Genomic DNA, 56,320 nt, shown 5'->3' on the forward strand with positions numbered 1-56,320 from the left:
AAGGTGGAGCTCTTCGTCCGCAAGGCGCTGTTCGCCGGCCCCGCACCCGACCAGGAACAGGTCATCGACGAGGTCATGGCCGAGATCGAGGCCAATGGGGCGGGCTCCTCGGACTGGCAGAACACCTCCATCGGCCCCTGGCGCATGAACGTGGACCTGCGGCCACGCCTGGGCGAGATCGGCTGCCCCACCCTGTTCATCGCCGGGGAGAAGGACATCGGCGTCAAGCCCGCCACCACCATCGCCGCCGCCCGCGCGGTTCCCGGAGCCCGCGTCGAACTTCTCGCCGGTCAGGGGCACTGGGCCAACCGCCAGTCCCCCGAGTGGGTCGGCCGCCTGGTACGCGACTTCCTCACCGAGATCGAACCCGGCTCGTAGGGCCTGGAACGCACGGGAGATTCGGGGCCCGTGGGATCGTTGGGCAAGACAGGGACGATAATCCGTAAACTGGACTCCCCCACCGCGCCGCGCCCCCGCGTGGCCCTTTCCCGTCCCCGCGGGCCCCCACGCCCCACGACCCCCATCAGGAGTAACCGGTGGCCGATTCCCAGCGCACGCTGCACGAACGCTACGAATTGCGTGCAGAGGTCGGCCGGGGAGGCATGGGCCGGGTATGGAAGGCCCACGACATACGACTCAACCGCACCGTGGCGGTCAAGGAGATCCTCCTGGGCCCCGGCCTGGACGAGGACGACCGCACCCGCATGGCCGCCAGGGCACGGCGCGAGGCCCAGGCCACCGCCATGGGCCAGCACCCCAACATCGTGACCGTCCACGACATCCTGGAGGACGACGGTCGCCCCTGGATCGTCATGGAGTTCCTGGAAGGGGAATCCCTGCACCGGATCGTGCGCGACCAGGGGCCGTTGGAGCCCGAGCGCGCCGCCGCCTGGGGATTGTCCCTGCTCGACGCGTTGGGCACGGCCCACGCCCAGGGCATCACCCACCGCGACGTCAAGCCCGAGAACGTCATGGTCACCGACTCCGGCCGGGTGGTCCTGACCGACTTCGGCATCGCCACCATCGCCGACACCGCCGCGGTCACCCAGACCGCCGGGGTGATGGGCTCACCGGCCTACCTGGCCCCCGAACGCCTGGCCTCGTCCCCGGCCAGCCCCGCCGGTGACCTGTGGTCGCTGGGCGCCACCCTCTACCAGGCCACCACCGGCGTCTCCCCCTTCCAACGCGAGGGCATCCCGGCCACCCTGCACGCGGTGCTCAACGCCGAACCTCCCGGTGTCCTGCCCGGCCCGCTGGGCGGGGCGATCCAGGGGATGTTGGTCAAGGACCCCGCCCGACGGCTGGACGAGGCGGGCAGCCGATCCCTGATGGAGGCCGCGGCCCGTGGGTCCGAACACGGTGGCGACAACGGGTCACGACCCGCCACCGGCCCCCAGACCGGCACGACCACGCTCGGTGCGGGCACCCCGCCCACGGGCAACAGACCACCGCACCCCTATGGGACGCACCCGCAGCAGGTGGGGCATCCACAGGCGGCCCCGCCCTTCTCGGCCCCCACCCAGGTGAGCGACGCGGGCACCATGCCCGTGACCCCACAGGGTTCGCGTCGCCTGTCCTGGCCGGTGGTCGTGCTGACCCTGGGACTGGCCTCCCTGGTGGTGGCCGCCTCCCTGGTCGTGTTCAACCCCTGGAGTGATGAGCAGGGCGTGGTCTCGGCCGGCACCGGAACCTCCGAGGAGGAGGCCGGCGAGGAGCCCACCGAGGCCGAGGAACCGGCGGCCTCGCCCTCCACCCCCGTCGTGGAGACCGACGAGGAAGGCGACCCCACCGCCGCGGGCATGACCTGGACCCAGGACCCCGAGGGCTTCTCGATGCTCGTTCCCGACGGATGGGTCCGCCGGGTCGAGGGCGACAGCGTCTTCTACGACTCCCACACCGACAACTCCTACCTGCAGGTGGACCGCACCGCCCACCCCACCGACGACCAGTATCAACACGTGCTGGACCAGGAGGACGTCTCCGGCGGCGACGAACGCTTCCCCGGTTATGAGCGGGTCCGAGTGGAGGACGTCACCGGCACCACCGACTTCCACTCGGCCGCCGACTGGGAGTTCATCTGGTCCCAGAACGGGGTGCCCCGGCACCTGATGGCCCGCAACATCACGGTGACCAGCGGTGACTACTACACGGTGCTGTTCGCCGCCGAGGAGAACCGGTGGACCCAGCAGGGCGACCTGCGCGAGAACGCCATCACCTCCTTCGACCCGTTGTGACCACGGCGGTGGACGCGCGGCGGTACCCTCGATGCGTTCGTCCCTGAGCTGTGAGAAGGAGGGGCCGGGGTGACCCACACCTGGACCGCGATCGACTTCGAGACCGCCAACGCCGACCGCGGCAGTGTCTGCGCGGTGGGTCTGGTGCGCGTCGAGGAGGGTCGGGTGGTGGACCGCTACAGCACCCTGATCCGCCCACCGGAGCAGGTGTCGTTCTTCTCCCGGCACAACACCGCGGTGCACGGCATCACCGCCGCCGACGTGGTCGGGGCGCCCACCTGGCACGGCGTGCGCGACCGGATCCTGGAGTTCGCCCAGGGCGGGGCGCTGGTGGCGCACAACGCCGCCTTCGACATGGGTGCGCTGCGTCAGGCCTGTGCCCACACCGGCCAAGAGCTGCCCGCCCTGGACTACGCCTGCACCCTGGCCCTGTCCCGACGCACCTGGAAGTTGCCCGACCACCGTCTGCCCACGGTGTGCGCGCACATCGGCCACGAGATCACCCGGCACCACCGGGCCGACGCGGACGCCGAGGCGGCCGCCCACATCATGATCGCCGCCATGCGCGACTACGGCACCACCTCACTGCCCGAACTGGCGCGGGCCTCCCGGATGCCGTTGCGCCGGGCCGAGGCCGTCGCCGCCACCGTGCTGCCCGTGCCCATCGCACCGACCACGGTGCGGGCGGCGGCCACCGAGGACCGGTTCGGTCGTTGGCAACGGGCCGCGCAGAGCCCTCTGCCCGAGCCTTCCCCCGACGCCGACCCGGCAGGCCCCCTGTTCGGGCGCACGGTGTGCGTGTCCGGAGACCTGAACGGGATGGACAAGCCCGAGGTGTGGAAGCGCATCGCCGAGGCCGGTGGACTTCCCGCCAAGAACGTCACCAAGAAGACCGACGTGTTGGTGGTCGGAGACAGCGACCACGGGGGCAAGACCTCCAAGCACCGACAGGCGGAGACCTACATCGCCAAGGGCCAGCGCATCGACATCATCACCGGCTCGGAACTGATGGCCCGCCTGGGCATGGCCTCGGCCTGAAAGGCACCGGAGGGCGCCCGCGCACGTGCGTCGAGTCGACCTTGAGGTCGACATCGGTAGTGTCGCCGCCCCAACGGCCTTGAACTCCGGGCCGGTGGGGCGGCGACCGTGAGGGACTACCCGCGGCTCACAGGTTGCCGGGGCCCGCACCGTCGCCGACGATCGAGGGCACGTCCTCGGCCGGGTCCAGGCTGTAGGAGTAGGGGATCGACTCCACGGTCCCGCCCCCGCTCTCGGGCTCGCCGGAGCCGTCGAAGACGTTGCCGCTCTCCTCCACGGCACCGATGTCGGAGTCGGCGTAACCGGTGTGGGTGGGGTTGTCCACGTCCTCGAAGTAGTTGCCCTCGACGAGCACACCGCCGCCCATGGTGGAGGCCACGCCGTACTCGTCGTTGTCGCGGTAGTAGTTGTTGTACACGTGCACCGGGTTGCCGAAGCGCACCCGGGGATGACGGGTATCGGTGCCGTCGAAGTAGTTGTGGTGGTAGGTCACCCGCAGGTGGCCGGCGTCTTCGGTGTGGTCGTCGGAGTGCCCGACCAGGGACGTCTTGTCGTGGTCGAAGAAGTGGTTCCAGGAGATGGTCACGAAGTCCGACTCGCGCTTGACGTCCACGGCGCCGTCATAGCCGTCGGTGAAGCTGTTGTGGTCGATCCACACGTTGGTGCTGCCCTCCTGGACGTTGACGGCGTCGTCGTCCCAACCGGAGAAGGCGATGTTGCGGATGATCACGTTGGACACACCGTCCACGTCCAGGCCACCGCCGGTGATCTGGGCGCCGTCCAGCCCGATGAGGGTGGTGTCGGCGGGCACGTCGTTCATACCGGACAGCTCGATGGAGCCGTCGATCTGGATGACCTGGGGGCCCGAGCTCGATAGGGCCGAGAGCAGCGCGTCGGTGTCGGAGACGGTGACGACGTCGCCGCCCTCACCGCCGGTGGTGCCGCCGTTCTCACCGGCCCAACCCGAAGGGGTTTCCTGGGCGGCGCCGACCAGGTCGGCGTGGACGGTGGATTCTGAGCCGTCGGTGACGGCGAGCAGGCCGAGCGCGAGGGCTCCGGCGGCGGTGCCGGCCAGCAGGACGGTGCGTGTGGGGGTACCGGATTTGTTGGTCACGGATCGCATGGTGGGTTTCCTTCGGAATCGGGGGTTCTCATCATCCGAGCGGTGCGCGCCTTCACCCCGGGCGGAGGAGTTTTTCGGTTCTTGGGACACCCGCCCCAGAGGTGGCTAACGTGGTGTTCGAACACCGGAATCAAACACGGTCAGGGGCAGAGGGGGTGGGGAGCGGATGGCAGGAATCGATCAGCGGGGTCTACGACCGATCGCCGGCCCCTACCCGGTTTCGGGTCCCACCGGTGTGGCCGTGCGCACCCGCCTCAAGCACCTGACCGTCCAGGACGAGAAGGTACTCCGAATGGTCGGCGCCCATCTGAGTTCGCTGGCCGCCGCTGATCTCAAGGCCCGCTGTGCCGACGGGTTGGACCACGACAGCACGACGTGGGCGGAGCGTAAGCGGGTGCTGACCCCTGAGTGCTCCTCCCGGTGGGCGGGGTCGATCACCAAGGCCACCCACGACCAGTGGGCCCTGGCCCGACGTGGCCAAGCCGCACACCTGCGCTCTGTGGAAGCCGGGGTCGCCACGATCCGGCACCGGTTGTCGTTACCGGTCGGGGCCAAGAGCACCAGGAAGAAGCCGGGCGGCTACCGGTCCCGGCAGGAGTGGCACGCCAAGTCCCGGCGCCTGGCCACCCTGGAGAATCGGTTGGCCATAGCGCGGGCCGACTTCGAGGCAGGGAAAGTCTCTGTGGTGCGTGGCGGTAAGCATTTGGCCCGCAACCGCCACCACCTCGCCAATGCTGGGTTGACCGAGTCCTCATGGCGTGAGCGGTGGGAAGCCCGGCGGTGGTTCCTTCAAGCCGATGGGGAATCGGGGAAGCGGTTCGGCAACGAGACGATCCGCATCACCCCGCAGGGTGAGGTGTCGATCAAACTCCCGGCCCCACTCAAGGAATGGGCGAACGCCCCGCACTGCCGGTACCGGCTCTCCGGCAAGATCGCCTTCGCCCACCGAGGCCGGGAGTGGGCCGGCCGGGTGAAAGCGAACCGGGCGGTGGCCTACCGGGTGCACCTGGATGTGGAACGGGGACGCTGGTACATCACCGCCTCGTGGCAAACGCCGACCACACCGCAGATCCCCCTTCGAGCCGCCCTCACCGAGGGGGTGATCGGTGTGGATATGAACGCCGATCACCTGGCCGCCTGGCGTTTGGACACCCACGGCAACCCTCTCGGTGACCCACGCCGCTTCGACTACCAGTTGTCGGGCACCGCTTCCCATCGTGACGCCCAGGTCCGCCACGCCTTGTCCGGGCTGTTGCGCTGGGCGCACCGGTGCGGTGTGAAGGCGGTCGCGGTGGAGGATCTGGACTTCATGGACTCCAAGACCCGGGAAAGGCACGGAGGCAGGAAACGGTTCCGGCAGGTCATCTCCGGGATGCCCACCGGCAGACTCAAAGCTCGGCTGACCTCGATGGCCGATGCCACCGCGATCACGATCATCGCTGTGGACGCGGCCTACACCTCCAGGTGGGGTGCCCAGCACTGGCAAAAACCCACCACCAGCAGGAGAAGGAAGACGTCCCGGCACGATGCGGCGAGCATCGTGATCGGGCGACGCGCCCAAGGGCACCCGATCCGGCGTCGGACGGCACCGCCCCCGCATCACCGGAGTGATGGTGCGGGGCATCGGACCGTTCAGGCCAGGTCGGGCGCTCGTGGGGGTGAGGGAATCCGCCTCTCCGGTGTGGAACGCGCACACGATGCGCGCGCCCAAGCCTTGGAGGAAGGAGAACGCGGAGGACCAGTGCATCCAACACCGTTCGGGGTGCGCGCAGGACCAGGGGTGGCATCGGATGTCACTCCTGCGCACTGCTGAGGAACGGTGGGAAGCGCGGGACGCCCCTGAACGGAAACGATGTGCGGTCGATGGCGTCTCGGGAGTGGGCCCGTGCGCCGAACGGGAAGGTGACCCGTATTCGTGCAAACGCTTTCCGTGCGCAAGAAGCTACGATCCCGTTACAGGTAAGTCAATGCCGGTAACGCGAAAGATTCGCCCACGATCGCTCTTTCCTCGTGTCACGGCAGGTCGGTGCGGGTCCTTCGGGGCGATCTTTCCGCATGGCCCTCACGTTCGGGTGTGCGTGGAGGTTCGCTCACGCTCGGAGGTCCTTGGCAAGCGTTTGCTCGTCGATGCGGCCCGGTTCGCCCTGCTGCGGCGCCGCTCACGGGGTGGGGCGGGCACCGTGTTCGGGCCGCTCGCGCGGCCGCTCACCGATGGGTCGGTGGGCCCTCCCCCGCTCAGGGTGGGTCTGGTGTGATCGTCGTGTTTGCCGTACGCTTTGGAAAGCGCTTTCAAAGAGAGGTGGTTACAACCCATGGCAGACCACGTGCTGGGCGTCGCGATGAACGGCGTCACCGGCCGAATGGGCTATCGGCAGCACCTGACCCGTTCGATCCTGGCCATCCGTGACGCAGGCGGCCTGGAGCTGCCCGACGGCACCCGCGTCATCCCCGAACCGGTGCTGGTGGGGCGTTCCGAGCACAAGCTGCGCGAGATCGCCCGGCGACACGACATCGAACGCTGGACCACCGACCTGGACTCGGTACTCGCCGACGACAGCGTCTCGATCTACTTCGACGCCCAGATCACCCATGCGCGGGAGGCGGCGGTGCGTTCGGCCATCGCCGCGGGCAAGCACGTCTACGTCGAAAAGCCCACCGCCGACACCCTGGAGGCCGCCCTGGAACTGGCCAAACTCGCCGAGCAGGCGGGGGTGCGCAACGGTGTGGTCCAGGACAAGCTCTTCCTGCCCGGCCTGCTCAAACTCCGCAGACTCGTGGACAGCGGCTTCTTTGGAAAGATCCTTTCCATCCGGGGCGAGTTCGGTTACTGGGTCTTCGAGGGCGACTGGCAGCCCGGACAGCGGCCCAGTTGGAACTACCGGGCCGAAGAGGGCGGCGGCATCGTGCTGGACATGTTCCCGCACTGGCACTACGTCCTGGAGCACCTGTTCTCCCCGGTGCGCACCGTCACCGCCCGCACCGCCACCCACATCCCCCAACGCCGGGACGAGCAGGGCCGGGACTATGAGGCCACCGCCGACGACGCCGCCTACGGCATCTTCGAACTCACCGACGGCACCATCGCCCAGATCAACTCCTCCTGGAGCGTGCGGGTGGACCGTGACGAGCTGGTGGAGTTCCAGGTGGACGGCACCCACGGCAGCGCCGTGGCCGGCCTGCGCCACTGCCGCATCCAGCACCGTTCCACCACCCCCAAGGCGACTTGGGACCCCGACGCCGTCGACGCGGGGGGCTACCGCGACCAGTGGGAGCGGGTCCCCGACAACACCGACTTCCCCAACGGTTTCCGGGCCCAGTGGGAGGCCTTCCTGGCGCACGTGGTGCTGGGCACCGACTTCCCCCATGACCTGCTCTCCGGGGCGCGCGGCATCCAGATGGCCGAGGCCGGGCTGGACTCGGCCCGCACCGGACGCACCGTGGAGCTGAGCGAGGTGACGACCCGATGAGCGACCTGATGCTGCCCTCCCTCGAAGGTGGCACCACACCCTTCTCCCCCACCGGCCCCCGCGCCGAGACCACTGTGCTGTCCCCCGCCCGCACCCGTGTGGCCTACGCCGCCGCCCACGTGGTCGCCGACCCCACCGCCGTCAACGCGCCGGGGGAAGCGGCCCGCCTGGACTGGGACGCCACCCTGGCCTTTCGGCACCACCTGTGGGACCAGGGGTTGGGCGTGGCCGACGCGATGGACACCGCCCAGCGCGGCATGGGGCTGGACTGGCCCGCCACCGCCGAGCTGATCCGCCGCTCGGGTGCGGAGGCCGCCGCTCGCGGGGCCGCCCTGGCCTGCGGGGTGGGCACCGACCAACTGGGGTCTTCGCGTCAGTCTTTGGAAAGCGTTGTCCAGGCGTATGTCGAACAACTCGACACCGTCCAGGGCGCCGGGGCCGCTCCGGTGTTGATGGCCTCGCGTGCGCTGGCCGCCGTGGCTCAGGGCCCCGACGACTACGCCAAGGTCTACGCCTCGCTGTTGGAGCGGGCCGAGCGTCCGGTGATCCTGCACTGGCTCGGTGAGGCCTTCGACCCGGCCCTGGCCGGCTACTGGGGGTACCGCGACCCGGCCGAGGCGATCGAACCGGTGGCCGAGCTGATCACCGACCACGCCGCGAGTGTGGAGGGCATCAAGGTGTCCCTGCTCGACGCCGACCTGGAGGTGCGTCTGCGCCGGCTGCTCCCCGAAGGGGTACGCCTGTACACCGGCGACGACTTCCACTACCCCGAGCTGATCCAGGGCGACGACCATGGCCACTCCGACGCCCTGCTGGGCGTCTTCGCCGCCATCGCCCCGGTGGCCGGTCGTGCCCTGGCGGCGCTGGACGAGGGCGACACGGCCCGCTACCGCGAACTGATGGACGCCACCGTGCCCCTGGCCCGGCACCTGTTCTCCGCGCCCACCTTCTACTACAAGACCGGGATCACCTTCCTTGCCTGGCTCAACGGCCACCAGAAGGGCTTTCACATGGTGGGTGGGCTGCACAGCGCGCGTTCGCTGCCCCACCTGGCGCAGATCCTGCGCCTGGCGGACCGGGCCGGGGCGCTCAGCGACCCCGACCTGGCGATGGAGCGTATGGGACGGCTGCTGCGCGTTTCGGGGGTGGAGCGATGACCATCGTCCCCCGAGCCGCGGACGTGGACGTGCCCTCCGGGCTCAAGGCCGAGGTGCCCACCCCGGCCCCGGGCGACGCGGTCCTGTCACGGCTCTCCCTGAACCAGGCCACCACCAAGTACTGGAGTCTGCGTCAGGCGGTGGACGGCTGCCTGCGCGCGGGCGTGCCGGCCATCGGCCCCTGGCGCGAACAGGTCGCCGAGGCCGGGCTCGCGGCGTCCGCGCGTCTGTTGCGCGACTCGGGTCTGCGGGTGTCCACCTACTGCCGGGGCGGGTTCCTCACCGATCTCGACCCCGCAGTGGCGTTGGAGGACAACCGTCGGGCGCTGGACGAGGCCGCCGAGTTGGGTGCCCCCGTCCTGGTCATGGTGGTGGGCGGCCTGCCCGAAGGCGACCGTGACCTGGTCGGCGCCCGGGAACGGGTGGGCGAGGCCTTGCAGGTGTTGGCGCCCTACGCCGCCGAACGCGGTGTGCGGTTGGGGTTGGAGCCCCTGCACCCGATGTTCTGCGCCGATCGCGCGGTGTTGTCCACCCTGGGCCAGGCCCTGGAGTGGGCGGAACCCTTCCCCGCGGAGCAGGTGGGCGTGGTGGTGGACACCTACCACGTGTGGTGGGACCCGGCGGTGTACGAGCACATCGCCTGGGCGGGTCCGCGTGGACGCATCGCCTCCTTCCAGGTGTGCGACTGGGTCCTGCCCCTGCCCGCCGACCCGCTGTTGGGTCGGGGCATGGTCGGCGACGGCCACATCGATGTTCGTTCCCTGTACCGGGCGGTGCGGGCCGCCGGTTATGAGGGCGACGTCGAGTGGGAGGTGTTCAACGCCGATGTGTGGGCCGCCGACGGTGACGACGTCATCGCGACCATGGCCCGCCGCCACGTCCAGCACGTCCTGTGAACCAGATCCGACCTCGCCGCCAGGGGCGGCGCCCTCGTGACAAGGAGCAAAGCGCATGAATTTCGACGGGATCCTGTTCTTTCCCCTCACACCCTTCGACGACGCCGGAGCGGTGAACCAGGAGGTGCTCGCCGAGCACGTGGCCTCGGGTGTGGCCCATGGGGCCGGTGGGGTGTTCACCGCATGTGGCACCGGTGAGATCCACGCCCTGTCCGCGGCCGAGCACGCCGCGGTGGTGCGTCGTACGGTCCAGGTGGTCGACGGTGCCGTTCCGGTGGTGGCCGGTGCCGGTGGCAGTGTGGGCACCGCCATCGAGCAGGCGCGGACCGCGTTGGAGGCGGGTGCGGACGCCATCTTGTTGTTGCCGCCCTACCTGGTCTCGGCGCCCCAGCGGGGTCTGGTGGAGTACGTCAGGGCGGTGGCGGAGGCGGTGGAGATCCCCATCATCGTCTATCAGCGCGGCTCCATGGTGTTCTCCCCCGATTCGGCGGCGGAGTTGGCGGCCATCCCACGGGTGGTGGGCATCAAGGACGGTGTGGGTGACCTGGGGAACATGCACCAGGTCGTGTTGGCGGTGCGCTCGGTGCGCGGTGCGGACTTCACCTTCTTCAACGGGTTGCCGACCGCGGAGTTGACCGTTGCGGCCTATTCCGGGGTGGGTGTGCCGTTGTACTCCTCGGCGGCCTTCGCGTTCGTCCCGGAGGTGGCCGACGCCTTCTACAAGGCCTTCCACTCCGCCGACCCGCTCGCGGGGCGCTTGGTGAGCGAGTTCTACGACCCGCTGGTGCGGCTGCGTGATCGTTCCCCGGGGTACGCGGTGTCGTTGGTCAAGGCCGGGGCCCGGTTGCGCGGGGTGCGGGCGGGCGCGGTGCGCGCTCCCTTCGTCGACCTGACCTCGGCGGAGGAGGCCGAGTTGTCGGCGTTGATCGAGACGGGTCTGTCCCTGGTCGGGAAGGGCTGAGCGGGTGCGTGTCACCGAGGTGGCGGCCCGCGCGTTCCGTCTGCCGCTGCGGCGATCCTGGGACGGTGGTGTGGACCGCAACGACATCGTGGTGGTGCGGGTCGCCACCGATGCCGGGGTGGTGGGCACCGGGTTCTCCTGGACCCCGTTGATCGGGGCGGGGGCGGTGGAGTCGTTGGTCAACACCGACCTGGCTCCGGTGGTGGTGGGCGGGCTCGCCCACCCGTGCCGGTGGGAGGAGTTGCGGTGGCATCTGCGCGAGGCGGGCACCACCGGGTTGACCCTGATGGCCCTGGCCGGGGTGGACATCGCCCTGTGGGATGTCCAGGCCAAGGTGGCCGGGATGTCGCTGGTGGACCTGATCGGTCGGCGTCGCGATCGGGTCGCCGCCTATGGCAGCGGGGTCAATCTCGACTACGACTCCGCCGACCTGCTCGAACAGGTGAGTTCCTGGGTCGGGTCCGGGCATCGGGCCGCCAAGATCAAGGTGGGCTCGGCCGAGGTGGCGCGCGACGTCGAACGGGTCGCCGCGGTGCGCGGTGTGTTGGGCCCGGATCGGACGCTGATGGTGGACGCCAATCAGCGTTGGGACGTGCCCACCGCCGTGCGGGCCCTGGATCGGTTGGTCGAACACGATCCGCTCTTCGTGGAGGAGCCGTTGCCGGCCCAGGATCTGGCCGCGCATGAACGCCTGCGGGCGCGCACCGCGGTGCCCTTCGCCCTGGGTGAGAACCTGCGCGGCGTCGAGGAGTTCGACAGGTTCGTCGAGGCGGGGGTGTGCGACGTGGCCCAGCCCAACGTGGTGCGGGTCGGTGGCATCACCCCGTTCCTGCGGGTGGCCGAGTCGATGGCGCGGCGTGGGGTGCCGGTGGCGCCGCACCTGTTGCCGGAGTTGTCGGGGCAGTTGGCGTTGTGCGTGCCCCGGGTGGCGATGGTCGAGGACATCGACCACGCCTCGTTCGAGGCGTTGGGGGCTTTGGCCGCCCCCAGCGGGGTGCGGATCGGTGAGGGGTGGCTGAGCGCTGAGACCGGCCTTGGTCACGGTCTGTCCTTCGCCCGGGATCTGTCCCCACTCCCCTAGCACGGGACGCGTCCTCTGGCACGGGACGCGAACGGGGGTGGTGGAGCGGAATCGCTCCACCACCCCCGCTGGGGTTCACCGGGCGGGGCGCTGCGTGCTCTCGCGCATGAGGACCTCGCCTTGGACGTTGAGGGTGCGGTTCTCGCCCTCGTGGTCGGTCTCCAACGCCATCTGCGCGGCGCGTTCGCCCATCTGTTCCAGGGGTAGGCGCACGGTGGTCAGGGCGGGGGTGAGGTCGCGCAGGGTGGGGATGTCGTCGAACCCGGCCACGGACAGTTCCTGGGGTACGCCAATGCCCGAATCGCGCAGGGCGGCCATGGCGCCGGTGGCCATGACGTCGTTGACCGCGAACAGGCAGGTGGCGTCGGTGCCCAGGCGCATCAGGCGTCGGGTGGACTCGAATCCGCCATCGCGGGTGAAGTCGCCGTGCACGATGTTGTGGTGTTCCAGCTCGATGCCGGCGGCGGAGAGCGCGGAGTGGAAGCCGTCCAGTCGCTCGCGGGCGGTGCTCAGGTTGGTGGGGCCGGCCAGGATGGCGAAGCTCCGGTGTCCCAGGGCGATGAGGTGGCGGGCCAGTTCCGCGGCCCCGGCGTGGTTGTCGGGGTTGACGGTGTCGGCGGGCAGCCCGGGTTGGGACACGCACGCCACGCGTCCGCCCTGTTGTTGGAAGGCCTCGATCTCGCGGATCAGCCGGGCGTTGCTCTCCTCGTCGGTGGAGCGCGAACCGACCAGGACGATGGCCCTGGCGCGGTGGGCGCGCAGGGTCGCCAGGAGGGTGCTCTCCTTCTGGGCGGAGCGGTGGGTGGTGCCCAGGACGGTGACCAGTCCCTGTTCCTCGGTGTGGCGGGTGACCCCGCGTGCGATGGAGGAGAAGTAGGGGTCTGCGATGTCGTGGACGAGCAGCCCGACCAGGGAACTGCTGTTGCGGGCCAGCGTTTGAGCGGAGGCGTTGGCCAGGTAGCCCAGTTCGTCGGCGCTGGCGTTGACCTTCTCGCGCAGGCGTTCGCTGACCTGGCGGGTGCTGCCGTTGATGACTCGGGAGGCGGTGGCCAGTGACACCCCCGCGTGTTGTGCCACCTGTTCCAGCGTCACATACGACGAACTCACGACCCTGCCCCTTCTGCCATGACCTGTGGGAAAACTCTTTCCCAGGCTAGTGGAAGGTCGGGGGTGACCGTCGCCGTATGGGGAAGGTGGTTGGGCGCGCACCTAGCCGACCCGCCCTTCGCTCAGTTGTGTGCGCCAGGTTCGGGTGGGGTTCCAACCCAGTTCGGTGCGGGCCCGCCGGTTGGAGAAGACCGCGCGGCCATCGGCCAGGGCGGCGCTGTGCGGTGCGGTGGTCGGGTGCAGGTGGGCCATGAGTTCGTCGACGGGGCCGGGGGCCAGGGGGTCGTCGGCAACGGCGTTGTAGACCTGGCCGTGCCGGACCCGTTCGGGGTGTTCGATGACCAGGGAGAACAGTTCGGCGGCGTCGCGCGCGTCGACGTAGTTGAACAGGGACCCGGCGGCCAGGGCCGGGTCGGCCAGGCGCTCGGCCATGGTGTGGCCCTGTTGGGTGATGGCACCGGCCCATTCCTCGGGGGCCACCACGTAGCCGGGCCGTAGCGCGGAGAGCACGCAGGTGTCGGTGGTGCGGGCCAGGGCCTGGACGGTCTGTTCGATGATCTGTTTGCTCAGCCCGTAGGCGTGCCAGGGTTCGACGGGGTGGTCCTCGTCCAGGGGCAGGTAGCGCGGAGTCCAGGTGGGGGTGTTGTAGCCGTAGACGGTGGGGCTGGAGGCCGCCACCGCCGAGTGGGCGCCGTGTTCGATGGCCGCGGCCAGCACCGCCCAGGCCAGGCCGGTGTTGACCTGCAGGGTTCGCACGTCGGGGTGGGCGAAGGGGACGGCGATCCCGGCCAGGTGGATCACGGCCTGGGGTGCGGCGTGGGTGAAGGCGTCCTCGCGCGCGGTGGCGTCGAGCAGGTCGGCGGTGATCGCGTCGACCCCCTGTGGTGGGGTGGCCGGGGTGGTGTCGACCGAGGTGACCTGGTGTCCGCGTTCGGCCAGGGTCGACAGCACGCTACGGCCGAGCCTTCCCGAACCTCCGGTGACGAGCACGCGCATGGCGGGGTTTCCTTTCCGGGCCCCGAGCGGGTTCGGGGCGTGTTGAGAACGAGGGCGGGGCCACGCCGCGGAGGGGACGGCGCGGCCCCTGGTGGGTCGGGTCCGTGTGAGGGGCGGTGGCCCGGCCCGGGAGGGTGCGGGTCAGGGTTGGTCGGCCAAGGCCTTGGCCAGGGCGGGAAGGTCGTGGGGGTGGCCGTCGGCGATGGCCACCCGCAGGCCGCGTCCCAGGTGGGCTCCGTCCGGTAGGGGGAGCCGTTCGTCCCAGGCCAGGGCCGGTCCCGTTCCGGGGTAATCGTCCGCGCGCAGGAACCACGGTTCCGGGTGCGGGCCGACCTGGTGCAGCAGCAGGGTCCATCGGGCGCCTTGGTCGGTGGCTCCGGTCATGGCGAGCCAGGGCACGCGCGCACCGTGCAGGTCCGCCTCGCCGGTCAGGCCGTCGGGGCCGGTGACCGCGGGTGGGCGCGGGCCCAGGGGGGCACGCCAGAACAGGCCGCCGTAGCCGGCGCCGGGGCGGCCGTTGGTGGCGGGGCTGCCGATGCTCAGCCCTCGTCCCGAGGTGTTGCGCAGGACCGTACGCACGTGCAGTGCCCAGGTGTGTTCGTCCAGGGGTAGCGCGCGCAGGGTGCGTTCCTCGGCGATCAGCTCCCGGCCCTGTGGGTCGGTCCAGGACAGCAGTTCGGTGTGGCGATCGGGTGCCTGTTCCAGGGTGCGTACGTGCCGTTGGCGTCCGTGGTTGTCCAGCAGTACCGAACCGCGGTCGGGGGTGAAGGTGCGCCCGCCCCAGAAGCTGGTGCCGTCCACGTCGGGTACGGCCAGGCCGAACCCCAGGTGGTGGATGTGGTCCTGGGGTCGTAGTTCGGTGACGGTGGTGCCGGCCAGGGTGGTCACCGGGTGCAGGAACGGTCGTGGTGAGAGCACCGGGTCCACGTCGGTGCCGTCGCGGTGTACGGCCACGGTGGTGCCGTTCAGGGACAGGTTCACGGTCGGGCCTCCAACGGGTGCGCGGTGGGTTCGGGCATGGCCCAGGCGGCTCCGAGTTCGGTGAAGCCGCTCATGTGTTGGGCGCTTCGGTGGACCAGGGCGTCGATGCCGTGAACGATGCGATGGGTGACGCCTGCTTCGCGCCACACGTCCTGGTGGCGGGTGGGGATGGGGCGGGGGGCGGAGGCGGTGCGCACCGCCTCCAGCACGTGGGTGAACCCCAGGGTGGCGGTGGGGGGAACCAGCAGAGGTGTTCCCTCGCGCAGGTGGGCGATGAGGTTCTCCATCAGGCCGGTGCGCGGGTGGGTGGTGGTGTGCGGGTCCTGTCCGGGCAGGTGCACCGTGACCCGGTCCAGGGTGTATTCGAAGGTGATGTGCCCGTGTTCGCCGTGCAGGTGGAGTGTGGGGGGCAGACTGCGCGGCGAGCACAGGGTCACGGCCAGACAGACCGGGGTGCCCTGGTGGGTGCGCAGCCGCAGGCAGGAGGTGTCGTCGGCCTCGATGGGGTGGGCGTGGAAGAGCTCGGGGACGATCTCGTTCGGGACGTGGTCGCCGCCGTCGGCCAGGGCCAGGGCGGTGGCGACCATGTGCGCGAAGGGGTTGGTCAGTGCCCCGTCGATCACGTCGTGTCCGGCCATGCGGCGGCGGCCGGCCCAGGGGGCGCGGTCGTAGTAGGCCGAGGTGCGTTTCCAGGTGCCCGCGCCCCCGATGCCGCGCAGCCGGCCCACGACGCCTTGGGCCAGTAGTCCACGGACGTGGTCGATGGCGGTCGATCCCAGGCTCTGGAAGCCCACCTGGCAGACCATGCCGGAGGCGGTGACGGCGTCGGTGAGTTCGTGGAGTTCGGCCAGGGTCGCGGTGGTGGGCTTCTCCAACAGCAGGTGGGAGCCGTGGGCGAGCACGGTGCGGGCCAGGGGCAGGTGGGTGTGGATGGGGGTGACCAGGACGGTGATTCGGGCTCCGGTCTCCTCCAAGGCCCGGGACAGGTCGTCGAAGTGGGGCAGGGGGCCCTGCCCCTCCAGGTCGTCGTCGGGGGCCGGCGGGCGGGGGTCGCACACACCGACCAGGCGCACCAGCCCCTGTTCGACCATGGGGCGCAGTGCGCGCAGGTGGGAGCGCCCGTGCCCGTGCAGGCCCACCAGGAGCACGGGCACGGGCCCCTCGGGCAGTGGGCGGGCGCTCACCGGTCCTCCCGCGCCAGTAGTTCGGCCACGCGCACGGGGCGCCCCGAGGCGATGGAGGCGTTGGCGCACAGTCCGGTGATCAGGGCGTTGCCGCCGTCGGCGTGATCGGGACGGACACCGTCGTCGACCCGGCCGAACAGGGCGGTGAGCATGGCGACGTCACCGCCGCCGTGTCCGCCCCCGCCCACGGTCACGGGGATCTCCTCGGGTTCTTGCCAGTGACGGCGCAGCCACAGCCGGGCGACGCTGTTCTCCTTGGGGGCGGGCATGCCGCGGACGGGGTGTTGCTCGTCCTGTTCGGGCGAGGTGTGCGCGAACTCGGTCATGTCCAGCTCCAGGCGCCCCTTGCTGCCGGTGATGGAGATCCGGTAGCCCTCCCAGGGCGCGTAGGCCACCAGGTGGTAGCTGAGCCGTACCCCGCTGTCGTAGCGCACCAGCACCGACATGTCGTCCTCGATGGTGATGCCCTCACCGAAGACGTTGAGGTCGCGCCGGTAGCCGTCCTCGTGTTCGGCCTCCAGGTACAGGGCCGTCAGGTCGGGGCTGTCGGCCATGTGCAGGGCGAAGGGGTCCTGAGCGGCCTGGGGTGAGGAGTGCCCGCGCGCGTAGTCACCGGCCACACCGTGGCGGTGGCCGTTCTCGGCGCCGTAGAAGAACAACCGGCCCGAGGCGTAGACCTCCTCGGGGCGAGCACCGATCCACCAGTTGACCAGGTCGAAGTGGTGACTGGCCTTGTGTACCAGCAGACCACCGGAGTTGGCCTTGTCGCGGTGCCAGCGGCGGAAGTAGTCGGCTCCGTGGCGCAGGTCGAGCAGCCACTCGAAGTGCACCGAACCGACCTCGCCGATGACGCCGGAGGCGATGAGTTCGCGCAGCTTGAGGTGGACGGGGTTGTAGCGGTAGTTGAACCCGACGGTGACGCGACGGCCGGTACGGGCCTGGGCCGCGTTGATGCGCTTGAGCCCGTCCAGGTCCGCGGTGAGGGGTTTTTCGGTGATGGCGTCGACGCCGGCCTCCAGGGCGGCCACGACGTAGTCGGCGTGGGTGTGGTCGACCGTGCACACGATGACCTCGTCCACCTTCTGCTCGTGGAGCATGCTGCCGAAGGACTCGGCCGCATAGGTGGGGACGGGGTCCAGCCCCGCCTCGGTGACGATCCGGTTGTGCACGGCCATGCGAGTGGCGTTGGTGTCGCACAGGGCCACCAGGAGGCCCAGGTCCCGATGGGTGTCGGTGAGGGCGCGGGTGTACATGCGCGCCCTGGACCCGGTGCCGACGATGGCGAACCTGCGTGGAGAGGTGTCGTTCACGCCGCCAGGGTAAACGCTTTCCAGAGTGAAACTCAATGTTCGCCCATGGTTTTCCCTTGGGCGCGAAGGCGGGAAAAGCGGCTCGGACCGGCCGGAACGCGGGTTCCGGAGTTGTTTTTTCGGCTTCGCGAGGCCGCCGGGGGCGAAGATAACGATCCGGAGAGGGGGTTTCCCGTGGGGCGATCGTCTGTTGACACCCATCTGGCCCGGTGCTAGAAACTGAACATCTTAAACTATGGATAGCGCTTACCAGGCCATAACCTGCGAGTTCGCCACGTGTTCTCGGCCACGTCAGCGAAGACGGCCCCACGTCCTCCGCATCCGCCCTGACCAGATTGGTGGTCCCCCGACCATGAGCCCCCTCAGTCGCCGCCTGTGCCCGGCACGGTCTCAGGTGTGCCCCGGGAGTGGTGCGCCGTGAGCGCACTGCTCCAGCGAAGCCCCAAGAAGGTCGATCCCGCCCCGTCCAAGGCCCGCGTCGCCAAGGGGTCCGCGGGACGCGGCACCGGCCGGCGCCGCCAAGAGAACCTGGCCGCCTACGCCTTCCTGGCGCCCTGGTTCCTGGGCCTGATCGTCATCACCGCGGGCCCATTGCTGGCCTCGTTGTACTTCTCCTTCACCGACTACAACCTCATCGGTGACCACCAGTGGGTGGGACTGGAGAACTACGAACGCATGCTGAGCGACGATCGTCTGTTCAGCGCGCTCCGGGTCACCTTCGTGTACGTGTTCGTGTCGGTCCCGCTCCAGTTGGCGTTGGCGCTGGCGCTGGCGATGGTCCTGGACCGAGGGGTGCGCGGCCTGCCCCTGTACCGTTCGGTGTACTACCTGCCCTCGCTGCTGGGCGGCAGCGTGGCCGTCGCCATCCTGTGGCGGCAGGTCTTCGGCGCCGAGGGGTTGGTCAACCAGGTCCTGGCCTTCTTCGGGGTGCAGGGGTACGGCTGGGTGTCCCACCCCGACTACGCCCTGGGCACGCTCATCGTGCTCAACGTGTGGACCTTCGGCGCCCCCATGGTCATCTTCCTGGCCGGGCTGCGCCAAGTCCCCCGCATGTACTACGAGGCCGCCGCCGTGGACGGGGCCGGTCCCCTCCATCGGTTCTGGAACATCACCGTTCCGATGCTCACGCCCATCATCTTCTTCAACCTGGTGCTGCAGATCATCAACGCCTTCCAGACCTTCACCCAGGCGTTCATCGTCAGTGGCGGCACGGGCGGCCCCTCGGACTCCACCCTCTTCTACACGCTCTACCTGTACCAACGCGGTTTCGGGTCGTTCGACATGGGCTACGCCTCGGCGATGGCCTGGCTGCTCCTGATGATCATCGGGGGGTTCACGGCCGTGAACTTCCTGGCCTCCAAGTACTGGGTTTTCTATGGCGACTGAGACCAAGGCACCGGCTCCCACCCCCACTCGGACCCGGTCCGCGCGCACACGACGACTGCTCACCCACATCGGCTTGATCGGCTTCGGCCTGATCATGCTCTACCCGCTGTTGTGGATGCTCTCCAGCTCCTTCAAGCCCACCGCGGAGATCTTCCGCGAACCCGGGCTCATCCCTTGGAGCTTCACCCCGAGCAACTACACCGAGGGTTGGGGCGCCCTGCAGTTCCCCTTCCACCACTACCTGCTCAACTCCGCGATGGTGGTGGCCGGCTCCATCATCGGCAACCTCATCGGGTGCTCCATGGCGGCCTACGCCTTCGCCCGCCTGGAGTTTCGGGGCAAGCGCCTGTTCTTCGCGATCATGCTGGCCACGATCATGTTGCCCATCCACGTGGTGATCGTGCCGCAGTACATCCTGTTCGCGCAGCTGGACTGGATCAACACCTTCTACCCGCTGATCGTCCCCAAGCTGCTGGCCACCGACGCCTTCTTCATCTTCTTGATGGTCCAGTTCATCCGCGGGCTGCCCCGTGACCTGGACGAGGCGGCGCGTATCGACGGATGCGGGCACGTGCGGATCTTCTGTCAGATCATCCTGCCGCTGTCGTTGCCGGCTCTGGCCACCACCGCGATCTTCACCTTCATCTGGACCTGGAACGACTTCTTCAGTCAGCTGATCTTCCTGACCAGTCCCGACATGTACACCGTTCCGGTGGCGCTGCGCACCTTCGTCGACTCCAGCTCCCAGACCTCCTGGGGGCCGCTGTTCGCGATGTCGGTGGTGGCCCTGGGACCGGTGTTCGGTTTCTTCCTCGCGGGGCAGCGTTACCTCGTCAAGGGCATCGCCACCACCGGCATCAAGTAGAGCCGCACCACAGAAGGGATCCCCCCGTGCCGCCCCTCACCCGCGTCCGTCCCACACGACGACACCCGCGTCCGAGCATGGTCGCCGCGGCCACCGGTGCCTTGGTCCTGGCCCTGACCTCCTGTTCCGGACCCGGCGACTCCGGGGACGTTGTGGAGTTGCGGTTCTCCTGGTGGGGGTCGGACGAGAGGCACGCCAACCTGCAAGAGGTCATCGAGGTCTTCGAGGCCGACAACCCCGACGTGCGGATCAGCCCCGACTACACCGATTGGGACGCCTACTGGGACCGGTTGGCCACCGGCGTAGCCGCCAACGACGCCCCCGACGTGATCATGCAGGACGAGTCCTACCTGAGCGAGTACGCGGAGCGGGGCGCCATGGCCGATCTGAGCACCTTGGAGGGGTTGGATCTGTCGGGCCTGGACCCGTTGGTGGCCCAGAGCGGGGTGGTGGACGGGGCGGTCTACGCCGCTCCCACCGGCGTCAACGCCTCGGCGATGCTCGCCGATCCGGAGGCCTTCGCCGAGGCCGGGGTGGAGATGCCCGACGACACCACGTGGACCTGGGACGACTACGTGGAGATCTCCATCGAGATCAGTGCGGCCACCGACGGTGAGATCGTGGGAACCCAGGGCTTGACCAACGAGAACGCCTTCCACATCTTCGTCCGCCAGCACGGGGAGAACCTCTTCGACGAGGACGGTGAGGTCGCCTTCTCCGAACAGACCCTGCGGGCCTGGTACGAGCTCACCGATCGGCTCTTGGAGGGCGGTGGGCAACCGGACGCCTCCCAGAGCGTGGAGATCGCCGCCGGTGGCCCCGACCAGTCGGTGCTGGCCACCAACACAGGTGCCACCGCGCACTTTTGGAGCAACCAGCTGGGCGCCATCGTCCAGGCCTCCGGGCGCGACATCGAGCTGTTGCGTTTTCCCGGAGAGACCGAGAACGAGCGCACCGGCACCTACTTCAAGCCCGCCATGTACTACGCGGTCTCGGCTGGGACCGACCACCCGCAGGAGTCGGCCCGGTTCGTCGACTTCCTGCTCAACAGTGATGCGGCGGGCGAGATCGTACTGGCCGACCTGGGGCTGCCGGCCAACACCGAGGTGCGTGAGCACATCATGTCCGACCTACCCGAGGCCGAGACCCGGGGTGCCGACTTCCTCGCCGACATCGAGGACGAGGTCGTCGATGGCAACCCGCCCCCGCCTGTGGGCTCGGGCGAGATCGTCGACATCAACCGGCGCGCCTACCAGGAATTCAGCTTCGGCAATCTCACCGCGAGTGAGGCGGCCGAGCAGTTCGTGTCCGAACTGCGCAGCGCGGTCGGTTCGGGCACCTGACCCGAACGACCCCCGGCGTGGCCCCGCCCGCGCAACCCTGCCCACCCGATCAACGAGACCTTGAGGACCCCCCGATGAACATCCCCTCCGGCGGCGTACGCACACGCCGCACGGCCGCTCCCCTGGCCTTGGCCGCCGCCGTCACACTGCTCGCCTCCGCCTGCGGGAGCGGCTCCTCCGCCGAGGACGGTGTGGTGGAACTGCGCTTCTCCTGGTGGGGAGCGGACGATCGACACTCGAACATGCAGCAGGTCATCGAGATCTTCGAGGCCGACAACCCCGACATCCGGATCAGCCCCGACTACACCGACTGGGGCTCGTACTGGGACCGGTTGGCCACCAGCACCGCAGCCGACGACGCCCCCGACATCATGATGCAGGAGGAGCGGTACCTGCGTGAGTACGGTGACCGGGGTGCGCTGGCCGACCTCAACGAGTTCTCCGATGAGCTGGACCTGGCCAAGATCGACCCACTGATCGCCGACAGCGGTGACCTGGACGGTCAGACCTACGGGGTGGCCTCCGGTGTGAACGTCTACGCCATCCTCGCCGACCCGGAGGCCTTCGCCGAGGCCGGGGTGGAGATGCCCGACGACACCACGTGGACCTGGGACGACTACGTCGAGATCGCCACGCAGATCACCGAGGCCACCGACGGCGAGGTCGTTGGGACCCAGAGCATGTCCTACAACGAGAGCGGTTTCCAGATCTTCGCCCGTCAGCACGGGGAGAACCTCTACGGCGAGGACGGTGAGCTCGCGTTCTCCTCCGAGACCCTCGCCGAGTGGTTCCAGATCACCGAGGACCTGCTGGAGAGCGGCGGGCAGCCGGGCGCCTCTCAGAGCGTGGAGATCGAGGCGGGTGGCCCCGACCAGTCGGTGCTGGCCACCAACACCGGCGCGATGGCGCACTTTTGGAGCAACCAGCTGGGCGGGCTGACCGCGTCCTCCGACCGTGACCTCGAACTGCTGCGCTACCCGGGTGAGAGCGATGGCGAGCGTACCGGCATGTACTTCAAGCCGGCGATGTTCTACTCGGTCTCGGCCGGGAGCGAGCACCCGCAGGAGGCGGCCCGGTTCGTCGACTTCATGATCAACGACAACCAGGCGGCCGAGCTGATCCTGGCCGACCTGGGGCTGCCCGCCAACATCGACGTGCGGGCGCACATCCTGAGCTCGCTGCCCGAGGCGGACGAGCGCAGCGCTATCTTCCTGACGGACGTGGAGGGCGACATCGTCGACGGCAACCCGCCGCCGCCGATCGGCGCCGGTGAGGTCGTGGAGATCACCAAGCGGGTGTCCGATGAGCTGGCCTTCGGCAACCTCACGCCCGAGGACGCGGCCGAGCAGTTCATCACCGAGGTGGAGTCCGCCACCGGTTCCTCCTGAGGTGGTACTCGATCCGCATGACGTGGGCCGGGCCCGGTGGGAGCGTTCCCCCGGGTCCGGCCCCTCTCCTTTGTCGGAGCGCACATGAAGGTGCCCCGCTCCCCTTGGGTGGGAGCGGGGCACGGTGTCGGTCGGTGGCGGTTACTTGGGGAATCTCAGGGTGGCCCCGGCCTCGCCGCTGGGTTCGCCCTCCTCCAGCAGCTCACTGAACCGGGCGTCCGACATCACCGCCGAGCGCAGCATCAGGGCGCTGGCCGGCGCCTGGAAACCGGAGTTCGGGTCGTCCAGGCCCCGAGGTGAGGTGTCCACCAGGATCGGGGAGGTGGTCGAGCCCCACAGGTGTGGTTCGTCCTCCCTGTCGGCTCCCAGTAGCAGGGTGTCCACCCGGCCCTCCGACAGCATCGGCAGGGTGGGGGTGGTGCCGCGAACCGCCTGGTCGTGGGCGAGTTTGCGGTGGTAGTCGTCGATGGTCTGTTCCTGTTCCTGCTGCACCAGTTCGCGCAGGCATTCCTCCGCGCTCTCCTGCAGGCGCTCCTCCGCGTCGATTCCTCCGCGGCCACCGGCCACCACCCTGATGGGGATGGTGAGTTGCCGCGGGCCGAGGTTGTCGCGCAGGTAGGCGATGGCCTCGTCGTCTCCGCCCACGATGATGGCCTGGGCCCCGACCTTGGCCACGGCCTTGCGGACCAGTTCGGCGACCCCTACGGCGTTCTCACGCCAGATGTCCTGAGCGGTGCCGGTGTCGGCTCGGCGTCCACCCGCGTCCCCGCGCTGACCGGGGAAGATCCGGGTGGCCCCGTCGATGTTCTGCATGTTCTCGCCGACGTTCTCGGATTCGAGGACGGGCCCTTCGGTGGGATGGCCGGCGTAAGCGTACACCTTGGCCTTGACCCGGTCCAGGGCCACCAGGACGTAGGGCCGCCGGCGGCCGCGGTCGATGGCCAGTGGAAGGGCGTCGGGGACCGGAAGGAACGAGGCGCGGTCCTGCCCGGGTGGCGAGGTCAGCGTGTACTCGCCCAAGAGTCGTCCTTGGGAGGCGTAGGCCGCCTGGCCGTGGTCGCCGTAGGCGCGGGAGTTTCCCTCCCCGATGGCCTCTTCCAGGACGTCGAGGGTGGCCTCGTCGGTGCCCAGCGCCGCCAGTTCCTCGCGTAGGTGGCGCCAGCGCAGATCGATCTTCTTGTCGGCGTCGGTGGTGTCCCGGCTGGTATCCAGGTGCACCGATGCCACGGGGCCGTCGCTCTCGTACAGAGGTCGCAGAAAACCAAGATCCATCAAGTTCGCGGGACGCGTGTACCCCCGCCCCGCCCACCTCCTTCTCGGGGTCGGCCTGTCGACGATCCTGAAGGTCCATGGTGGTTTCCGAAAGGGCGCCACGTCGAATCAGACACGGAAGTTGCCCGGAGATTTCCAGTCTTTTCCTGTTCGTCCTAAGTCAGGCCGGTTCGACTTCGTCCAGCGCTCGGTCGATCACTCCCCGTGTGAGCCTCAGAATGGCGACCACGGCCAGGATCAGACCGATCGTTCCCGCCACCAGGTAGGGGACTGCCAGGGCCCATTCGCGACCCAACGTCCCTTCCAGGGCGGAGGCGAGTGCGCCGCCCAGGGCCATGCCGATCGAGAGCATCCCCCACGACAGGGTCCGGTGGGCGCTGAAGGCCCGTGAACGCAGCCGGTCGGGGGTCAGACGTTGGAAGAGGCTGATCAGCGTGATGTTCCACCAAGTGGCGGCGAACCCGGTGAACAGGTAGCAGAGCACGAACATCGGAACGTCGCGCGTGAGCCCCACGGTCAGAGCGGTCGTGCCCAGGATCACCAGGACCACGGCCAGGGCGGTGGCCGGGTGTACCCGGTGGGAGAAGGAGGGCACCACCAGTGCGCCCAGGACGGCGCCCACCGCGGTCACGGTCATCAACAACCCGTAGCCCTGGGGCCCCACCCCCAGCACGTCCTGGGCGAAGAGCACCAGGACCGCCGCCATCATCGCCGCGGCCAGGTTGGAGGCCCCACTGACCAGGGCTGTCAAGCGCAGCACCGGGTGGTGCCACAACCACGACAGTCCTTCGCCCAGCATGACGCGAATTCCGGGGCGTCGCCGTCCGTCCGTCGCCGGGCGGTGATCGCCGCTCAGACCCAGCAGACAGACCAGGGCCGACAGGATGAGCGCGGCCTGCGCGCCGAAGGCCCAGGCGGTGGAAGCGGCCAGCAGCATGCCGGCGATCGGGGCGCCCAGGAACTTGTTGAGCACCCGCTCCACTCCCTGCAGGTGGCCGTTGGCCCGCTCCAACCGTTGATGGGGGACCAGGGTGGGCACCATGGCCTGCGCGGTGTTGTCGAAGAACACTTCGCAGGTACCCACCAGCAGCGCGACGCCGACCAGCAACGGGATCGAGCCCGCACCCAGGGCGATCGTGGTGGTCAGTCCCACCAGCAGTACCGTCTTGACGCCCGCCGCGGCCACCATCAGTCGGCGGCGGTCGACCCGGTCGCCCACCACCCCGGCGATCAGGGCGAACAACAGCCAGGGCAGGCGGGTGGCGGCACCCACCAGCGCCACCTGGAAGGGGTCGTCGGTGAGGGTGGCGGCGTACCAGGGCAGCGCCACCACCGCGATCCCATCGCCCAGGTTGCCCAGGCCCATGGCGCCCAGGAGCATGCCGAATCGGCGGCCCAGGGGTTGGCGGGGGGAATGTTCGGCACCGGTTCGGATCGGCTTTTCGGTCATGGAGTCCTTCGATGAGGGGGTCGCCGATCAGACTGGCACAGGGTCGGTGGGCCGGACAGGTCCTTTTCCCGTGGGCGGAAACGGCGGTGCGGAGCGTGCCTCGACCCGATCGAAGCCGCACCGCAACTGTCGGGTCGGAGTGGGTGGGGCGTCCGTAACTTGGGGGTGCGAGCAAGGGAGGAACCGATGCTGGACCGGTTGAACGAGGCGCTGGAGCGGGTCGAAAGAGACCTGGGCGAGCCCGTGGACGTGGCCGCGATGGCGCGTTCGGTGTTCGTCTCCGAGCAGCACTTCCGACGGATGTTCTCGGCGCTGTCGGGGATGCCGATCTCGGAGTACGTGCGCCGGCGACGCCTGACCCTGGCCGGGGCCGAGGTGATCCAGGGCAGGGACACCTTGCTCGACATCGCGGTGCGTTACGGCTACGGCTCGGCCGAGGCGTTCGGTCGGGCGTTCCGGTCCGTGCACGGGGTCGGCCCTGGCGAGGTTCGCCGCGGCGGCGCCGTGCTCGGCTCCCAATCGCGATTGACCTTCCACCTGACCATCGAAGGGAACACCATCATGCGCTATCGGATCGTCGACAAGGACGCGTTCGCCGTCACCGGACCAAGGGCACGGGTACCGCTGGTCTCCGAGGGGCCCAACGAGGCCATGATCGAGTTCGTCAAGGGCATCGACGAGGCCACCCACGAGAGGATCGAGGAACTGTCCGACCAGGAACCGAGCGGGACGCTGGGTGTGACCCACGCTCTGGAGCCGGGTCGTGGGGAGGGAAGCGCCATCGACTACTACCAGGGAGCCGCCACCTTCGCCACGGAGGTTCCCGAGGGGATGGAGTCACTGCGGGTGCCGGCGGGCACCTGGGTGGTCTTCCCCTTCGAGCGGTACACCTTCCCCGAGCAGATCCAGCGGATCTGGTTGTACGCCTTCTCCGAGTGGTTCCCCTCCAACCCCGCCTACCAGCACGGGCAGGGGCCGGACATGCTGAAGCTGGACTACGACGAGCAGGAGGAGGGCCTGGTCTCCGGGGAGCTGTGGATGCCGGTGGAGAAGGTCTGATCCGGGCGTGTACATGTGTGCGCCCGCTCTGGGGTGGTCTTCCGTCCGGGGTGGTCGGGGACGCGCTCAGCCGACCCCGGAGGGGCGAGGGCGCAGGCGGTTCTGTTCGAGGAAGCGCCGCAGTACCTCGTTGAAGCGGCCGGCGCGCTCCAGGTTGGGAAGGTGACCGGCCCCTTCGATGATCTCCATGATCGAGTCCGGGACGCGCACGTGCATGAGTTCGGCGCCCTTGGGCGGGGTGAATCCGTCGTGTTGGCCCACCACGAGCAGGGTGGGGGCGGAGATGTGCCTGAGCAGCGGGGTGTGGTCGGGGCGCCGGGCCCGACCCAGTTGGGCGGCGGCCACGCCCTCGGGAGGTGCGGCGCACATCATGTCGCGCACGTGGTCGGCGACCGCGGGCAGGTCACGGACGTTGTCGGCGGTCATCATGCCCACGAGCATGTCGTCGGCGTAGCCGCGCATGCCCTCCTCGCGCAGCCGTGCGGCCAGCCGCTCACGGGCCAGGCGGCCCTGTTCGGTCTCGGGCAGGGGGTTGGTGGCCACCAGGGTCAGGGAGTCGACCCGGTCGGGGAAGAGGCGGCACATCTCCAAGGCGACCTGGCCGCCCATGGACACACCCACGACGTTGACCACGTCCAACCCCAGGTGGTCGAGCAGCGCGGCCATGTCCCGCGCGAAGACGTCCAGGGGGGTGACCCCCGGCACGACCGTGGAGCTGCCGTAGCCACGCAGGTCGGGAACGATGGTTCGATAACCACGTCCGGCCAGCGCTCGGACCTGGGGTTCCCACATCGTCCGATCGAAGGGGTGCCCGTGCAGGAACAGCACGGGGCATCCCGCCCCACGATCGGTGTAACCGACGCTGATTCCGCGCACGGACGCGGTGTCCAGGTCGTCCTGGTTCGCGGTGTTCGTCATCTGGTGAGCCACAACAATCGATGTTATTCATCGGGTCAAGGGGAGCAATAGGGTGCACCTTGAAAAACGGCGGGCCGTAGGTGGTCCCTCGACACCTACGGCCCGTGCACCACGGCCCGCCGTCCTCGGGCATGGTGCGGCACGGTGGGCCTTGCCACTCGTACCGGTGACCGGAGCGCGAACGCCCCGGCACCTGGGGAGACGCTCGTCGGAGCGTTCGAGTTCGGACGGAAGTCCCAAGGAACGGGAAAATCTGTACAGAACTTCGTAGGATCGGCTTTCAGTCGTCTCGACGGGCCAGGAGCAGGGCGGCGAGCAGGTGGGGCACGGCGAAAAGGGCGAAGGCCGCGCCGTGACCCATGGCGGTGAACACCCCCGCGTACACCAGGAACGTGGTGATGCCGAGGGTCTCGGTGCCAAGGTCCGCCAACGAGGTGACCGTGGCTCGGCCGGGGCCGGTGATGCTCTCTTGTAGACGGGCATCGGCCACCACCATCATCGCCTGGCACACCCCGAATCCGAAACCGAGCAGCGCCCAACCCGCCGGGCCGGTGAACAGGGCTCCGGCCGCGATGGCCACCGAGGCCAGGGTCATCAGCGCGGCCAGAGCCCGGCCGGGGAGTCGGGAGAGGGGGCCGGCGGAGAGACCTCCCAGGGTCACCCCGACCCACACCACCAGCACCACCAACGGCACCGATTGCGCGGGGACCCCCGCGTCACGGGCCAGCAGTGGAACGTACTCCTCCAAAGCCCCCCAAAAGGCGCTGACCAGCACCACCAACAGCAATGCCGGACGCACCCCAGGGTTGTGGCGTACCTCGGCCAGGCCTGAGCGCAGGGTCTGGAGGTAGCCCGGTTCGTCGCCGGGGTCGCGCTCACGCACGCGATGTTCGGGCAGGGCCAAAGCGCACACCGAACACAGCAGACAGGCGGCCACGCTGGCCAGGCCGATGACCATGTAGCCGCCATGGGTCATGGCGGGAACGGCCACCAGGGTGGCCACGCCCACCGCGGCCACACCCAGGGCCCGGGTCAGGCCCATCACGCGGGGATAGGCGTCGGTCCCCCCGCGGTGGTCGAGTTCGGTGTACACCAGTGCCTCGAAGGCGCCGGAGGACAAGGCTCCGGCCGCGCCCCAGAGCACGAACCCCAGGGCGAACGCCCACGGGGAGGGTAGGAGCAACCACAGCGCGAACGCGGATCCGGTCAGAAGCGGGGCGGTCGCCAGCAGGTGGCGGCGCGGCACCAGATCGGCCAGGGCACCGGCCGGCACGGTCAACAGCACCGAGGTCAGGGACCACAGCACGAACAGCGCGCTGATGTGGGTGACCGTCAGGCCGTTCTCGGCGAACAGCAGGGCGTAGAGCGGGTAGAGGAGGATGAACTCCTCGAAGAAGGCGTAGCCGTAGACCGGCCAGGTCAGCCGGATCAGACGCGTGCGGGGCACACGTGGGTTCACGGTGGTCATGGAGGCCTTTTCCGTCGAACGGGTCGGGGACACCGGATGCGTTCGGTGCGTCCGGCGGTCCTCGGACGTTCGCCGCGGATCGACCTCTGGCTATGACTTAACATCGCTTGCGCATGTCACCAGGCTAGAACAGTGGATCGGTTCGGCGCGAGTGGATTCTCGACCCGTGGGCCAAGGCCCTTGCGACGTCAGCGGCCGGTGGGCAGGTCCGGGTGCGGCCCCAGACGTGGCACCGGAGGCAGGGGCGCTCGCCCGGGTCGGGCCTCGAAGGCCTGGATCAGGTAGGTGCTCAGCCGGCGAGAGGCGGCCATGGCCTGGGCTTCGGTGGCGGCCGTGATCCCCCTGTTGGCCATCATGACCAGGGTGAGGTCGTCCCGGACGAAGTCGGGGCGCAGCCGCCCGGCGTCCTTGGCCCGGCGGGCGAGTTCGGCGAAGCCGTTCTCGGCGCGGATCCGCTCGGCCTCGAAGAGCGCCGGGTCGGGCAGGACCTCCAGGAAGATCGCGCTCAAGCCGCGGTCCGTGGCCTGCATGACGCATGTCTTCTCGATCACGGTGGTGAAGCCCCGCCAGGGATCGGGGTCGGCCAAGGCGTCGTCGATCACCGCCACGCATTCGGCGACCTGGTCGCGGGAGACCTCGGCGAGCAGTTCCGACTTGGTGGGGAAGTGCCGGTAGAGCGTGGCGACGCCGACCCCGGCCCGGCGGGCGATGGCGGTCATGGACGCTTCCATGCCCTGCTCGGCGAAGATCGTGTGCGCGCTGTCCAGGACACGGCGGCGGTTGTGCAGCGCGTCGGTACGAGGTTTCCGAGAGGATCCGGTCGTCATGTCTCCCACTTTAGCGTTAACCGGAGGGCCTACTCCATTTCGGTCGTTACCTTTGACGACGGCGGTGCGAGCCGCCCGCCGCAAGAGGAAACGGGGACGATCTTGGAACGCATGCGCATGGCCCGCTACGACCGTTACGGCCCTCCGGAGGTGCTGTACGTGACCACCGTGCCACGGCCCGAACCGTCCCCGAACCAGGTCCTGGTGCGGGTGCGTGCGACGAGTGTCAACGGTGGTGAGCTGCGCATGCGATCGGGTGAGCTCGCCCTCCTGGGCGGTCGACGGTTCCCCAAGACCCTCGGGATCGACTTCGTCGGCGAGGTCGTCGCCAGGGGCGCGAAGATCTCCACCGTGACCGTGGGGGAACGGGTGTGGGGTGCCCTGCCGCGCCTGGCCACCGAGTCCAACGCCGAGTACGTGGTGGTCGATCCGGGCCGACTCTCCCCCGCCCCGGCCGATCTGGATCCGGTCGAGGCGGTCACCCTGCTCGCGGGTGGCACCACCGGCATTACCGCGCTACGCGACCACGCGCGCCTACGCGCGAATGAGCGTGTGCTGGTGCGCGGCGCCGCGGGAGGGGTCGGGAGCGTGGTGGTGCAGTTGGCCAAGGCCCGGGGCGCGCACGTCACGGCCCTGGCTCGGGAGGCCAACCTGGACTTCGTGCGTGGACTGGGCGCCGACGTCGCCTTGGACCATCATGCGCACGGCCCCGCCGACCTGGGCTCCTTCGACGTGATCATCGACTGTGTGGGCACCGACGTGCCCGCCTACCGGGCCCTGCTCGCTCCGCGTGGGCGGATGGTGGCCATCGTTTTCGGTGCGGTGCGCGACCTGGGCCACATCGTGGGTTCGATCGTGTACGGGCGTGGGAGGGTGCGCTTCTTCAGCGGCAACCCCAAGCGGCCGTTGCTGAGCGAACTCGCGGGCTTGGTCGAGGGAGGACGGGTGCGTCCGGTGGTGGACACCGTGTACGAACTCGACGACGTCGCCGCCGCCCATCGGGCGTTGGAGGCCGGGGGCGTGCGGGGCAAGCACGTCATCCGCGTCGACTGACCCGGCTCAGTCGGAGGCGTGTTCGGCCCAGTCCTCGGTGTGGCGGTGGGCGCCCAACCCCACGGCGGTGAACTCGTCCCGGTCGTGGGGGCCCACGATCACGCCCAATCGGCGCAGAGTGCGGGAGAGCAGGAATCCGTCGGCGGGAGCCGGTTCGTCCGCGCCCACGCGCAACGGTCCCAGGGTGAGCTCGCCGTGCTCCCACACGGCGGCCGCCTGGGTCATGGCTCCGCCGAAGGAGTCGATCTCCACATAGGCGAGGGGCCCGCCACGCGACCACTCGGTCGCCCATCGTGACAGCCACGCGGGCAACAGGTGGAACTCGCGAAAGGGACGCTCGCCCAAAGGCCCGGAATCGTGTAGCGCGTCGGTCAACGGAACCAGGGCCAACCCCTGCAATAGTCCGAATCGTTGGGCTCGGGGTAGGTCGACCGTCGCCTCGCGTATCAGCGCGGCATCGGCGATGACGGCTTCGAGCGTGTATCCCACGAAAGGGCTCCCATGAGGACGAGGGGCATTGAGGATCCTGCGGACCAAGATCGTTACTTTAAGTCACATGATGAATACGGAAGGTCGCCAGATGTTCATTCTCCGGTGGTGGGAACCTTCCCGGACTCGTGGCGAGATGGTCAACGGTCCTTTTCCCCCGATGCCCCCAGGAGCCCTCGCATGCCGGATACCCCCCACTTCAGTACCCCTTCCGTTTCCTCCCCCGAACCAGGTGTGATGGCGACCCGACGGCAGGCGCTCATGGGAGCCGTCACGTTGGGTGCCGCGGCGCTGGGTACGACCCTCGGTGCGTCATCCGCGTCAGCGGCCACCTCGACCCCCCGAGGCCCCATGATCTCCGACCCCTTCACCCTGGGAGTCGCCTCCGGCGACCCCTTCCACGACAGCGTCGTCCTATGGACTCGACTGGCCCCCGACCCCCTGGCCGAGGACGGCCTGGGCGGCATGCCCGACCGTGTGGTCGAGGTCCAATGGCAGATCTCCCAGGACGAGAACTTCTCTCGTACGGTCGCCGCCGGAACGGTGGAGACCGGCCCCGATCAGGCCCACTCCGTGCACGTGGAGGCACAGGGCCTGCGTCCTCGCGCCGACTACTTCTACCGGTTCCGCGTCGGCGGTGAGATCAGCCCCGTGGGACGCACCCGCACCGCCCCGGCCCCGGGCGCTCGCCTGAACCACTTCGCGTTCGCCATCGCCAGCTGCCAGAGCTACGCACAAGGGCACTACACGGCCCAGGCCCATCTGGCCCAGGAGGACCTGGACCTGGTGGCCTTCCTCGGCGACTACATCTACGAGACCGAGGACCAGGGCGATATCGGTCGCGGCCACCTGCCCCCGGTGGAGGTGCGTTCCCTGGCCGAGTACCGTCTGCGGCACGCCCAGTACAAGACCGACCACGACCTTCAGGCCGCACACGCGGCCTTCCCCTGGGCGGTGGTCTTCGACGACCACGAACTCGAGAACAACTGGGCCGACGACACCTCCTACGGGGAGGACGTCCCGCCCGAGGAGTTCATGCGGCGCCGAGAGAACGCGCTGAAGGCCTACTATGAGCACATGCCCCTGCGCGCAGCCCAACGCCCTGCTGGACCCGACCTGCACCTGTACCGCCGGCTCGTGTTCGGAAACCTGGTCGACATGCACCTGCTGGACACCCGCCAGTACCGGGACGTGCAGGTGGCGGATGAGGAGCGCGGGGACCCCGACCGCAGCATGCTGGGCGCCGACCAGCGACGTTGGCTCTCCCAGGGGCTGGGCGATTCCACCGCCACCTGGAACGTGTTGGCCCAGCAGGTGTTCTTCTCCCAGCGCGACTTCGCCGAGGGCGCGCTCACCGACTTCAGCGACGACGCCTGGGACAATTACCGGTTCGAACGCGACGCGGTGCGCGATGAACTGGCCGAGGTGGGCAACGCCGTGGTGCTCACCGGGGACGTGCACGCCAATTACGTGGTCGACGTCAAAGCCGACTTCGACGACCCCGACTCGGCGACGGTGGCCACCGAACTGGTGGGGACGTCCTTCACCAGCGGCCGCGACGGCGTCGAACAGAACAACCCGGGTGACGCGGTCCAGCTGCGGGAGAACCCCCACATCAAGTTCATCAACCGCAAACGCGGATACGTGCGCAACACCGTCACCCCCACCGAGTGGACGGCCGACTACCGGGTGGTGGACCGGGTGAGTGAACCGGATGCCCCGATCCGTGACCGGGCACGGTTCGTCATCGAGTCCGGCGAACCCGGCGCCCACCCCCTGGCCTAGATCGCACCCGATCCGGGGTCGGGCGGGATCTTGCGTCCGACCCCGTGCGCTCCGGCGGTCTGGGCCGGGACGGCCCCGGCTCCGTCGGCGATCGCCCGTTCAGAACCTGTAATGGGACACACGCATCGACGCACGTGTGGGACCCCAGGCGTTGAACGCCCGGTACATGGTTCGGTAACCCCACTCGGGGACGTCGGCGTACTCGGCCACGAGCGGATACTCCCCCACCAAGCGCAACCCGGGGTTCCACCGTTCGGGGGTGCGGGGGTCGTTCATGCCGAACATGGCCACGCCGTGGGCACGGGCCGTCGCACTCACCCACCCGGGGACCGTGTCGAAGACGATCTCCCCACCCAGGGGGAAGTGCTCGACCAACCGGTCGAGCAACTGTCGTGTCCGGTCCGGTGGCAGGTATTCGATCAGGCCCTCGGCGATGATCAGCACCGGTGCGTCGGAGGGGACATCACCCGCCCAGTCGGGCTCGGTGACCGAACCGGACAGCAGGTGATAGCCCTGGGGTTCGGGCAGTAGCCCTTGCCGTAGTTCGACCACGTTGGGCAGGTCCAGGTCGAACCAGCGGCCGCCCGTCGGCACCCCCAGGCGCAGGGCCCGCGCGTCCAGGCCACAGGCCAGGTGCAGCACGGTGCCCCCGGGGTTCTCGGCCATCCAGCGGCGTGCCCGTTCGTCGATGCGTCGGGCCCTGAGGAGTACGAGGTTGCGGTCTCCGCCCACACCCCACAAGACGCGCCGGTCGAACTCCAGGCGGTCGAAGACGTCCACTGCCCAGACGTCGCCCAGCAACGGTGGGTCGTTCCGAAAGTCCAGGACCTTGATGTAGACGGTCCACAACAGCGTCTTCTCGATCGCGCCCAATCGGACCCCGTGTGTCTGTCCGCCCATCGCGTCCCCTTCACTCGTGTGGGCGGGTTCCTACCCCGACGATCGTTCGACGGACCGGGGTTTCTCGCGCTTCGCGGGTCGTCGAGGACGAAACGATCGGGGCGCGACGGAGTTCGGTGCGGTCAGTCCTCGGGACTGATCCACAGGGCTTCGGCCGCGACCAGCCCCAGGGCCTGGTCGCGTTCCTGGCCGCCCTTCTCCGGGCGCACCGAGATCTGGATCGAGCCGGCGAAGGGTTGGCGCTCGACCACGGTGACGCGCATGCCGATGCCGAGGTCGATGTCGGCCAGGTAGCGCAGCAGTTCGGGGTCGATGTCGTTGACCCGCACGATCACCCCTTGGGTGTCGGCCTCGGCCTCCGACAACAACACCGTCTCGCGCTGGACGATGGTGCCCTCGCGGGTGGGGATGGGGTCACCGTGCGGGTCCACCACCGGATCTCCCAGGTGGGAGGCGATGCGGTCGACGAACTTGTCCGAGACCACGTGTTCGAGGATTTCGGCCTCGTCGTGCACCTCGTCCCAGGAGTAGCCCAGCTCGGCCACCAGGTAGGTCTCCAGCAGTCGGTGCCGGCGCAGTACCGCCAAGGCGGCCTTGGTTCCGACCTCGGTCAGGCTCACGTTGCCGTAGCGCTGGTGTTGGACGAACCCGAGTTCGTTGAGCTTGCGCAGCATCCCCGAAACCGAGGAGTTGGACACCGCCAGCCGCTCGGCCATCCCGGAGATGGTCACCGGTCCGGTGCCGCGCTCCTGGAGGTCGTAGATGACCTTCACGTAGTCCTCGGCCGATGTGGACGGCCGTGCCGGTGTGTGCCCCATGCCCGTAACCGTATCGTGTACCGCTTCGGCGCCACGATTTCCGCGCCGTCGCCCGTGGACGACGCCGTTCCGTTCATAAGACGGCGCGGGGCGGATTCCGCGGGTGCGGGCGGTGCCTCCTCGGGTCAGGATCTCGGGCTCCGGAGATGCCGGTGCTTCGGGTGCGGTTGGACGGAGTCGGAACGTCCGGCGTTTCCCCGTGGTGGCATGACCGGTCCCGCCCTCGACCCGATTAGCCCGCCTCCACGAACCCGGGGCCCGGCGATCTCCCCGACGGTTCAGGTGAGGTGTGCGCCCGAGGTGGGTGCGGGGCACGTTCGGGCGCCACTGGATTTCGCACTGTGCCGGTCGGGGATCCAGGGACCGACCGTAACTCGGAAAATCATTCTCTCGAGAACAGAACGAGCGCGAATTGGTCCGAGTTCGCGCCGTTTTGCACTTGAGGCGTTATCGATTGTCGAAGTCGAGTTCCGAAAACCTGCACCAAGCGGCCTTCCTGGCCACAAGACTGTGAGGTGACGCTAGGAAGGGAGCAGATGGACGACGTTCGGGTTCGGTACGTGTTGGCGTTCGACTCCTCGTGTGAGCGGTGCGCGAGTATCTCCACCGCGGTGGCGAGGGCCTCGGCGGGCAGGTTGGAGACCCTGCCGCTCACCCACACCGACGTGCGGGCCTGGCGGGCCAGGCAGTGGGGACCGACGGCCCCGTGGGTGCCCACACTGATCTGCAGGTACGGGCGGCGGGTGCGCTGTTGGCGCGGGGCGGCGATGATCGCGCCGCTGGTGCGCGGGCTGGGTGCGCGGGCGAGCCTGCGGGTCGTGGAGGTCCTGGGCGAACTCGGTCGCAGCCGGCGGGCGCCCCATGAGGACCACCACCGGTGGGGGCGGGTGGTCGCCGGACTGCGCGCCGTGTGGGATCTGACCCTGGCCCGGCGTACTCCGGACCTGGCCCGCTCGGACCAGGCGCTGGCCCGCGAGTGGGTGGAGGAGCACCGTTCCCGGCTGCCCACCGACTTCGACGAGTTCGCCGTCCATCCCCTGGTGCGACGCAGGTTGATCTTCGCCGAACTCTCCCCCGAACAACGACGCGACCTGTGGGCCGAACACCTGCGCCGTTTCGACCTGGCCAACCCGGACCTGACGCGGGATCAGCGCGCCGCCCTGGACCTGGCCGTGGTGACCTTCTCCGAGGAACAGGTCTTTCGGGACGGGCTGGGCCCGGTGCTGGAACAACGGTTGCGCGACCGTGCGGTGGCCGCATTCGGCTCCTACCGGGCACACGCGCTGCTGGCGACCCTGGGCCCGGTCGAGACCGACCCCGAATGCGTGGCCGCCCAACCGTTGGTCCCCCGCCGTCGTTCCTGGGCGCCCTGCCTGTCCAAGGGGTGTGTGGAGATGCCCTTCACCTGCGGGGTGGCCTGGGTGTCCACGCACGATCGCAGTGCCTCTCTGGCCATCACACGGGCCCATCCTTGACCCTTCCTCCTGGCCTGGCCCGTCCTCCCACGTCGATCGGCGCTTCGTGGGTGGATGGACCGGGCCGATGCCCTGGCCGCCGGGCGTGGGCGCGCCAGGGCATCCTCTTGGCTTCCCGTTCCGCTTCGGCGCGGGTGGGCGCCCTCAGCTCAGGCGTTCGAGCAGCTTTCGGGCCAAGGGCGCGGAGGAGGCCGGGTTCTGGCCGGTGACCAGGGTGCGGTCGACCACGACGTGGGGCGCCCACGGTTCACCCTCCTCGACCTGGACGCCGGCCTCGGTGAGGCGGTCCTGCAACAACCAGCGAGCCTTGTCCGCCAGGCCGGCCTGGGTCTCCTCGGCGTTGGTGAAGGCCGCCGCCCGGTAGCCGGCGAAGGTGTTGGTGCCATCGGGGCGCTCGGCGGCCAAGAACGCGGCCGGGGCGTGGCAGACCACGCCCAGCGGTTTGCCCGACTCCAGGGCGGCGGTGAGCAGGTCACCGGAGACCGAGTCGACCGCCAGGTCCTCCATGGGTCCGTGCCCACCGGGGTAGTAGACGGCGTCGTAGTCGTCCAGGTCGACCTCCTCCAGTCGGATCGGTGCGCCCAACTCCGTCATGGACGCCAGGGTGGAGGCGACGCGCTCGGCGCCCTCCACGCCACCGTTGGCGTCGGCGGTCAGACTGGCCTCATCGACGGTGGGTTCGACCCCTCCGGGGGTGGCCACGACGACCTGGTATCCGGCCTCGGTGAGGATCTCGTAGGGGGCCACGGCCTCCTCGGCCCAGAAACCGGTGGGGTGTCGGGTTCCGTCGGCCAGGGTCCAGTGGTCGACGCCGGTCATCACGAACAGGATCTTGGACTTGGGCATGGTTGCTCGCACTCTTCCGAACGTGTGTTCTGGTGTGTGGTTCGGGCGGTTGTGCCACGGATTCCCGAACGTAGCGGTGCGGGCCCATCGATGGCCAATGGGATCGCCGGAGATCAAGGTCATGGTGTTCGCGCGGGTGCGTTCGGGCAGTCTGGGGAACATGAGCGAGCACACCACGGCGACCATGTTCGCCAACAGACAGAGCATCTATGGCGGCCCCGAGGTGCTGGAGTGGACCAGGGTGCCTCGGCCCGACCCCGGGCCGGGGCAGATCCTGGTCGCGGTCCGGGCCGCCGGGGTCAATCCCACCGACTGGAAGCATCGCGCCCAAGGCGTGTTCTTGAACCGGCTTCCCCTCGTCCTGGGTTGGGACGTCTCCGGTGTGGTCGAACGGGTGGGCTATGGCGTCACCCTGTTCGAGCCCGGTGAGGAGGTCTTCGGGATGTTGCCCTACCCGCACGGGGTGGGTTCGCACGCCGAGTACGCGCTGGGTCCGGCGCGTGCCTTCACCCACAAGCCCTCCGAGATCGACCATGTCCGGGCCGGGGCGCTGCCGTTGGCCGCGTTGACCGCCCACCAGGCATTGGTCGACACCGCCCGCGTCGGTGCCGGGCAGCGGGTGCTGGTGCACGCGGCCGCCGGCGGGGTGGGCCATTTGGGCGTACAGATCGCCAAGGCGCACGGGGCGCACGTCATCGGCACCGCGAGCGCGCCCAAGCACGACTTCCTGCGCGAGTTGGGCGCGGACGAGGTCGTGGACTATCGCGAGGTCGACTTCGCCGAGGTGGTCGAGGAGGTGGACGTGGTCCTGGACCCGGTTTCGGGCCAGACCCGAGCCCGTTCCCTGGACCTGCTGCGCCCGGGTGGAGTCCTGGTCTCGCTGCTGCCCGGCCAGGACCCCGACGAGGCGGCCAAGGTCGAAAGGCTGGGCGTGCGGGCGAAGACGATGTTGGTGGAGGCCGACCACGAGGGGATGCGCGCCATCGCCGACCTGGTGGCGCGGGGCGCCCTGCGACCGCACGTGGAGGCGACCTTCCCGATGGACCAGGCGGCCAAGGCGCACGCCCTGGGCGAGAAGGGGCACACCACCGGCAAGATCGTCCTGGTCGCCGAGAACGCCTGAACGTCCTGGGCCGGACCGAGGTCTCCCCCGCGTGGGGGAGGTGTCCACGCATGATCCCCTGTCTGCGGGAGGCGTGCTCGGGGTGCCCGGCGAAGACCGGGGTGTATGGACACACCACCCGGTGTCGAACGCACCGAACCCCACCACCGAACACGTGCGCGATGGGCCTGGGCTGCCGCGGTCCTTACGACGCTGCTTCGTCGGAGGAGTTGAGCGAGGCGGGCAAGGGCACCCCGGTGGGACGGCGGCGGGCGGCCCGGGGCGGGCCTGTTCCGGCCGGGCGGCCAGGCGCGGCAGCGTGTCCTCACTGGCCGCGGGCCGGGACCCGGGCCTTCAACAGCATCTCCTCGTACTCCTCCTCCGGATCCGAGTCCAATACGATCGCCCCGCCCGCCCCGATGGTCAGTTCCCCGCCGGCGCGCACGGCCGTGCGGATGACGATGCTCAGATCCGCCTCACCGGAGTGCGACACATACCCCAGCGCCCCGGAGTACACCCCGCGCGCCGAGGACTCCAGCCGGTCGATGATCCGCATGGTGCGCACCTTGGGCGCGCCCGTCATCGAGCCGCCGGGGAAGCAGGCGCGCACCGCCGCCATCGTCGACACCTCCGGCCGGAGTCGGCCCTCGATGGTGGAGACGAGCTGGTGCACGGTGGTGTGGGACTCGGTGTACATGAACGCCGGCACCCGCACCGAACCCACCTCGCACACCCGCCCCAGGTCGTTGCGGAGCAGGTCCACGATCATCAGGTTCTCGGCACGGGTCTTGGCGTCGGTGCGCAGCCGCTCGACGACACGCGCGTCGACCCGCGGGTCGGGGTGACGCGGCGCGGTGCCCTTGATGGGTCGGCTCTCGGCCACACGGTCGGAGTCGACACGCAGGAAGCGTTCGGGGGAGGCACTGAGCACGCTCACCTCGCCCAGGCGCAGGTAGGCGGCGTAGGGGGCGGGGTTGGCCGCGCGCAGCCTTCGGTAGAAGTCCAGGTCCTCGCCCTGGTCGGGCAGGCGGACCCGGTTGGTCAGACAGATCTCGTAGCTTTCGCCCTGGGTGAGGTGGGCCAGGCACTCCTTGACATCGTCGACGTATCCGGCGTGGGGACGCTCCAGCAGGGCGGGCAGGTCCACGGGGTCGGCGGGCGGGGAGGGTCGGGGCGGGTCTGGAAGGTCGAGCAGCTCCGTGCGGGTGCGCTCCACCCAGGAGCGGGCGTCGGGTGCCCCGTCGGCGCACACCACGTAGGTACGTCCCCGGTGGTGGTCCACGGCCACGAAACGATCGCAGCGCATCCACACCGCGTCCGGGGTGGGTGCGCCGTGGGTGCGCTCTCCCCCGGTGTGGGCCTTGAGTTCGTAGCCCAGGTAGCCCACGTAGCCGCCGGTGAAGTCGAAGGGCAGTCCGTGCTGGGAGGGGGCGGCTCCGGTGCGGCGCTCCAGGGCCTCGAAGACGGTGCCCGGTTCGGTGCGGGTTCCGTGGGCGTCGCGCACACGGACGCCCTCCCTTCCCACGTCGTAGGTGAGCACCTCGGCGGTGGGGCCTTGGGGTGCGCCCAGGAAGGAGAACCGGGCCGCTCCCTCGGGCCGGGAGCTGTCCAGCCAGAACGCGTACTCGGCGTCGGCGTACAGGTGGACGAAGGCCTTTTCGGTGTCGACCGCCCGATCGAGTTCGGCCACCACGTGTTCGACGCCATGGGTGGGCCGTCGAGGCTCAAGCGCGGGTGACGGCGGTATGGGGAGGGTTCGCGAGCGTGTGTGCGGGCGGGCCAGGTCCAGGAAGTTGGCCACCAACTCCGCGCCGTGTTCACCGGCCACCGACTCGGGATGGAACTGCACCCCCCACCGAGGCAGTTCACGGTGCTCCAGCCCCATGATCACGCCGTCTTCGGCCCGCGCGGTGACCCTCAACGTGGTCGGCGGGGGGTCGGCCACGGCCAGGGAGTGGTAGCGCACGGCGGTGAAGTCCTGCGCGATGCCGCTGAAGAGCCCGTGGCCGTCGTGTCGGACCCGGCTCAGATGACCATGACGGGGCTGGGGCGCGGAGTCGACCGAGGCTCCGGCCAGGTGGGCGATGGCCTGATGGCCCAGGCACACCCCCAACACCGGCAGGTGGGTGTGGGCCAAAAGGTCGGGGACCCGGCCCAGGTCACGGGTGGTCTGCGGGCGCCCGGGGCCCGGTGAGACGACCACGGCGTCCACCGTGCCCGGGTCGAAACCGGCCCAGTCGGGGCCGTCGTTGGTCAACACCAGCGGCTCTTGGCCCAGGACACGGGCCAGGAGCTGGAAGACGTTGAATGTGTAGGAGTCGTGGTTGTCCACGAGGAGGACCCGCATCCCGCCCTTTCGTTCTCAGTAGGCGCGGCGTTCTCAGTCGGCGCGGTGTTCGCGGCCGGTGCGGCCGGATTGCGACATTCCAGGTTACGGCGGTCGATGTCGTCACCTGCGCGCGGTGTCGGTTGTCCACAGATCCCGCCCGACCCCTGGTGCGCCGACCCCTGTCCGGGTACACAGGAAGAAGAGGACGAGGGGTCCGGCCCCTCGTGCGGACCAGGGAGTGGCACATGGCCGTCTTCACCGCGATGATCATGATCCTGATCATCCTGCCGCTGGCCTTCTTCTTCGTACTCACCGTCGGAGAGGTCGGGCGGGTCACCCAACAGCACCAGTCCAGGCGGGCCGCGCGCACGCGTCCGCACCCGCCCGCTTCCCCACCCCTGGACGCGGCCGAGAACGAGCTGCGGTTGCGCTACGCCAGGGGCGAGATCGATCGTGAGGAGTTCCTACAGCGCAAGATCGACCTGGAACGCTGAGGACCCATCCGCCACCGCGAAAACGGTTGACACCCACCGGCGGATGGGTAAGGTACGAACGTCCTGTCGTCGACGAATGAGGTGGACGTTGCGCATCTGAGGTTCGCGATCATCACGCGGTACGGCCCTTGGCCGTCTATTCAGCGTGGTTGCAACCTCGGTGCATGAGCCGTCCCCGTTCCACAGGACCTCTTCCACCTTCTGCCCGGCCCCAGGCCGCGTGGTGCTCGCACACGAAGCCCTTTTCCACAACGCTTCCGACTGCGAGAGAAAACCATGTCTCAACCCGTCACCACCGACGTCTCGGTGGCCTGTTCCGACCTGACCTTCGGCTGGCCGGAGGGCACCACCGTCTTCGACGGACTGTCCCTGTCCACGGGCCGCGGGCGCATCGGCCTGGTCGGTGCCAACGGTTCGGGCAAGTCCACCCTGCTCAAGCTCCTGGCCGGACACCTGCGCCCGGCCCGCGGCTCGGTGACCGTCCACGGTCGCCTGGCCTACCTGCCGCAGAACATCACGCTCGACACCGAACCGACCGTCGACCACGCCCTGGGCATCGCGGACAAGCGCGCCGCCCTCAACGCCATCGAGTCCGGCGACGCCTCCGAAGCCAACTTCGAGGTCATCGGTGAGGACTGGGACGTGGAGGAGCGCGCACTGGCCACCCTGGGAACACTGGGGTTGGACGGCATCGGCCTGGACCGCACCGTCGGCGAACTCTCCGGTGGGGAGACCGTCCTGCTGCGCCTGGCCGCACTCCTCATGGAACGCCCCGACGTGTTGTTGCTGGACGAGCCCACCAACAACCTGGACCTGTTCGCCCGCCGGCGCTTGTACGAGGCCGTGGACTCCTGGCGCTCGGGCACCCTGATCGTGGTCAGCCACGACCTGGACCTGCTGGAGCGCGTGGACCGCACCGCCGAACTGCGCAAGGGCGAGGTCACCTGGTACGGCGGCGGATGGTCGGCCTACCAGGAGGCCCTGGGCGTCCAACAGGAGGCCGCCGAGCGGACCCTGCGCGCGGCCGAGTCCGACGTGCGCAAACAGAAGAAGGAGCTCGCCCAGACCCAGATCAAGCTGGCACGACGTCAACGCACCGCGAAGAAGGCCGCCGCGGAGAAGGGGATCCCCAAGATCGTCCAAGGCGCTCTGAAGCGGGCCGCCCAGGAGTCGGCGGGAAAACTCAAGGGGACGCACGAGGACCGCCTCCAAGAGGCACGCGAACGCAAGGATGAGGCCGCCGAAGCGGTCCGCGACGACGCCGAGATCAGGGTGGAGTTGCCGCACACCGCCGTACCCAACGGGCGAGACGTGGCCCGGGTCAGCGGTCTGCGTCTCCGCCACGGCCGGTTGCGCGGCGCGGACCTGTTGGTGAGCGGCCCCGAACGGATCGCCCTGGTGGGCCGCAACGGTGCGGGCAAGACCTCCCTGTTGCGCACCCTGGCCGGGCTGCTCGACCCGTTGGAGGGCGAGGCGAAGGTGATGGTGCCACTGCGATTCCTGCCCCAGCGCCTGGACCTGCTGGACGAGGAACGGTCGGTGGTCGACAACGTCACCGACGCCGCACCCGGTGTGTCGGGGCAGCACATCCGCGCCCGGTTGGCCAAGTTCCTCTTCCGGGGGGCGCGTGCCGCGCAACCGGCCGGCACACTCTCGGGCGGGGAACGCTTCCGGGCGAGCCTGGCCATGACCATGCTGGCCGCCCCGGCCCCACAACTGTTGATGTTGGACGAGCCCACCAACAACCTGGACGTGTCCAGTGTCCGGCAGCTGACCGGTGCCCTGTCCGCCTACGAGGGCGCCCTGTTGGTGGCCTCGCACGACCTGCCGTTCCTGGAGTCGGTGGGGATCACCCGCTGGCTGTTCCTGGACGAGGAACTACACGAGACCACCGCCGAGCAGGTCCACGACCTGTTGGAGGGCCGTGAGCCCGAACAGGGCTGACGGTGAGGCCGGCGCTCACACGCCCGAGTGTCGCGGTGCCCGGTCAGGACACCGCGACACTCGGGCGGTGTTGGGTCAGGGCACGGGCTCGCCCGGGTAGGTGCCGAAGGACCACAGGTTGCCCTCGGGGTCGCGAACCGTGAACTCGCGGGATCCGTAGTCGGTGTCGGCCAGGGGCCTCGTGACGTCGGCGCCCCGCGCCCTCACCCGCTCGAAGAGGGCGTCGGGGTCGGTGGTGACGACGTAGGCGCCCATGGTCCCGGGCTCGCGGGTGTACTCCCTGCCGGGCTGGTGACTGCCCAGCATCAACCCGCCCCGGCCCTCGGGCCAGTTGAGCTGTGCGTGGTGGACGATCTCGCCTTCGCCGTACCGGGCGGCGACCACGAAACCGAAGGTCTCGACGTAGTAGTCGATCAGCTTGGGTGCGTCGGTGGCCTGTAGGGTCACCCACACGCTCGGATTGTTCTCGCTCATGGGGCCCACTGTGCTCCAGGCGTGTGGGCTCCGTCTTGAATGTTTCGGAACTCCCCGGCCGACCAGGCACCCGGGGACAGGCCGGTGAAACCAACGAACTCCCTGCTCAGGTGGGCCTGGTCACTGAAACCGGCCTGGGCGGCGACCTCGGCGAGGGAGGCGCGCCCGGTGGTCTTGACGCTTTCGGCGATCCTGGCCCGGGCGTGTTCGAAGCGCATCAACCGGGCCACCGTCTTCGGGGAACGTCCGCACTCGTTGTGGAAGAGGTTGCCCAGGTGACGTGTGCTCACCCCGACCTGCCGGGCGAGCGCGCCGATGGGGATCCTCCCCCGGGTACGTTCCAGCAACGTCCAGGCGTGCACGAGCGCGGCGGGCGGGGCGGCCACCTCCAGGTCGCGGTAGCGCCGGACCAGGTGGTGGCGCACCAGCGTGAAGGCCTCGTCCCAGCCCCGGCTCCCGGACAGCCGGTCCAGGACCTGTGATCCTTCACGGCCCAGGAAGTCGGCCCCGTCGAAGTCGTGTACGTCCAGCTCCGCGCTGGGGACACCGAACAGTGCCCGGGAGCTCAGTGGGTGCACCGCGATCTGGACCCCGGCCTGGCCGGGGCGTTGGCGAACATGACCGGCCTCCACGTGCAGCCCACCGAGGATCACCGGGTTGGGGCGGGCCTTGGCCAGTCCCTCCGGGGTTCGGGCGGCCTCCACCCCCTCGTCCAGGCTCAGGATGAACGTGAGCGTCGCGGAGGGAAGACCGAGGTGGACGGTGTCGGGCACGTCGAGCCCTCGGTAGCCGACCATCGAGGCCACCCCTGGAGCGCTGTTTGGTGCGGCCGTGGCGAAGTCCCAGGCCGCGGGTGGTTCCGTACTGCCCACGGCACCCACGCTAACAGTCCGGGGGTCGCCGTTTCGAGTGATGCGCGAGGGGGTGACCGATGTTCGGTCACCCCCGTCATCGCACCGGATCGGGCCGCGCGCCTCAGCCCCGCATCTCCTCCAGGGTCTTGCCCTTGGTCTCTTCGACGAACTTGAGCACCAGGAAGAACGAGATCAGCGCGAACGCCGCGTACATCAGGTACGCCCCCGACAGGTTCCAGTCGCGCAGCGAGGGGAAGCTGACGGTGACCAGCCAGTTGGCCAACCACTGGGTGGCGGTGGCCACGCCCATGGCGGCCGCGCGGATGCGCAGCGGGAACATCTCCCCCAACAGCACCCACACCACCACACCCCATGACAGGGCGAAGAAGAGCACGAACGAACTCGCGGCGACCAGCGCCGTCGCGGCCCACCCGAAGGCCAAGGTGACCTCGTCGCCCTCCACCCGGGCGTTGCTGAAGGCGAAGGCCGCACTGGCCAGCGCCACCGTCATACCGGCCGAACCGGTCAGCAACAACGGCTTGCGGCCGATCTTGTCCACCAGCATGATCGCGATCACGGTGCCCACGATGTTGACGATCGAGGTGAACAGGCTCAACAACAGGGAGTCGGACTCCGCCACACCGACCGACTGCCACAGCGAGCTGGAGTAGTAGAAGATGACGTTGATGCCCACCAGCTGTTGGAAGGCGGAGACCGCCATGCCGATCCACACGATGGGCAGCAGGCCATAGCGTCCGGTCAGGTCGCGCAGTTTGGGCCGCACCTCCGAGCCCAACGCCTCACGGATCTCGTTGATGCGCCCGTCGATGCGGTCGTCTCCACCGCCCTCGACCTCGGCCAGGATCTTGCGGGCCTGGTCGGTCTTGCCGACCCGCACCAGGTATCGGGGCGATTCTGGGATGACCAGGCTCAGCCCCAGGTAGACCAGGGCCGGCAGTGCCTCCACGGCCAGCATCCACTGCCAGGCCTGGATCGGTCCGATCGGGTTGTGCGCGCTGCCACCGGCTCCCGCGGCGATGGCGTAGTTGACCAGTTGGGAGGCGGCGATGCCCAGCACGATGGCCAGCTGTTGCAGTGAGGCCAGACGACCGCGGTAGGCCGCGGGGGAGACCTCGGCGATGTAGGTGGGCGCGATCACCGAGGCCATGCCGATGGCCACACCGCCCACGATCCGCCAGGCGGTCAGGTCCCACACGCTGAAGGGCAGCGCCGAGCCGATCGCGCTGATCGCGAAGAGGACGCCGGCGATCTGCATGACGCGGATACGGCCGAGACGGTCGGCGATGTTGCCGGCCGTGCCCGCGCCCACCACGCATCCGAGCAGAGCTGCGGCGATGGTGAAGCCGAGGACCCCCGGACCCACCTGGAAGCGTTCCTGGATGGCGTCGACGGCGCCGTTGATGACGGCGCTGTCGTAACCGAACAGGAAACCGCCCATCGCGGCGGCCGCCGCGATCATGGTCACGTGGGCGAGGTTGGCACCACCGTCCTGGTGGCCCACCCCTCCCGTGCTGGCATGGCTCACTTGGAGCTCCTTCCCCGGGCACACCTGAGTGCCCGTTGGGCACCACGGTGCCCAACGGGTCCAGGGCATGCGAGAACGCAACGCTGATGTGGCCGAACACGCTCCGATGTTTGGCCTTCAGCAGACTGCGGGGATTTACTACGAATACTTTCCATAACCGTGCAGAGGGTGGTCCTGACCTGCCTGATGGTGATCTCACCGGCGGTCCTTGTGGGTGCCCCGTCCCAGGACACACAGGTGGGCACCGCGGTTTCCCCACGGTGCCCACCACTCGGACCTCTCAACCACGCTGCTGGGCGGGGTCCGGCTGCCAGATCGGCATCTGCTGGTACAGCTGCGCCTGCTCGGCCGCGATCTCGTCGTCCTGGCGGTCCCGTACGCACTTGGCCAGGGTGAACGCGGACGTGATCACGAACAGCACGCTCATGCCCAGGAAGGCGCGCATCCACAGGTCGACGGGCAAGAAGATGATTCCGGCGCCGACACCGACGGTGGACACCGCGAAGGCGACGATCGACTGGAGGTAGAACTGGGAGGTGGACCGGGGTGGGGGCAGGGGTGTGTTCATGCCTTCCATGGTGCGTGAACACCCGACCGTCGGGCTTGAGTACACCTACTCAAAACCCGGCCCCGTTGATTTCCTCCCCACGGCTGAAGCCGGGGGGCTGCGCCGCTAAGAAATGATCACTCAGCCCGGTTGTTGCGTCCGATCGGGAACGAAGGCCGACAGGTCCAGGCCAGGGTCCTCCCCCATCGCCAGCCGGGCGGCGACCGTCCCCTGGAACGGCCCGAAGGTCAGCCCCTGCGAACCCAGGCCGGTGGCCACCAGCACCCCGGGTAGCCCTTCGATCGGCCCCAACAGCTGCGCGCCGTCGTGGGTGCCCGGACGGAACCCCACCCGAGTCTCGACCACGGTCGCCTCGGCCAACTCCGGCAGGACCTCCAGGGCAGTGGACAGGTTGCCCAGCAGACCCGAGGCCGTCACCCGATGGTCGAACCCCGCCTCGGGCTCCCAGGTGCCGGCGGTGATCACCCGGTCGGGGGCGGCGGCGCTCACGAAGTAGTCGCGTTCTCCGAACCGCACCACCGGCCAGGAGCGGGTGCGGTGCCCGGGAAGGGCGAAGTGCGTCGACTGTCCGCGCACCGGACGCACGCCCACCCCTACCCCGACCCCCGCCAGTAGGTCCGCCGACCACGCCCCGGCCGCGACGATCACCGTGTTCGCCGTCAACTCCTCGGAGCCCACCCCCACACCCGTCACCCGCTCACCGTTCCACAGCAGACGCGCGTCGCCCTTGTAGTGACGCAGGCCCCGCTCCTCGGCTGCGTCGAACAACGCCGACCTCGCGGAGTGGCCGTTCACCCGGGCCATGCCCTCGATGTGGACCCCGCCGTAGTCGGCCGGTACCAGGGGGAAACGCTCGCGCGGCTCCCCCGCGGCCAGGCGCTCCACCCGTCCCATGGTGGCGAACTCCGGGCGTTGCGAGAGCGTGCTGAACAGCTTGAATCCGGCGTCGTCGCCCTCTCGGTCCACCGACAACCCACCGACCACCTCGAAGCCGGGGTCGTGTCCATCCTCGACCAGTTCGGTCATCAAGCGTGGGTAGTGCGCCGCCGCGGCGGCCTTGAACGCCTGCTCGGCGGGTGAGTCCCAGGGGAAGGGCCAGGGGAAGACGATGCCCGTCCCCGCTCCGGTGGCCTGCCCCGGGTGGGAGGCGTCCACCAGCGCCGTGGACACGCCCTTCTTCGTCAGGTGGAACGCCGCGCCGGCTCCCACGATGCCGCCGCCGACCACGATCACGTCCATGGCCCCCACCCTGCCCCGACCACCGGCCGGGCACAAGCCGTTGGACCCGCGTGCCGCTCACCTGATCCAGGTAAGGGCGCGCGATAGGCTGCGGCTCCTCCCAGGAAGCCCGGCTCCCTCACCCATTCCTACGCAGGAGGTCGAATTGAACGGATACACCACCCGCGGGGTCGCTCTGACCCGGCCGCCCGGACCGCACCTGGCCGATGGGATCGTCACCCACATCGCCCGCTCGGCGGTGGATCCGGTGCTGGCCGCCCGCCAGTACACGATCTACCAGGAGACGCTGGCCTCGGCGGGGTGGCGGGTCGTGGAGGTGGCCGCGGCGCCCGAACATCCGGACTCGGTCTTCGTGGAGGACACCCTGGTGGTGTGCGAGGACCTGGCCGTGGTGACCCGGCCCGGCGCCCGGGAGCGTCGCGGGGAGATCGAGGGCGCCGAACGGGCCGCGCGTTCCCTGGGGCTGCGGGTGGCCCGGATCGAGGAACCCGCGACCCTGGAGGGCGGGGACGTCCTGCAGGTGGGGTCCACCGTCTATGTGGGGGTGGGCGGGCGCACCGATGTGGAGGGTGCCGAACAGCTCCAGCGGTTGCTCGCCCCCTTGGACCGCAAGGTGTGTCAGGTGCCCTTGGGACGGGTGCTGCATCTGAAGTCCGCGGTGACGGCGCTGCCCGACGGCTCTCTCGTGGGTCTGCCCGATCTGGTGGAGACCTCCGGCCTGCCACCGATCCGTCGTGCCCCCGAGGAACCGGGAGCGCACGTGGTGCCCCTGGGCGGGCGGGACGTGCTGGTCAGCGCCGCTGCACGGGAGACCGTGCAGCTGTTGGCCGCCGAGCACTGGCGGGTGCTGCCGGTGGACATCTCCGAGTTCGAGAAACTGGAGGGCTGTGTGACCTGCTTGAGCGTTCTGGTGCGGGATCGCCCCGAAGGCGCCTCCTAGGCGTGGGCGCGGCGGTGGGCGGCCACCCGCGAGCGGGTGGCGCAGCGGCGGGAACAGAATCGTCGTGCGCCGCCGTGGGCGGTGTCGACGAACACTCGCTCGCACGCGTGCGCGGCGCACACCCCGCCGGGGTGGCGTTGGCGTTCGCTGATCAGGCGGGCCAGGAACAGGCCGGTGGAGGCCACGAACCATTCGTCCCAAGGTGCCTCGTCGTCGCTGTCCACGTGCAGGTGCCAGGGGTGGGTGCCGGCGTGGTCGGTCAGCCGGGGCGGGTGTGTCTCCCGGGCGAGTAGGACGTTGACGCGCCTGGCGGCCTGGTCCAGGGTCGGGGCGGCCAGGACGTCGCGCAGTTCGACGGCGACCTCGCGCAGGGCCCTGACGTCCTCAGGGGTCAGGGCCGGGTCGGTCTCGCCGTGTTCGGTGAACAGGTCGGAGATCCGCCTTGTGTCCACGTCCTCCTCGGCGAGGGCGTTGAGCAGGTCGGTGGTGCGTTCGGCCAGTGCGCGGGTGGAACCCACCGGGTGCGGTGCTGTGGTCATACCTCCAAGGTAACGCCCATGGTGTGTTCACTGGTTACTTTGTAGCGTCTTGTGGATGAATGACCGTTACTCTCTGGTGCGTTACCTGTGCGGTGCGGCCGCCGCCCGCACCGGGGATGAGGCCTCCGGGCCGGCCCTTCTGCTGTTGGGGGTGGCCGTCACGGGGAGCGCCGCCACCGGTTCGGCCCTACTGGCGGGGGTCACCGCCACCGCGGCGATCGGCGGGCCCACGGTGGGGGTGCTGCTGGACCGTGCCGTGCGCCCGGGTCGACTGCTCTGCGGCATCTTGGTGTTGAACGCGTTGGGTCTGGCCGCCGTCGCCCTGTTGCTGGAGCCCCTGCCGTTGGCTCCGGTGCTGGCCTTGGCGTTGGCCGTGGGGCTGCTGGGCCCGGCCCTGTCGGGTGGGTGGACCGCCCAGCTGCCGCGCCTGGTCGCCCCCACCCACCTGAGGCGGGTGAGCGCGTTGGACGCGATGACCTTCAGTACCGCCTCCCTGCTCGGGCCGGCGCTGGCCGGAGCGGTGGCACTGGGGGCGGGTGGCGGCGCCGCGGTCGTGGTCGCGGTGGCCCTCATCGTCTTGGCCGCCCCGGTGGCCTGGTCCCTGCCCGCCCGGAGCACACCACCCCCACCATCCCCGGTGCTCACCGATCTGGTCGCGGGGACGCGCATGGTTCTGGGCAACCGGGCGTTGCTGCGCGTCACCGTGGTCTCCACGGTCTCCATCGCCGGGACCGGGGTGTTGGTGGTGGCCGCTCCGGCGCTGGGGGAACGGTCGCTGGGCGGGGCGGCCCAGGGCACGATGTTGTTGTCGGTGATGGCGGTGTGCGCACTGGTCGCCAACCTGGTGTTGGCCCGCCGCCCGGCCCGACTCCCCCCGGACTCGATGGTGCCGCTGTGCGTGCTGGCACAGGCGGTCGGCGTGACGGGCGCCCTGGTGGCTCCCTCCGCGTCGTGGCTGCTGATCGCGGTGGCGGTGGTGGGCGCCGCGGAGGGGCCCCAGTTGACCGCCCTGTTCACGGTCCGCCACCGGGAGGCCCCCGAGCGTCTGCGCACCCAGGTGTTCACCACCGCGGCGAGCCTGAAGGTGAGCGCCTTCGCCGCCGGCGCCGCGTCGGCCGGCCCCTTGGCCGACCACTCACTGACACTTTGTCTGGCCCTGGCGGTGGCGCTACAGGTCACCGCGGCCCTGGCCCATCTGTTCCTGCCCGGGCCCCGTCCCACACCGAATCAACCGGCGGTGAAGGACCGTTCCTGACCGCCACTGCCGGCACACTCACATCATGAAGTCGACCTCGGCCCGACTGCTCCAACTCCTGTCCCTGCTCCAGACCCGCAAGGACTGGCCCGGCAACGACCTGGCCGAACGCCTGGCGGTGAGTCCGCGGACCGTGCGCCGCGACGTGGACCGCCTGCGCGAGCTGGGTTATCCCATCCACGCCATCATGGGCACCGGCGGCGGATACCAGCTCGGTGCCGGCGCCTCCCTTCCCCCGCTGCTGCTGGACGACGACGAGGCCGTGGCGGTCGCGGTGGGGTTGCGCACCGCCGCCCAGGGCGGTGTCTCGGGGATCGAGGAGACCTCGGTGCGCGCCCTGGCCAAGCTCTTGCAGGTGTTGCCCTCCCGGCTGCGTCGCCGGGTGGACGCGCTGGGCACCTTCACCGTGCCGATGCCCTCCGAAGGACCCACCGTGGACGCCGACACCCTGGCCTTGGTGGCGGCCACCTGCCGGGACAGCGAACGACTGCGGTTCGACTACGAGAGCCACCAGGGCGCTCCGAGTCGACGGATCGTGGAACCGCACCGCCTGGTCTCCCATGGGCGGCGCTGGTACCTGGTGGCCTGGGACACCGCGCGGGAGGACTGGCGGACCTTCCGGGTGGACCGGATGCGCCCCCTGACCCCCACCGGCCCCAGAGTGCCCCCGCGCGACCCACCCGGGCGAGGGGTGGCCGCCTACCTGGCCGAACGGATGAACCTGCACATGTGGCCGATCAAGGCGAGGGTGCGACTGGCGATGTCGGCACAGGAGGCCCTGCGCGGTCGGGCCGCCCACTACGGCCCCATCGAGGCCGTGGACGAACACTCCTGTGTACTGCTGTGCGCCGGTGAGGACATGGGCGCCATGGCCTGCTACCTGGCGATGTTGGACGTGGACATGGAGGTGGAGGAGCCCGCCGAGCTACGCGAGGCGATGGCCCACCTGGGCGGGCGTCTGCTGCGCACCGCCGGAGAGGACCGAGCACCGAGGAACTGAGCCCTTCGGCCCGCGGGCTAGGGCCCATCGCGGTGTGTTATCGCTGAGGATCCGACCCTCGACGTGGAGGCGCCCGTGTCCGAGAACCCACCCGATCGACCCGAACCCTCCCCCGCCGCGCTGCGGGCCGTGGAACTGGCCGGGCGTGAGGCCATGGCCCTGCGTCACCCGTTCCTTGGCACCGAACACCTGGTCATCGGAGTGGCCGGTCAGGCGGAGGAGACGGGGCGGCGCATCGCCTTGGAACCGGCCCCGCACCTGCTGCGACGCGAGGTCGTGCGCGTCATCGCACCCGGTGGCGCCCCTCGCGCGCAGGCCCCGACCTTCACCCCTCGGGTGCGCACGGTGCTGCGCCTGGCCCGAGAGGAGGCCCGGCGCCGAGAAGGACCACATCTGGGCCTGCACCACCTGGTGTGGGCTCTGGTCCGGGTCGAGGAGGGGACGGCCCTGCGGGTGCTGCGGGCACTGGACGTGGACCTGCCCGACGCACGCGAGCGCGCCCGCGCCTTCCTGGACCGGGAGACGCTCGATTGAGTCCCTGAGTACTCCTACTCACCGATACCGGGTAGGAACACGGATGTAGGGCCCTACCATCCATCCCTAGGTTCTGAGAATGGACCACTTCGGCATCCTCCTCATCGGCCACACCGCCATGGTCGTGCACTACCTGTTCTTCGCCTACGTCGTCTTCGGCGGCTTCCTGTCGCTGCGGTGGCCGCGCGTGTTCTGGCCGCACCTGTTCGTGGCCGCCTACGCCCTGGGCATCGTCACCATCGGCTGGCCGTGCTTCCTGACCGACATCGAGAACCGGTCGAGGGAGGCCACCGGGCGCGAGGTGATGGAGAACGGGTTCATCGATCACCACCTGACCGGGGTGATCTACCCCGAGGACCACCTGATGACCTCGCGGTTCGTCATCGCGGGCATCGTCGCGCTGTCCTACGCCGCCTTGGCCTGGAAGCTGTACCGTGCGCGCGTCGAGCGTGACCGGGGAGCCCTGTCCCGATAGCCGGGGAAACCTCCGAATGAGGGAACCCGACCCCCGAAACCCCCCGAGGCGCTACGTTAAGGAGTCGTTCACTTTCGAAGAGTAATGAAAGTAGGGCTTCCGCGTGCCCGAACAGACCCGAACCCTCAGCCCGGACCTGCGTGACCTCGGTGCTCCCCCCACCGTTCGACCCCTGGTCAACGGCTACCAGGTCGCCCGCTGGGACACCCCGGCCGCGCTCACCGGGCCCGGTCGCCAGAGGATGCTGACGCTCCTGCGCGACCTGGCCGCCCGGTCCTTCGGCGCCGACCACTCCGACTACTGGCATACCCGGGTCGACTCCGGGTTCTTCGACCACATCTCCTGCCTGGCCCTGATCCTGGACCCGGCCGGCACTCCCGTGGGCTGGGGCGGCTACCACCGGCACCGTTTCGCCTCGCGCCGAGCCCTGTACCTGGACGCCGCGGGCGTGGTCCCCGCCCACCGCAGGTTCGGGCTCTCCAGCGCTCTGATGACCCACTTCCTGACCCGTGAGCTCATCGCCCGTCCCTGGGGCAACACCTACGTCGTCCTGCGCACCCGCCACCCGGCCGTCTACTCCGGTTGGCGCAAGGGGTTGGGGCGGACCCGTGTGCACCCCCGACGCGACCGACCCGTGCCCGCCATGATCGCCCGCATCGCCACCGACGCCGCCCACTGGCTCGGTGACGGTCCCCGCCTGGACCCGCGCACCCTGCTCGTGCGCGACGCCTACCGCATGTTCGAAGGTCGCGTCTACGGTGTCACCCCGCGTAGCGGCCACATCGACCTGGACACCTACTTCGCCGAACAGGTGGGGCCCAAGGACGCCGTGTTGATGGTGGTGCGCATGAGCGCCCTGCCCCTGGCCCGCATTCTGCTGGGCCGCTACCTGGGCGGCCCCTCCCCCGCCCCTACGGGTGGCCGGCCCCCACGTGGGGCGGTCCCGGTGAGGTCGACCGTTCAGGCCGCCCCCACCGGGGCCGGAGCCTCCGGACTCATCCCAGGGGAACGGCCTTGACCGTGGGTCGGGTGTAGGCCAGGGCGCCCATGTCACGGACCTGGTCCATGACCCCGGCCAGGCTCAGGCTCTCCGACCAAGGCATTCGTGGACTCTCCCGCTCCTTCGAGGCGATTCTGCGCGCGACCTCCTCGGCCTCGTACTCATAGCCGTTGGCGCGGAAGGGCCGGTGGAACCGTTCGGGTTCGTGACCATCCCGGTGCAAGACCAGGTCGGTTCCGGCCCAGAACCGTTCGATCTCAAGCCATCCACCCGTACCGGAGAGCACGGCCCGGCCCGGCAGGGCGGTACGCGAGGCGCATTCCACCGTGGCGCTCACCCCGTTCTCGCCACGCACCAACAAGGTCGTGTGCACGTCCACCATGCGATCCGGTGACAGCCGTCGGGTCGCCCCCACCACGGTCAGCTCTCCCAGGTATTGGGAGGCCAGCGCCAGCGGGTAGATCCCCAGGTCGAGTAGGGCACCACCGCCCAGGTCGGCGTTGAACAAGCGGTGATCGGGGTCGTAGGGGACGTTGATGCCGAAGTCCGCCGAGAGCGCGCCCAGCTCCCCGATGGCGCCCTCGGCCACCAGAGTGCGCGCCAACTCGTGCACGGGCAGGTAGCGCGTCCACATCGCCTCCATCAGGAAGCGGTCGTTGGTCTTCGCGGCGGCCACCATCTCGGTGACCTGCAGGGCGTTCATCGCCATCGGCTTTTCCACCAGCACGTGCTTGCCGGCGTGGAGCATCTGCAACGTGACCGTGTGGTGCCAGGGGTGGGGGGTGGCCACGTAGACCACGTCGACCTCGGGGTCCTCGGCCAATGACTCATAGCTCGCGTGGCGGTGGGGGATGTCCCAGGCGGCCCCGAACTCCTCGGCGCGTTCGGCGGTCCGGGAACCCACCGCCACGACCCTTGCGGAGGGGACGGCCCGCAGGCCCTCCAGGAAGGCGTGGGCGATGCCTCCGGTACCGACCACGCCCCAGCGTGGTCCACCGTTGTGTTGTGTCATGAAGACATCCTAAAAACACGGTCTTCTCCGGGACCAGGCGGGGAAGGTACTCGGTTTCCGTGTCCGGAAAACATACGGTGGCCGGGCAAGGAACGTGAACGGAGGAGGAATGTCGTCCACACTCGCCCAGAGGTTGGGGGTAGGGGCCGGAGACCGGTTGCTCGTCCTCAACGCGCCCGAACGCTATCTGCGTCTGCTGGAACCCCCGCCCGACGTCCACATCGACCTGGGGGTGATCGAGGGCGTGGACTACGATCACGTGCACCTGTTCGCCCTCGATCGGGGCACGGTGGACCGTGAGGGGCCGGCGGTGTCGAACCTGGTGGGACCCGCCACCCGGTGGTGGGTGTGCTTCCCCCAACGCGGCGGCACCATCATCACCGACCTGACCGTGGACAAGGGTTGGGACTCCCTCACCGACGCCGGGTGGCGCTCCACCGCCCAGGAGCCCATCGACTCGGACTGGGCGGCGTTGCGCTTCGAACGCGAAAGCTGAGGAGTGAGCCGCCCCTGGCCCGGGCCAGGGGCCCGGGCCTGCCGGGGCGCCGCGCGACAGGGAACGTATTCGCCGAACACGCCCTAGCGTCCCACCCGCACCGAACCGCTGGTGGTGTTCACCTCGATGCGGCTGTCGGACTCTGAAGCGGTGTCCACATCGAACTCACGGTCGCCGGAGGTGGACTCCCCACCGATCTCGTAGGTTCCCGCCGGCACCCTCGCCTCGACGCCGCCGCTGACGGTCTCCACCTCCATCAGTTCGAAGGGGGTGTCGGTGGTGACCTCCACTCCGCCGGAGGTGGTCTCGGCCTCCAAGGTGGTGAACCCGCCGCCCAGTTCCAGGGAGCCGCTCACCGACTCGGCCACGACCTCCTCAGCGGTGAAGTCCTCCACGTCCACGCTCCCGGAGGTGGTGGACACCTCCAACCGCTCTCCCTCACCGGTGGCCTCGATGTCACCGCTGACGTTGTGGGCCCGAACCGAACCGGTGACGTCGGACAGGGAGATCATGCCCGAGGTGGCCTCGGCATCGACCGACCCCTCATGGTCGAAGACCTCGATCGTCCCGCTGACGGAGTTCACCGACAGCTCCGATGCCAGGTCGCGCACCTCCACGTTCCCACTGTTGTTCTCCAAGGTGACCGTGACGTCCTCGGGCACCTGGATGGTGTAGTCGATGGAGCAGGTGGAAAAGAGCGGGAAGCCTCCGCAGCGGCCGTCGACGTCCAGGCTGTCACCGCCCTCGTCGACGCGCTCGGTCGGTTCGGACAGCGGCCCTCCCCGCAGGGTGCGTTCGACGACGATCTCGTCGCCCTCGGCGGCACCGACCTCGATGTGCCCACCGGTGTGGTTGTTCACGTTCAGCGTGCTCGCACCGCCGTAGGAGTCGGTCTTGTCGCTCTGATGGGCCACCACGTTGCCCAGCACGGACACCCCTGTGAGTACCACCAGGAGCACCACGAGCACTCCGCCCAGGAGCATCCACGGGCCCCATCGGAACCGCCTCGATTCCTTGCTGGACGAGGCGTACAGACCCCGTGCCCTGAAAGTCACGTCGTTCTCCTTCCGGAAGGCGCGGCCCTCCTTGGTGTGGTCGGTCAGTCCCGGGCCGAACCGCGCAGGTAGCGCAGCACCGCCAGGACCCTGCGGTGGTCGTGGTCGTCCCGGCCCAGGTCGAGCTTGAGGAAGATGGAGCGGATGTGTTTCTCCACCGCCCGTTCGGTGATGGTGAGCCGGTCGGCGATGCCCGCGTTGTTGATCCCCTCGGCCATCACCTCCAGCACCTCGGTCTCGCGCGGGGTGAGCCGCTCCAAGGAGCGGTCACGGTTGCCGCTGAGCAACTGGGACACCACCTCGGGGTCGATCGCGGCCCCGCCGTCGGCCACCCGGCGCAGCACCTCGGTGAACTCCTCGATGTCGGCCACCCGGTCCTTGAGCAGGTAACCGACCTTGAAGGCGCCCGCTCCGAGCAGGTCCGCGGCGTAGCGGCTGACCACGTGCTGGGACAGCAACAACACCGCCACCTCCGGATGGGAGCGACGGATCCTCACCGCGGCCTGGATGCCCTCCTCTGAGTAGGTGGGCGGCATACGAATGTCCACCAGACACAGGTCCACGTCGGGTTGGGTCTCGACCGCGCC

52 protein-coding genes (2 of these 52 cut by a window edge) are annotated in these 56,320 nt (G+C 69.5%); 27 read left to right on the forward strand and 25 right to left on the reverse strand.

Going from position 1 to position 56,320, the window contains the following annotated elements:
* The 3 genes from ACWGSK_RS03495 to ACWGSK_RS03505 form a co-directional block, all read left to right on the forward strand.
* Positions 1 to 378, forward strand: the end of a protein-coding gene (locus ACWGSK_RS03495) for an alpha/beta fold hydrolase (protein ID WP_358504976.1). The gene continues 510 nt to the left of window position 1, outside the view; only the last 378 of its 888 coding nucleotides appear in the window; its start codon lies off the left edge, out of view; the stop codon is at positions 376 to 378.
* A 158-nt stretch (positions 379 to 536) separates the two neighbouring features.
* Positions 537 to 2,234 carry a serine/threonine-protein kinase gene (locus ACWGSK_RS03500; protein WP_358504979.1) on the forward strand — a complete coding sequence of 566 codons (1,698 nt, stop codon included), beginning with the start codon at positions 537 to 539 and terminating at the stop codon, positions 2,232 to 2,234.
* Between the two features lie 69 nt (positions 2,235 to 2,303).
* Positions 2,304 to 3,272: an exonuclease domain-containing protein gene (locus tag ACWGSK_RS03505; RefSeq protein WP_358504982.1), complete on the forward strand. Its 969-nt coding sequence runs from the start codon at positions 2,304 to 2,306 to the stop codon at positions 3,270 to 3,272.
* A gap of 127 nt (positions 3,273 to 3,399) precedes the next feature.
* Here ACWGSK_RS03505 and ACWGSK_RS03510 read toward each other — a convergent pair whose 3' ends face one another.
* Positions 3,400 to 4,386 carry a pectate lyase family protein gene (locus ACWGSK_RS03510; RefSeq protein WP_358504985.1) on the reverse strand — a complete coding sequence of 329 codons (987 nt, stop codon included), beginning with the start codon at positions 4,384 to 4,386 and terminating at the stop codon, positions 3,400 to 3,402.
* 175 nt (positions 4,387 to 4,561) lie between these two features.
* Between ACWGSK_RS03510 and ACWGSK_RS03515 the strand changes: the two genes are divergently transcribed.
* The 6 genes from ACWGSK_RS03515 (at position 4,562) to ACWGSK_RS03540 (ending at position 11,957) form a co-directional block, all read left to right on the forward strand.
* Positions 4,562 to 6,208, forward strand: a complete 1,647-nt coding sequence (locus tag ACWGSK_RS03515; protein WP_452455153.1) for an IS200/IS605 family accessory protein TnpB-related protein — start codon at positions 4,562 to 4,564, stop codon at positions 6,206 to 6,208.
* A gap of 499 nt (positions 6,209 to 6,707) precedes the next feature.
* Positions 6,708 to 7,862 (forward strand): Gfo/Idh/MocA family protein, encoded by a 1,155-nt coding sequence (locus ACWGSK_RS03520; RefSeq protein ID WP_358504990.1) that lies wholly within the window; start codon positions 6,708 to 6,710, stop codon positions 7,860 to 7,862.
* On the forward strand, positions 7,859 to 9,019 hold the full coding sequence (locus tag ACWGSK_RS03525; RefSeq protein WP_358504993.1) for a dihydrodipicolinate synthase family protein: 1,161 nt from the start codon (positions 7,859 to 7,861) through the stop codon (positions 9,017 to 9,019). The genes ACWGSK_RS03520 and ACWGSK_RS03525 overlap by 4 nt, the downstream gene beginning before the upstream one ends.
* A complete protein-coding gene (locus ACWGSK_RS03530) occupies positions 9,016 to 9,915 on the forward strand; it encodes a sugar phosphate isomerase/epimerase family protein (protein WP_358504996.1) in 900 nt (299 codons plus the stop codon). The genes ACWGSK_RS03525 and ACWGSK_RS03530 overlap by 4 nt, the downstream gene beginning before the upstream one ends.
* Positions 9,916 to 9,970: 55 nt before the next feature.
* Entirely contained in the window at positions 9,971 to 10,876 is a 906-nt protein-coding gene (locus ACWGSK_RS03535; protein WP_452455154.1) for a 5-dehydro-4-deoxyglucarate dehydratase, read from the forward strand.
* Between the two features lie 4 nt (positions 10,877 to 10,880).
* Positions 10,881 to 11,957 carry a mandelate racemase/muconate lactonizing enzyme family protein gene (locus tag ACWGSK_RS03540; protein ID WP_358505002.1) on the forward strand — a complete coding sequence of 359 codons (1,077 nt, stop codon included), beginning with the start codon at positions 10,881 to 10,883 and terminating at the stop codon, positions 11,955 to 11,957.
* A gap of 75 nt (positions 11,958 to 12,032) precedes the next feature.
* On the opposite strand, the gene ACWGSK_RS03545 is transcribed toward ACWGSK_RS03540, so the two are convergent.
* From ACWGSK_RS03545 to ACWGSK_RS03565, 5 genes are all read right to left on the reverse strand, one after another.
* Positions 12,033 to 13,064 carry a LacI family DNA-binding transcriptional regulator gene (locus tag ACWGSK_RS03545; RefSeq protein WP_452455155.1) on the reverse strand — a complete coding sequence of 344 codons (1,032 nt, stop codon included), beginning with the start codon at positions 13,062 to 13,064 and terminating at the stop codon, positions 12,033 to 12,035.
* A gap of 102 nt (positions 13,065 to 13,166) precedes the next feature.
* On the reverse strand, positions 13,167 to 14,060 hold the full coding sequence (locus ACWGSK_RS03550; protein ID WP_452455156.1) for an NAD-dependent epimerase/dehydratase family protein: 894 nt from the start codon (positions 14,058 to 14,060) through the stop codon (positions 13,167 to 13,169).
* A 141-nt stretch (positions 14,061 to 14,201) separates the two neighbouring features.
* Complete coding sequence (locus ACWGSK_RS03555) at positions 14,202 to 15,041, reverse strand: DUF6807 domain-containing protein (protein WP_358505011.1); 840 nt, start codon at positions 15,039 to 15,041, stop codon at positions 14,202 to 14,204.
* Positions 15,038 to 16,225: a Gfo/Idh/MocA family protein gene (locus ACWGSK_RS03560; protein WP_452455157.1), complete on the reverse strand. Its 1,188-nt coding sequence runs from the start codon at positions 16,223 to 16,225 to the stop codon at positions 15,038 to 15,040. Before ACWGSK_RS03560 ends, ACWGSK_RS03555 begins: the two co-directional genes overlap by 4 nt.
* Positions 16,222 to 17,535, reverse strand: coding sequence for a Gfo/Idh/MocA family protein (locus ACWGSK_RS03565; protein ID WP_358512746.1), 1,314 nt, complete (start codon positions 17,533 to 17,535; stop codon positions 16,222 to 16,224). Before ACWGSK_RS03565 ends, ACWGSK_RS03560 begins: the two co-directional genes overlap by 4 nt.
* A gap of 417 nt (positions 17,536 to 17,952) precedes the next feature.
* On the opposite strand from ACWGSK_RS03565, the gene ACWGSK_RS03570 reads away from it, so the two are divergent.
* The 4 genes from ACWGSK_RS03570 (at position 17,953) to ACWGSK_RS03585 (ending at position 22,517) form a co-directional block, all read left to right on the forward strand.
* A complete protein-coding gene (locus ACWGSK_RS03570) occupies positions 17,953 to 18,921 on the forward strand; it encodes a carbohydrate ABC transporter permease (RefSeq protein WP_358512744.1) in 969 nt (322 codons plus the stop codon).
* Complete coding sequence (locus tag ACWGSK_RS03575; RefSeq protein WP_358512741.1) at positions 18,911 to 19,786, forward strand: carbohydrate ABC transporter permease; 876 nt, start codon at positions 18,911 to 18,913, stop codon at positions 19,784 to 19,786. The genes ACWGSK_RS03570 and ACWGSK_RS03575 overlap by 11 nt, the downstream gene beginning before the upstream one ends.
* A gap of 77 nt (positions 19,787 to 19,863) precedes the next feature.
* Entirely contained in the window at positions 19,864 to 21,129 is a 1,266-nt protein-coding gene (locus ACWGSK_RS03580; protein WP_452455190.1) for an ABC transporter substrate-binding protein, read from the forward strand.
* Between the two features lie 74 nt (positions 21,130 to 21,203).
* A complete protein-coding gene (locus ACWGSK_RS03585) occupies positions 21,204 to 22,517 on the forward strand; it encodes an ABC transporter substrate-binding protein (RefSeq protein ID WP_358512738.1) in 1,314 nt (437 codons plus the stop codon).
* 141 nt (positions 22,518 to 22,658) lie between these two features.
* On the opposite strand, the gene ACWGSK_RS03590 is transcribed toward ACWGSK_RS03585, so the two are convergent.
* Both ACWGSK_RS03590 and ACWGSK_RS03595 read right to left on the reverse strand, forming a co-directional pair.
* Positions 22,659 to 23,789, reverse strand: a complete 1,131-nt coding sequence (locus ACWGSK_RS03590) for a baeRF2 domain-containing protein (RefSeq protein ID WP_358512735.1) — start codon at positions 23,787 to 23,789, stop codon at positions 22,659 to 22,661.
* Between the two features lie 160 nt (positions 23,790 to 23,949).
* Positions 23,950 to 25,239, reverse strand: coding sequence for an MFS transporter (locus tag ACWGSK_RS03595; protein ID WP_358512732.1), 1,290 nt, complete (start codon positions 25,237 to 25,239; stop codon positions 23,950 to 23,952).
* A gap of 186 nt (positions 25,240 to 25,425) precedes the next feature.
* Between ACWGSK_RS03595 and ACWGSK_RS03600 the strand changes: the two genes are divergently transcribed.
* Positions 25,426 to 26,298: an AraC family transcriptional regulator gene (locus ACWGSK_RS03600; RefSeq protein ID WP_358512729.1), complete on the forward strand. Its 873-nt coding sequence runs from the start codon at positions 25,426 to 25,428 to the stop codon at positions 26,296 to 26,298.
* 66 nt (positions 26,299 to 26,364) lie between these two features.
* On the opposite strand, the gene ACWGSK_RS03605 is transcribed toward ACWGSK_RS03600, so the two are convergent.
* From ACWGSK_RS03605 to ACWGSK_RS03615, 3 genes are all read right to left on the reverse strand, one after another.
* Positions 26,365 to 27,228: an alpha/beta fold hydrolase gene (locus tag ACWGSK_RS03605; RefSeq protein WP_452455158.1), complete on the reverse strand. Its 864-nt coding sequence runs from the start codon at positions 27,226 to 27,228 to the stop codon at positions 26,365 to 26,367.
* A 268-nt stretch (positions 27,229 to 27,496) separates the two neighbouring features.
* Positions 27,497 to 28,684 (reverse strand): MFS transporter, encoded by a 1,188-nt coding sequence (locus ACWGSK_RS03610; protein ID WP_452455159.1) that lies wholly within the window; start codon positions 28,682 to 28,684, stop codon positions 27,497 to 27,499.
* Positions 28,685 to 28,872: 188 nt separating this feature from the next.
* Positions 28,873 to 29,511, reverse strand: coding sequence for a TetR/AcrR family transcriptional regulator (locus ACWGSK_RS03615; protein ID WP_358512720.1), 639 nt, complete (start codon positions 29,509 to 29,511; stop codon positions 28,873 to 28,875).
* A gap of 111 nt (positions 29,512 to 29,622) precedes the next feature.
* Here ACWGSK_RS03615 and ACWGSK_RS03620 point away from each other — a divergent pair, with 111 nt between their 5' ends.
* On the forward strand, positions 29,623 to 30,564 hold the full coding sequence (locus ACWGSK_RS03620; protein ID WP_452455191.1) for an NAD(P)-dependent alcohol dehydrogenase: 942 nt from the start codon (positions 29,623 to 29,625) through the stop codon (positions 30,562 to 30,564).
* Between the two features lie 6 nt (positions 30,565 to 30,570).
* On the opposite strand, the gene ACWGSK_RS03625 is transcribed toward ACWGSK_RS03620, so the two are convergent.
* Entirely contained in the window at positions 30,571 to 31,053 is a 483-nt protein-coding gene (locus tag ACWGSK_RS03625) for a hypothetical protein (RefSeq protein WP_358512717.1), read from the reverse strand.
* A 180-nt stretch (positions 31,054 to 31,233) separates the two neighbouring features.
* Here ACWGSK_RS03625 and ACWGSK_RS03630 point away from each other — a divergent pair, with 180 nt between their 5' ends.
* A complete protein-coding gene (locus ACWGSK_RS03630; RefSeq protein ID WP_358512715.1) occupies positions 31,234 to 32,838 on the forward strand; it encodes an alkaline phosphatase D family protein in 1,605 nt (534 codons plus the stop codon).
* A gap of 99 nt (positions 32,839 to 32,937) precedes the next feature.
* Here ACWGSK_RS03630 and ACWGSK_RS03635 read toward each other — a convergent pair whose 3' ends face one another.
* Both ACWGSK_RS03635 and ACWGSK_RS03640 read right to left on the reverse strand, forming a co-directional pair.
* A complete protein-coding gene (locus ACWGSK_RS03635) occupies positions 32,938 to 33,738 on the reverse strand; it encodes a class I SAM-dependent methyltransferase (protein WP_358512712.1) in 801 nt (266 codons plus the stop codon).
* Between the two features lie 122 nt (positions 33,739 to 33,860).
* Positions 33,861 to 34,556, reverse strand: a complete 696-nt coding sequence (locus tag ACWGSK_RS03640; protein WP_358512709.1) for a metal-dependent transcriptional regulator — start codon at positions 34,554 to 34,556, stop codon at positions 33,861 to 33,863.
* Between the two features lie 536 nt (positions 34,557 to 35,092).
* On the opposite strand from ACWGSK_RS03640, the gene ACWGSK_RS03645 reads away from it, so the two are divergent.
* On the forward strand, positions 35,093 to 36,031 hold the full coding sequence (locus tag ACWGSK_RS03645) for a bacteriocin fulvocin C-related protein (RefSeq protein WP_358512706.1): 939 nt from the start codon (positions 35,093 to 35,095) through the stop codon (positions 36,029 to 36,031).
* A 144-nt stretch (positions 36,032 to 36,175) separates the two neighbouring features.
* Here ACWGSK_RS03645 and ACWGSK_RS03650 read toward each other — a convergent pair whose 3' ends face one another.
* Positions 36,176 to 36,877, reverse strand: coding sequence for a type 1 glutamine amidotransferase domain-containing protein (locus tag ACWGSK_RS03650; RefSeq protein ID WP_358512703.1), 702 nt, complete (start codon positions 36,875 to 36,877; stop codon positions 36,176 to 36,178).
* A gap of 184 nt (positions 36,878 to 37,061) precedes the next feature.
* Here ACWGSK_RS03650 and ACWGSK_RS03655 point away from each other — a divergent pair, with 184 nt between their 5' ends.
* The gene (locus ACWGSK_RS03655) at positions 37,062 to 38,000 is read left to right on the forward strand and encodes an NADP-dependent oxidoreductase (RefSeq protein WP_358512757.1); all 939 of its coding nucleotides are present in this window, start codon (positions 37,062 to 37,064) and stop codon (positions 37,998 to 38,000) included.
* A 304-nt stretch (positions 38,001 to 38,304) separates the two neighbouring features.
* Here the strand turns inward: ACWGSK_RS03655 and pabB are convergent, their stop codons facing one another.
* Positions 38,305 to 40,326: an aminodeoxychorismate synthase component I gene (gene pabB, locus ACWGSK_RS03660; protein WP_452455160.1), complete on the reverse strand. Its 2,022-nt coding sequence runs from the start codon at positions 40,324 to 40,326 to the stop codon at positions 38,305 to 38,307.
* A gap of 227 nt (positions 40,327 to 40,553) precedes the next feature.
* Here pabB and ACWGSK_RS03665 point away from each other — a divergent pair, with 227 nt between their 5' ends.
* Complete coding sequence (locus ACWGSK_RS03665) at positions 40,554 to 40,802, forward strand: SHOCT domain-containing protein (protein WP_452455161.1); 249 nt, start codon at positions 40,554 to 40,556, stop codon at positions 40,800 to 40,802.
* 276 nt (positions 40,803 to 41,078) lie between these two features.
* The gene (locus tag ACWGSK_RS03670) at positions 41,079 to 42,746 is read left to right on the forward strand and encodes an ABC-F family ATP-binding cassette domain-containing protein (protein ID WP_452455162.1); all 1,668 of its coding nucleotides are present in this window, start codon (positions 41,079 to 41,081) and stop codon (positions 42,744 to 42,746) included.
* Positions 42,747 to 42,821: 75 nt separating this feature from the next.
* Here the strand turns inward: ACWGSK_RS03670 and ACWGSK_RS03675 are convergent, their stop codons facing one another.
* The 5 genes from ACWGSK_RS03675 to ACWGSK_RS03695 all read right to left on the reverse strand — a co-directional run bounded on the left by ACWGSK_RS03675 (position 42,822) and on the right by ACWGSK_RS03695 (position 47,427).
* Positions 42,822 to 43,220, reverse strand: a complete 399-nt coding sequence (locus tag ACWGSK_RS03675) for a VOC family protein (protein ID WP_358512691.1) — start codon at positions 43,218 to 43,220, stop codon at positions 42,822 to 42,824.
* Entirely contained in the window at positions 43,217 to 44,092 is an 876-nt protein-coding gene (locus ACWGSK_RS03680; RefSeq protein WP_452455163.1) for a helix-turn-helix domain-containing protein, read from the reverse strand. The genes ACWGSK_RS03675 and ACWGSK_RS03680 overlap by 4 nt, the downstream gene beginning before the upstream one ends.
* A gap of 103 nt (positions 44,093 to 44,195) precedes the next feature.
* Positions 44,196 to 45,620, reverse strand: a complete 1,425-nt coding sequence (locus tag ACWGSK_RS03685) for a sugar porter family MFS transporter (RefSeq protein WP_358512685.1) — start codon at positions 45,618 to 45,620, stop codon at positions 44,196 to 44,198.
* Between the two features lie 280 nt (positions 45,621 to 45,900).
* The gene (locus ACWGSK_RS03690; RefSeq protein WP_452455164.1) at positions 45,901 to 46,188 is read right to left on the reverse strand and encodes a YiaA/YiaB family inner membrane protein; all 288 of its coding nucleotides are present in this window, start codon (positions 46,186 to 46,188) and stop codon (positions 45,901 to 45,903) included.
* Positions 46,189 to 46,308: 120 nt separating this feature from the next.
* Positions 46,309 to 47,427 carry an NAD(P)/FAD-dependent oxidoreductase gene (locus ACWGSK_RS03695; RefSeq protein ID WP_452455165.1) on the reverse strand — a complete coding sequence of 373 codons (1,119 nt, stop codon included), beginning with the start codon at positions 47,425 to 47,427 and terminating at the stop codon, positions 46,309 to 46,311.
* A 145-nt stretch (positions 47,428 to 47,572) separates the two neighbouring features.
* Between ACWGSK_RS03695 and ddaH the strand changes: the two genes are divergently transcribed.
* The gene (ddaH, locus tag ACWGSK_RS03700) at positions 47,573 to 48,367 is read left to right on the forward strand and encodes a dimethylargininase (protein ID WP_452455166.1); all 795 of its coding nucleotides are present in this window, start codon (positions 47,573 to 47,575) and stop codon (positions 48,365 to 48,367) included.
* Here the strand turns inward: ddaH and ACWGSK_RS03705 are convergent.
* Positions 48,364 to 48,906 carry a CGNR zinc finger domain-containing protein gene (locus tag ACWGSK_RS03705; RefSeq protein ID WP_358512674.1) on the reverse strand — a complete coding sequence of 181 codons (543 nt, stop codon included), beginning with the start codon at positions 48,904 to 48,906 and terminating at the stop codon, positions 48,364 to 48,366. The genes ddaH and ACWGSK_RS03705 overlap by 4 nt on opposite strands.
* 55 nt (positions 48,907 to 48,961) lie before the next feature.
* On the opposite strand from ACWGSK_RS03705, the gene ACWGSK_RS03710 reads away from it, so the two are divergent.
* The 5 genes from ACWGSK_RS03710 (at position 48,962) to ACWGSK_RS03730 (ending at position 53,188) form a co-directional block, all read left to right on the forward strand.
* Entirely contained in the window at positions 48,962 to 50,161 is a 1,200-nt protein-coding gene (locus ACWGSK_RS03710; RefSeq protein WP_358512671.1) for an MFS transporter, read from the forward strand.
* A 25-nt stretch (positions 50,162 to 50,186) separates the two neighbouring features.
* Positions 50,187 to 51,161 (forward strand): helix-turn-helix transcriptional regulator, encoded by a 975-nt coding sequence (locus ACWGSK_RS03715; protein ID WP_358512668.1) that lies wholly within the window; start codon positions 50,187 to 50,189, stop codon positions 51,159 to 51,161.
* Between the two features lie 75 nt (positions 51,162 to 51,236).
* Positions 51,237 to 51,695, forward strand: a complete 459-nt coding sequence (locus ACWGSK_RS03720) for a Clp protease N-terminal domain-containing protein (RefSeq protein WP_358512665.1) — start codon at positions 51,237 to 51,239, stop codon at positions 51,693 to 51,695.
* A 79-nt stretch (positions 51,696 to 51,774) separates the two neighbouring features.
* On the forward strand, positions 51,775 to 52,170 hold the full coding sequence (locus tag ACWGSK_RS03725) for a DUF2784 domain-containing protein (protein ID WP_358512662.1): 396 nt from the start codon (positions 51,775 to 51,777) through the stop codon (positions 52,168 to 52,170).
* A 103-nt stretch (positions 52,171 to 52,273) separates the two neighbouring features.
* A complete protein-coding gene (locus ACWGSK_RS03730) occupies positions 52,274 to 53,188 on the forward strand; it encodes a GNAT family N-acetyltransferase (protein ID WP_358512659.1) in 915 nt (304 codons plus the stop codon).
* Here ACWGSK_RS03730 and ACWGSK_RS03735 read toward each other — a convergent pair.
* On the reverse strand, positions 53,166 to 54,182 hold the full coding sequence (locus ACWGSK_RS03735; protein ID WP_358512656.1) for a Gfo/Idh/MocA family protein: 1,017 nt from the start codon (positions 54,180 to 54,182) through the stop codon (positions 53,166 to 53,168). The two genes, ACWGSK_RS03730 and ACWGSK_RS03735, sit on opposite strands and share 23 nt — an antisense overlap.
* A gap of 109 nt (positions 54,183 to 54,291) precedes the next feature.
* On the opposite strand from ACWGSK_RS03735, the gene ACWGSK_RS03740 reads away from it, so the two are divergent.
* On the forward strand, positions 54,292 to 54,678 hold the full coding sequence (locus ACWGSK_RS03740; protein WP_358512653.1) for a hypothetical protein: 387 nt from the start codon (positions 54,292 to 54,294) through the stop codon (positions 54,676 to 54,678).
* 83 nt (positions 54,679 to 54,761) lie between these two features.
* Here the strand turns inward: ACWGSK_RS03740 and ACWGSK_RS03745 are convergent, their stop codons facing one another.
* Positions 54,762 to 55,733, reverse strand: coding sequence for a DUF4097 family beta strand repeat-containing protein (locus ACWGSK_RS03745; RefSeq protein ID WP_452455167.1), 972 nt, complete (start codon positions 55,731 to 55,733; stop codon positions 54,762 to 54,764).
* Positions 55,734 to 55,777: 44 nt separating this feature from the next.
* Positions 55,778 to 56,320, reverse strand: the 3' portion of a protein-coding gene (locus ACWGSK_RS03750) for a response regulator transcription factor (RefSeq protein WP_452455168.1). Its footprint extends 159 nt past the window's final position; the window shows 543 of its 702 coding nt (coding positions 160-702); its start codon lies off the right edge, out of view; the stop codon is at positions 55,778 to 55,780.

The sequence above is a fragment of the Nocardiopsis sp. NPDC055551 genome, from assembly GCF_053619415.1.

Bases quoted from the DNA above. Each gene is read 5' to 3' on its own strand.
- ACWGSK_RS03515 (WP_452455153.1), top strand. From the start codon at position 4,562: ATGGCAGGAATCGATCAGCGGGGTCTACGACCGATCGCCGGCCCCTAC.
- ACWGSK_RS03520 (WP_358504990.1), top strand. From the start codon at position 6,708: ATGGCAGACCACGTGCTGGGCGTCGCGATGAACGGCGTCACCGGCCGA.
- ACWGSK_RS03525 (WP_358504993.1), top strand. From the start codon at position 7,859: ATGAGCGACCTGATGCTGCCCTCCCTCGAAGGTGGCACCACACCCTTC.
- ACWGSK_RS03530 (WP_358504996.1), top strand. From the start codon at position 9,016: ATGACCATCGTCCCCCGAGCCGCGGACGTGGACGTGCCCTCCGGGCTC.
- ACWGSK_RS03535 (WP_452455154.1), top strand. From the start codon at position 9,971: ATGAATTTCGACGGGATCCTGTTCTTTCCCCTCACACCCTTCGACGAC.
- ACWGSK_RS03550 (WP_452455156.1), bottom strand. From the start codon at position 14,060: ATGCGCGTGCTCGTCACCGGAGGTTCGGGAAGGCTCGGCCGTAGCGTG.
- ACWGSK_RS03575 (WP_358512741.1), top strand. From the start codon at position 18,911: ATGGCGACTGAGACCAAGGCACCGGCTCCCACCCCCACTCGGACCCGG.
- ACWGSK_RS03580 (WP_452455190.1), top strand. From the start codon at position 19,864: ATGGTCGCCGCGGCCACCGGTGCCTTGGTCCTGGCCCTGACCTCCTGT.
- ACWGSK_RS03585 (WP_358512738.1), top strand. From the start codon at position 21,204: ATGAACATCCCCTCCGGCGGCGTACGCACACGCCGCACGGCCGCTCCC.
- ACWGSK_RS03590 (WP_358512735.1), bottom strand. From the start codon at position 23,789: ATGGATCTTGGTTTTCTGCGACCTCTGTACGAGAGCGACGGCCCCGTG.
- ACWGSK_RS03595 (WP_358512732.1), bottom strand. From the start codon at position 25,239: ATGACCGAAAAGCCGATCCGAACCGGTGCCGAACATTCCCCCCGCCAA.
- ACWGSK_RS03600 (WP_358512729.1), top strand. From the start codon at position 25,426: ATGCTGGACCGGTTGAACGAGGCGCTGGAGCGGGTCGAAAGAGACCTG.
- ACWGSK_RS03610 (WP_452455159.1), bottom strand. From the start codon at position 28,684: ATGACCACCGTGAACCCACGTGTGCCCCGCACGCGTCTGATCCGGCTG.
- ACWGSK_RS03615 (WP_358512720.1), bottom strand. From the start codon at position 29,511: ATGACGACCGGATCCTCTCGGAAACCTCGTACCGACGCGCTGCACAAC.
- ACWGSK_RS03620 (WP_452455191.1), top strand. From the start codon at position 29,623: ATGCGCATGGCCCGCTACGACCGTTACGGCCCTCCGGAGGTGCTGTAC.
- ACWGSK_RS03630 (WP_358512715.1), top strand. From the start codon at position 31,234: ATGCCGGATACCCCCCACTTCAGTACCCCTTCCGTTTCCTCCCCCGAA.
- ACWGSK_RS03635 (WP_358512712.1), bottom strand. From the start codon at position 33,738: ATGGGCGGACAGACACACGGGGTCCGATTGGGCGCGATCGAGAAGACG.
- ACWGSK_RS03640 (WP_358512709.1), bottom strand. From the start codon at position 34,556: ATGGGGCACACACCGGCACGGCCGTCCACATCGGCCGAGGACTACGTG.
- ACWGSK_RS03645 (WP_358512706.1), top strand. From the start codon at position 35,093: ATGGACGACGTTCGGGTTCGGTACGTGTTGGCGTTCGACTCCTCGTGT.
- ACWGSK_RS03650 (WP_358512703.1), bottom strand. From the start codon at position 36,877: ATGCCCAAGTCCAAGATCCTGTTCGTGATGACCGGCGTCGACCACTGG.
- ACWGSK_RS03655 (WP_358512757.1), top strand. From the start codon at position 37,062: ATGTTCGCCAACAGACAGAGCATCTATGGCGGCCCCGAGGTGCTGGAG.
- pabB (WP_452455160.1), bottom strand. From the start codon at position 40,326: ATGCGGGTCCTCCTCGTGGACAACCACGACTCCTACACATTCAACGTC.
- ACWGSK_RS03665 (WP_452455161.1), top strand. From the start codon at position 40,554: ATGGCCGTCTTCACCGCGATGATCATGATCCTGATCATCCTGCCGCTG.
- ACWGSK_RS03670 (WP_452455162.1), top strand. From the start codon at position 41,079: ATGTCTCAACCCGTCACCACCGACGTCTCGGTGGCCTGTTCCGACCTG.
- ACWGSK_RS03675 (WP_358512691.1), bottom strand. From the start codon at position 43,220: ATGAGCGAGAACAATCCGAGCGTGTGGGTGACCCTACAGGCCACCGAC.
- ACWGSK_RS03690 (WP_452455164.1), bottom strand. From the start codon at position 46,188: ATGAACACACCCCTGCCCCCACCCCGGTCCACCTCCCAGTTCTACCTC.
- ACWGSK_RS03695 (WP_452455165.1), bottom strand. From the start codon at position 47,427: ATGGACGTGATCGTGGTCGGCGGCGGCATCGTGGGAGCCGGCGCGGCG.
- ACWGSK_RS03705 (WP_358512674.1), bottom strand. From the start codon at position 48,906: ATGACCACAGCACCGCACCCGGTGGGTTCCACCCGCGCACTGGCCGAA.
- ACWGSK_RS03710 (WP_358512671.1), top strand. From the start codon at position 48,962: ATGAATGACCGTTACTCTCTGGTGCGTTACCTGTGCGGTGCGGCCGCC.
- ACWGSK_RS03715 (WP_358512668.1), top strand. From the start codon at position 50,187: ATGAAGTCGACCTCGGCCCGACTGCTCCAACTCCTGTCCCTGCTCCAG.
- ACWGSK_RS03725 (WP_358512662.1), top strand. From the start codon at position 51,775: ATGGACCACTTCGGCATCCTCCTCATCGGCCACACCGCCATGGTCGTG.
- ACWGSK_RS03735 (WP_358512656.1), bottom strand. From the start codon at position 54,182: ATGACACAACACAACGGTGGACCACGCTGGGGCGTGGTCGGTACCGGA.
- ACWGSK_RS03740 (WP_358512653.1), top strand. From the start codon at position 54,292: ATGTCGTCCACACTCGCCCAGAGGTTGGGGGTAGGGGCCGGAGACCGG.